The sequence below is a fragment of the Flavobacterium sp. JAS genome (genome assembly GCF_020991455.1).
In the GTDB taxonomy this organism is placed as follows: domain Bacteria; phylum Bacteroidota; class Bacteroidia; order Flavobacteriales; family Flavobacteriaceae; genus Flavobacterium.
This window is the reverse complement of sequence record NZ_JAJMOX010000007.1, coordinates 288,357-346,027: the sequence shown is the minus strand read 5'-3', so window position 1 is coordinate 346,027 and position 57,671 is coordinate 288,357. Positions and strand designations below refer to the sequence as shown.

General features: G+C 35.6%; 46 protein-coding genes (2 of these 46 cut by a window edge). 20 read left to right on the top strand and 26 right to left on the bottom strand.

The annotated features are described in order from the left end of the window. The 13 genes from LPB88_RS12575 to LPB88_RS12515 form a co-directional block, all read right to left on the bottom strand. A protein-coding gene (locus tag LPB88_RS12575; RefSeq protein ID WP_230716039.1) for a glycoside hydrolase family 2 TIM barrel-domain containing protein crosses the window boundary here: on the bottom strand, positions 1 to 34 show its start. The gene continues 2,384 nt to the left of window position 1, outside the view; 34 of the gene's 2,418 nt are visible here — the first part of the coding sequence; its start codon is at positions 32 to 34; its stop codon lies off the left edge, out of view. Positions 35 to 37: 3 nt separating this feature from the next. After that, a complete protein-coding gene (locus LPB88_RS12570; RefSeq protein ID WP_230716038.1) occupies positions 38 to 1,222 on the bottom strand; it encodes a glycoside hydrolase family 88 protein in 1,185 nt (394 codons plus the stop codon). A 22-nt stretch (positions 1,223 to 1,244) separates the two neighbouring features. After that, a complete protein-coding gene (locus LPB88_RS12565) occupies positions 1,245 to 2,762 on the bottom strand; it encodes a RagB/SusD family nutrient uptake outer membrane protein (RefSeq protein WP_230716037.1) in 1,518 nt (505 codons plus the stop codon). 16 nt (positions 2,763 to 2,778) lie between these two features. Then, on the bottom strand, positions 2,779 to 5,781 hold the full coding sequence (locus LPB88_RS12560) for a TonB-dependent receptor (protein WP_230716036.1): 3,003 nt from the start codon (positions 5,779 to 5,781) through the stop codon (positions 2,779 to 2,781). A gap of 213 nt (positions 5,782 to 5,994) precedes the next feature. Beyond that, positions 5,995 to 10,086, bottom strand: coding sequence for a two-component regulator propeller domain-containing protein (locus LPB88_RS12555; protein ID WP_230716035.1), 4,092 nt, complete (start codon positions 10,084 to 10,086; stop codon positions 5,995 to 5,997). Positions 10,087 to 10,116: 30 nt separating this feature from the next. Then, positions 10,117 to 11,760: a hypothetical protein gene (locus tag LPB88_RS12550; RefSeq protein WP_230716034.1), complete on the bottom strand. Its 1,644-nt coding sequence runs from the start codon at positions 11,758 to 11,760 to the stop codon at positions 10,117 to 10,119. A 47-nt stretch (positions 11,761 to 11,807) separates the two neighbouring features. After that, positions 11,808 to 13,181, bottom strand: coding sequence for an MFS transporter (locus LPB88_RS12545; RefSeq protein ID WP_230716033.1), 1,374 nt, complete (start codon positions 13,179 to 13,181; stop codon positions 11,808 to 11,810). 102 nt (positions 13,182 to 13,283) lie between these two features. After that, a complete protein-coding gene (gene uxaC, locus LPB88_RS12540; protein WP_230716032.1) occupies positions 13,284 to 14,702 on the bottom strand; it encodes a glucuronate isomerase in 1,419 nt (472 codons plus the stop codon). 11 nt (positions 14,703 to 14,713) lie between these two features. Further along, positions 14,714 to 15,898, bottom strand: coding sequence for a mannonate dehydratase (gene uxuA / locus LPB88_RS12535; RefSeq protein ID WP_230716031.1), 1,185 nt, complete (start codon positions 15,896 to 15,898; stop codon positions 14,714 to 14,716). An 18-nt stretch (positions 15,899 to 15,916) separates the two neighbouring features. Then, on the bottom strand, positions 15,917 to 16,729 hold the full coding sequence (locus tag LPB88_RS12530; RefSeq protein ID WP_230716030.1) for an SDR family oxidoreductase: 813 nt from the start codon (positions 16,727 to 16,729) through the stop codon (positions 15,917 to 15,919). Positions 16,730 to 16,840: 111 nt separating this feature from the next. Continuing rightward, positions 16,841 to 17,521 carry a bifunctional 4-hydroxy-2-oxoglutarate aldolase/2-dehydro-3-deoxy-phosphogluconate aldolase gene (locus tag LPB88_RS12525; RefSeq protein WP_230716028.1) on the bottom strand — a complete coding sequence of 227 codons (681 nt, stop codon included), beginning with the start codon at positions 17,519 to 17,521 and terminating at the stop codon, positions 16,841 to 16,843. Positions 17,522 to 17,525: 4 nt separating this feature from the next. After that, positions 17,526 to 17,975, bottom strand: a complete 450-nt coding sequence (locus tag LPB88_RS12520; protein ID WP_230716027.1) for a YhcH/YjgK/YiaL family protein — start codon at positions 17,973 to 17,975, stop codon at positions 17,526 to 17,528. A gap of 207 nt (positions 17,976 to 18,182) precedes the next feature. Next, positions 18,183 to 19,190, bottom strand: coding sequence for a sugar kinase (locus LPB88_RS12515; protein ID WP_230716025.1), 1,008 nt, complete (start codon positions 19,188 to 19,190; stop codon positions 18,183 to 18,185). Between the two features lie 127 nt (positions 19,191 to 19,317). Between LPB88_RS12515 and LPB88_RS12510 the strand changes: the two genes are divergently transcribed. After that, positions 19,318 to 20,355 carry a substrate-binding domain-containing protein gene (locus LPB88_RS12510; RefSeq protein WP_370635833.1) on the top strand — a complete coding sequence of 346 codons (1,038 nt, stop codon included), beginning with the start codon at positions 19,318 to 19,320 and terminating at the stop codon, positions 20,353 to 20,355. A 28-nt stretch (positions 20,356 to 20,383) separates the two neighbouring features. Here LPB88_RS12510 and LPB88_RS12505 read toward each other — a convergent pair whose 3' ends face one another. Genes LPB88_RS12505 through kduI form a run of 3 tightly spaced genes read right to left on the bottom strand, consistent with a single transcriptional unit; the run spans position 20,384 to position 23,207 of the window. Further along, positions 20,384 to 21,556, bottom strand: coding sequence for a DUF4861 family protein (locus LPB88_RS12505; RefSeq protein WP_230716023.1), 1,173 nt, complete (start codon positions 21,554 to 21,556; stop codon positions 20,384 to 20,386). A gap of 12 nt (positions 21,557 to 21,568) precedes the next feature. Next, positions 21,569 to 22,363 carry a gluconate 5-dehydrogenase gene (locus tag LPB88_RS12500; RefSeq protein ID WP_230716021.1) on the bottom strand — a complete coding sequence of 265 codons (795 nt, stop codon included), beginning with the start codon at positions 22,361 to 22,363 and terminating at the stop codon, positions 21,569 to 21,571. 4 nt (positions 22,364 to 22,367) lie between these two features. After that, complete coding sequence (gene kduI, locus LPB88_RS12495) at positions 22,368 to 23,207, bottom strand: 5-dehydro-4-deoxy-D-glucuronate isomerase (RefSeq protein ID WP_230716019.1); 840 nt, start codon at positions 23,205 to 23,207, stop codon at positions 22,368 to 22,370. Positions 23,208 to 23,451: 244 nt separating this feature from the next. Between kduI and LPB88_RS12490 the strand changes: the two genes are divergently transcribed. From LPB88_RS12490 to LPB88_RS12470, 5 genes are all read left to right on the top strand, one after another. Next, positions 23,452 to 24,078, top strand: a complete 627-nt coding sequence (locus LPB88_RS12490; protein ID WP_230716018.1) for an HAD family phosphatase — start codon at positions 23,452 to 23,454, stop codon at positions 24,076 to 24,078. Between the two features lie 421 nt (positions 24,079 to 24,499). Further along, positions 24,500 to 27,430, top strand: coding sequence for a triple tyrosine motif-containing protein (locus LPB88_RS12485; protein WP_230716016.1), 2,931 nt, complete (start codon positions 24,500 to 24,502; stop codon positions 27,428 to 27,430). 220 nt (positions 27,431 to 27,650) lie between these two features. Then, entirely contained in the window at positions 27,651 to 31,616 is a 3,966-nt protein-coding gene (locus tag LPB88_RS12480; protein WP_230716014.1) for a family 16 glycosylhydrolase, read from the top strand. 118 nt (positions 31,617 to 31,734) lie between these two features. Then, entirely contained in the window at positions 31,735 to 34,401 is a 2,667-nt protein-coding gene (locus LPB88_RS12475; RefSeq protein ID WP_230716011.1) for a beta-1,3-glucanase family protein, read from the top strand. A gap of 130 nt (positions 34,402 to 34,531) precedes the next feature. Next, positions 34,532 to 36,166, top strand: coding sequence for a glycosyl hydrolase family 18 protein (locus tag LPB88_RS12470; RefSeq protein WP_230716009.1), 1,635 nt, complete (start codon positions 34,532 to 34,534; stop codon positions 36,164 to 36,166). Between the two features lie 104 nt (positions 36,167 to 36,270). On the opposite strand, the gene LPB88_RS12465 is transcribed toward LPB88_RS12470, so the two are convergent. The 3 genes from LPB88_RS12465 to LPB88_RS12455 form a co-directional block, all read right to left on the bottom strand. Then, complete coding sequence (locus tag LPB88_RS12465) at positions 36,271 to 37,329, bottom strand: SDR family oxidoreductase (RefSeq protein WP_230716007.1); 1,059 nt, start codon at positions 37,327 to 37,329, stop codon at positions 36,271 to 36,273. A gap of 88 nt (positions 37,330 to 37,417) precedes the next feature. Then, positions 37,418 to 38,008 carry a Crp/Fnr family transcriptional regulator gene (locus tag LPB88_RS12460; RefSeq protein WP_230716005.1) on the bottom strand — a complete coding sequence of 197 codons (591 nt, stop codon included), beginning with the start codon at positions 38,006 to 38,008 and terminating at the stop codon, positions 37,418 to 37,420. 73 nt (positions 38,009 to 38,081) lie between these two features. Beyond that, the gene (locus LPB88_RS12455; protein WP_230716003.1) at positions 38,082 to 38,456 is read right to left on the bottom strand and encodes a YdeI family protein; all 375 of its coding nucleotides are present in this window, start codon (positions 38,454 to 38,456) and stop codon (positions 38,082 to 38,084) included. 324 nt (positions 38,457 to 38,780) lie between these two features. On the opposite strand from LPB88_RS12455, the gene LPB88_RS12450 reads away from it, so the two are divergent. Beyond that, a complete protein-coding gene (locus LPB88_RS12450; RefSeq protein ID WP_230716001.1) occupies positions 38,781 to 40,724 on the top strand; it encodes a metallophosphoesterase in 1,944 nt (647 codons plus the stop codon). A gap of 118 nt (positions 40,725 to 40,842) precedes the next feature. Here LPB88_RS12450 and LPB88_RS12445 read toward each other — a convergent pair whose 3' ends face one another. Further along, the gene (locus tag LPB88_RS12445; protein ID WP_230715999.1) at positions 40,843 to 41,904 is read right to left on the bottom strand and encodes a phosphatidylinositol-specific phospholipase C1-like protein; all 1,062 of its coding nucleotides are present in this window, start codon (positions 41,902 to 41,904) and stop codon (positions 40,843 to 40,845) included. Positions 41,905 to 42,169: 265 nt separating this feature from the next. On the opposite strand from LPB88_RS12445, the gene LPB88_RS12440 reads away from it, so the two are divergent. The 7 genes from LPB88_RS12440 to LPB88_RS12410 all read left to right on the top strand — a co-directional run bounded on the left by LPB88_RS12440 (position 42,170) and on the right by LPB88_RS12410 (position 51,356). Then, positions 42,170 to 42,694 (top strand): RNA polymerase sigma-70 factor, encoded by a 525-nt coding sequence (locus LPB88_RS12440; RefSeq protein ID WP_230715997.1) that lies wholly within the window; start codon positions 42,170 to 42,172, stop codon positions 42,692 to 42,694. An 83-nt stretch (positions 42,695 to 42,777) separates the two neighbouring features. Continuing rightward, positions 42,778 to 43,701, top strand: a complete 924-nt coding sequence (locus tag LPB88_RS12435) for a FecR family protein (protein ID WP_230715996.1) — start codon at positions 42,778 to 42,780, stop codon at positions 43,699 to 43,701. A gap of 74 nt (positions 43,702 to 43,775) precedes the next feature. After that, complete coding sequence (locus tag LPB88_RS12430) at positions 43,776 to 47,066, top strand: TonB-dependent receptor (protein ID WP_230715994.1); 3,291 nt, start codon at positions 43,776 to 43,778, stop codon at positions 47,064 to 47,066. Between the two features lie 3 nt (positions 47,067 to 47,069). Next, a complete protein-coding gene (locus tag LPB88_RS12425; RefSeq protein WP_230715992.1) occupies positions 47,070 to 48,839 on the top strand; it encodes a RagB/SusD family nutrient uptake outer membrane protein in 1,770 nt (589 codons plus the stop codon). A 396-nt stretch (positions 48,840 to 49,235) separates the two neighbouring features. Continuing rightward, positions 49,236 to 49,859, top strand: coding sequence for an outer membrane beta-barrel protein (locus LPB88_RS12420; RefSeq protein WP_230715990.1), 624 nt, complete (start codon positions 49,236 to 49,238; stop codon positions 49,857 to 49,859). A 144-nt stretch (positions 49,860 to 50,003) separates the two neighbouring features. After that, entirely contained in the window at positions 50,004 to 50,783 is a 780-nt protein-coding gene (locus LPB88_RS12415) for a DUF2490 domain-containing protein (RefSeq protein ID WP_230715988.1), read from the top strand. Positions 50,784 to 50,981: 198 nt separating this feature from the next. Continuing rightward, positions 50,982 to 51,356 carry an STAS/SEC14 domain-containing protein gene (locus LPB88_RS12410; protein ID WP_230715986.1) on the top strand — a complete coding sequence of 125 codons (375 nt, stop codon included), beginning with the start codon at positions 50,982 to 50,984 and terminating at the stop codon, positions 51,354 to 51,356. Between the two features lie 227 nt (positions 51,357 to 51,583). On the opposite strand, the gene LPB88_RS12405 is transcribed toward LPB88_RS12410, so the two are convergent. The 4 genes from LPB88_RS12405 to LPB88_RS12390 all read right to left on the bottom strand — a co-directional run bounded on the left by LPB88_RS12405 (position 51,584) and on the right by LPB88_RS12390 (position 53,039). Beyond that, positions 51,584 to 51,865, bottom strand: a complete 282-nt coding sequence (locus tag LPB88_RS12405; protein ID WP_230715984.1) for a PrgI family protein — start codon at positions 51,863 to 51,865, stop codon at positions 51,584 to 51,586. A gap of 19 nt (positions 51,866 to 51,884) precedes the next feature. Next, on the bottom strand, positions 51,885 to 52,295 hold the full coding sequence (locus LPB88_RS12400) for a hypothetical protein (RefSeq protein ID WP_230715982.1): 411 nt from the start codon (positions 52,293 to 52,295) through the stop codon (positions 51,885 to 51,887). A 192-nt stretch (positions 52,296 to 52,487) separates the two neighbouring features. Continuing rightward, the gene (locus LPB88_RS12395) at positions 52,488 to 52,871 is read right to left on the bottom strand and encodes a hypothetical protein (protein ID WP_230715980.1); all 384 of its coding nucleotides are present in this window, start codon (positions 52,869 to 52,871) and stop codon (positions 52,488 to 52,490) included. A gap of 18 nt (positions 52,872 to 52,889) precedes the next feature. Next, a complete protein-coding gene (locus tag LPB88_RS12390; protein ID WP_230715978.1) occupies positions 52,890 to 53,039 on the bottom strand; it encodes a hypothetical protein in 150 nt (49 codons plus the stop codon). Positions 53,040 to 53,352: 313 nt separating this feature from the next. Here LPB88_RS12390 and LPB88_RS12385 point away from each other — a divergent pair, with 313 nt between their 5' ends. Both LPB88_RS12385 and LPB88_RS12380 read left to right on the top strand, forming a co-directional pair. Then, complete coding sequence (locus tag LPB88_RS12385; RefSeq protein ID WP_230715976.1) at positions 53,353 to 53,757, top strand: hypothetical protein; 405 nt, start codon at positions 53,353 to 53,355, stop codon at positions 53,755 to 53,757. A gap of 233 nt (positions 53,758 to 53,990) precedes the next feature. Continuing rightward, positions 53,991 to 54,377: a helix-turn-helix transcriptional regulator gene (locus tag LPB88_RS12380; RefSeq protein ID WP_230715974.1), complete on the top strand. Its 387-nt coding sequence runs from the start codon at positions 53,991 to 53,993 to the stop codon at positions 54,375 to 54,377. Between the two features lie 2 nt (positions 54,378 to 54,379). On the opposite strand, the gene LPB88_RS12375 is transcribed toward LPB88_RS12380, so the two are convergent. Further along, positions 54,380 to 54,811 carry a DUF6326 family protein gene (locus LPB88_RS12375; RefSeq protein ID WP_230715972.1) on the bottom strand — a complete coding sequence of 144 codons (432 nt, stop codon included), beginning with the start codon at positions 54,809 to 54,811 and terminating at the stop codon, positions 54,380 to 54,382. A gap of 194 nt (positions 54,812 to 55,005) precedes the next feature. On the opposite strand from LPB88_RS12375, the gene LPB88_RS12370 reads away from it, so the two are divergent. The 4 genes from LPB88_RS12370 to LPB88_RS12355 all read left to right on the top strand — a co-directional run bounded on the left by LPB88_RS12370 (position 55,006) and on the right by LPB88_RS12355 (position 56,968). Continuing rightward, on the top strand, positions 55,006 to 55,398 hold the full coding sequence (locus LPB88_RS12370) for a hypothetical protein (RefSeq protein ID WP_230715970.1): 393 nt from the start codon (positions 55,006 to 55,008) through the stop codon (positions 55,396 to 55,398). Positions 55,399 to 55,430: 32 nt separating this feature from the next. Continuing rightward, positions 55,431 to 55,748 (top strand): peptidyl-tRNA hydrolase, encoded by a 318-nt coding sequence (locus LPB88_RS12365; protein ID WP_230715968.1) that lies wholly within the window; start codon positions 55,431 to 55,433, stop codon positions 55,746 to 55,748. Between the two features lie 122 nt (positions 55,749 to 55,870). Further along, positions 55,871 to 56,350 carry a TlpA family protein disulfide reductase gene (locus LPB88_RS12360; RefSeq protein WP_230715966.1) on the top strand — a complete coding sequence of 160 codons (480 nt, stop codon included), beginning with the start codon at positions 55,871 to 55,873 and terminating at the stop codon, positions 56,348 to 56,350. 3 nt (positions 56,351 to 56,353) lie between these two features. Then, positions 56,354 to 56,968 carry a thioredoxin family protein gene (locus LPB88_RS12355; RefSeq protein WP_230715964.1) on the top strand — a complete coding sequence of 205 codons (615 nt, stop codon included), beginning with the start codon at positions 56,354 to 56,356 and terminating at the stop codon, positions 56,966 to 56,968. Positions 56,969 to 57,021: 53 nt separating this feature from the next. Here LPB88_RS12355 and LPB88_RS12350 read toward each other — a convergent pair whose 3' ends face one another. Next, positions 57,022 to 57,671 carry the 3' portion of an AAA family ATPase gene (locus LPB88_RS12350; protein WP_230715962.1) on the bottom strand. The gene runs 85 nt beyond the window's last position, so only the last 650 of its 735 coding nucleotides appear in the window; its start codon lies off the right edge, out of view — the gene reads right to left on this strand; it ends in the stop codon at positions 57,022 to 57,024.

The window sequence follows — 57,671 nt, the reverse complement described above, 5'->3', positions numbered from 1 at the left end:
AAAATGTATTGTTATGGCAGGGTAGTTTTTTCATTGCTTATAAAGCTTTTTTTCTTAATAATGCTTCGAGAAAATAATAATCGGCATAGATAATAGGTTCGTCAATTTCGTCGTGTTTTGGCCAGTTCCCAGTGCTGTGATCCAGGATAAAAGGCGCTTTTATATTTGCATTCAAAACATATTGATCCGAACTTAAGGAGGTGATTATTTTATCGGCGAAAGCCAAATAACTTTTGTTTTTAGTATAGCTGTAAAGTTCATATAAACCAGAGGCCATAACCGCCGCGGCCGAGGCATCACGCGCAGAATTCGGAATACTTGGATCTTTAAAATCCCAATACGGAATCCCATCCTGGGGTAAGTTTTTATGGCTCATGAAAAATTGCGCTGTGGCCTGGGCTTGTTTTAAATAAGCAGGATCTTTGGTATATCTGTATGACATGGTAAATCCATAAACTGCCCAGGCTTGTCCGCGCGCCCAAACCGAATCATCATTATACCCCTGAAGCGTAGTTTTCTTTCTTACTTCTCCTGTATTTGGGTCATAATCAATCACGTGATAACAGCTATTGTCTTCTCTGAATTGGTTTTTCAGCGTAGTATTGGCGTGTTTTACAGCAATATCATGATATTTTGGGTTTCCTGATAGTTTTGAAGCTTCAAAAAGCAATTCCAGATTCATCATATTGTCAATGATAACCGGGAAATCCCAAATGTCTTTATTAAAATCCCAAGATCGTATGGAACCTACTTTTGCATTAAAACGTGTAGATAATGTTTGGGCACCTTTGATGATAACGTCTTTGTATTCTTGCTTGTTTTCCACTCTCAGCGCCTGGCCAAAACTGCAAAACACTTTGAAACCAACGTCATGCGAATTACTATTTACACTTTCTTTTTTGCTAAAAGGAGTCCATTTTTCAGCTTGTTTTTTATATTTTTTGTCACCTGTAAGACGGTATAATTGCCATAAGTTTCCGGCAAAAAAGCCACTTGTCCAGTCTCTTGAAGGAACTTTTTTAATCAAATTACTCTTCAGGGTCATGCTTCTTGGCATTGACATAGAATCAAGGGGATAATCCAGTACCATTTTGTATCTGGCCTCAAGAAGATTATTTGTAATGCTTGGGGTAACTTTTGTCTGAGAATTAATTCCGGATTTGCACGCTGTTACCAGCAGTGCAAACCCAAGAATTAAAGAAATGAAACTAACTTTATTCATACTTACTAATTAATCTAATGTTTTAATAACCAGGATTGTTTGGAGCCAAATTAGGATTGATCGCCAATTCAGTTCCCGGCAATGGGAATAAATAATCTTTGGTTGGATTAAAATTGGCATGCGGCTCTAAACCACTTGGACCAAAAACTTCAGGTCCGTTTTGCAACCTCTTGATATCATACCATCTGATATATTCAAAAGCAAATTCTAATCTTCTTTCGTCGATAACCATTTTTCTAAAATCAGCTTGCGAGGATCCCGGGGTTACATTTGCAGGAAACGAAACTATTTTTCCGGCTTTATTTCTAGCCCTGGCACGTACTCGGTTTACATAAGAATCCGCTTCTGTAGTTCCTGGAGTGATTTCGTTTAAAGCCTCGGCGGCCGTTAGCAAAACTTCTGCATATCGCATGGTAATATAATTGTGCTGAGAAGTTCTTCCGTTAGCTCCTGCTTTACCCGGAAAACGGTAATATTTTGCAATATGCGGACGTGGTGCTTTTTCGTTATCACTTGAAGGATAAATCTGCAATGCTCCACCCGGACCGGTTTTCTTTCTAATAATAGTATCAAAACTTACCGCGCGTCTATAATCTCTTTGATCCCAGGTATTAAATACTTTCAAAGACGGTACAGCAACAGAGAATCCCTGACCATAACTGTAACTATCATCTTTTAATGAACCTGTGAAAAATGCCGTATAATCCTGACCGTAATTTCCTGAAACCAGATTGTTAAAGTCAATGGTAAACAAAGGCTCTTTTAACGCTGCCGCTTTTGTAGCATTAAACAAATCCTGAAAATCTGCGTCTAACCCTAAACCAAATTTTGCTTCGTTTGTAATTACATATTTTGCTTCTTCGTATGCTTTAGGATAATTTTTTAAAGTCAAATAAACAGAAGCCAAATAACCTGCGGCAGTACCTTTTCCCGGAACCGCTTTTACTTTTGGTTTATCGTCCAACCATTGTTTTGCAAATTCTAAATCGGCAATAATTTTGGGGTATATTTCAGCTTCTTTAGTTCTTTTTAAAGTGTTTACCTGAGCAACTTCGTTTACGGCAAAATCAATATACGGAACATCTCCAAAGATTCTAACCAAATGATAATAGGTAAATGCTCTTGCAAAATAAGCTTGGGCTACAATTGCATTTACCTTTGCAGGATCTCCAGGTGTTTTTTTAGCACCTTCAATTGCTTGATTTGCAGCGGCAATAATGATATACGATTGTGGCCAAAAGTTCGCAACAAGCGCATTAGTATCATTCATATTCATATCATTGACATCGATACGTGCAGCCTGAGTGGTTCTATCACCAATATCAGCCATATCATCACGAAGCATCAGGGCAATTGTAAATTCACGCCCCCAATAATTATTGTGAGCAATGTTGGCAAAAGCGCCGTTTACAGCAGCTTGTAAGTCATCTGTATTTTTGAAAAAGTTGTCGGGGCGAATAATTCCAACTGGGTGTTCTTCAAGATCAGAACAGCCAAAGGCGAATATTGCCAAGAAAAGAAAAGCTATATATTTTTTCATGATGTTATTTTTTAGACTAAAATTTTAAATTAAATCCGAAAGTAAAAGTTCTCACATTTGGATAACTTCCGTACTCTAAACCTAAGTTGGTGTTACTTCTGGCATTGGTATCATTGAGGTAATTTCCTTCAGGATCAGAACCCGGATAATCAGTAATTGTCCAAAGATTTTGTGCACTGATGTAAAAACGAACTTTACTCAAGCCCATTTTCGAAACCACTTTTTCATCTAAACTATATCCTATAGAAACGTTTTTTAGACGAATGTAACTTCCATCATACACAAATCTTGAGGTAACTCTTTTGGTTCTTGCTGCATTTGCAGGAACATTAGTATCGGTGTGTGTTGGTGTCCATGCATCAAGAACTTCAGTGGTTGCATTGTTGTTTCCAGAGGCCAATTCCATTAAAGTATAGTTCAGGATTTGATTTCCTTCAGAACCTTGAAAGAAGATATTCAGATCAAGATTTTTATAGGTAAAATCATTGTTCAAACCAAAGATGAAATCAGGATTTGGATTTCCAATAATCGTTTTATCACTGGAATCTAATTTTCCGTCACCGTTTACATCTCTGAATTTTTCTCCACCCGGAGCCGTTTCAAAGTTACCAGGTAGAACCGTTTCCCCCGGCTGGATTACACCATCATAAATAAACCCGTAGAAAGCGCCAACGGGCTGACCCACTCTTAAAATTTGAGAATCTGTTGCAAGGAAATGTCCAGGGGTAGAGTTGATTAAAAGATCTTTGTTATCAGCTAATTTTAATACTTTGTTTTTGTTGGAAGAGATATTAAAACTAGTGGACCAAGTGAAATCTGCCCCAATAAAGTTTTTAGAATTTATGCCCAATTCCCAACCTTTATTTTCTAATTGTCCAACATTTTGAAGCTGAGAAGCAATACCTGAAACTCCTGGTAAGGGTCTGTTGAACAATAAATCTTTAGTAATAGTTTTATAATAATCTGCGGTCAGACTCACTCTGTTATCAAACAAACCCAAATCAATACCATAATCTTGCTGATAAGAGGTTTCCCATTTTAAATTCGGGTTATTTAGTGAAGTCAACTGAACCGCATTTACAATCACATCACCACTTACATCATAAATCTCAGAGAATCTAGATAGTGTAGAGTAGGCGCCAATCGATGGATTTCCCGTTGCCCCGTAACTTGCCCTTAGTTTAAGATTCGAAATTGTTTTATTGTCTTTTAAGAAATTCTCTTTGGCAATATTCCAACCCACAGCTCCAGAGGGGAAAGTTCCATATTTGTAGTTTTCACTAAAGCTAGAAGAACCGTCACGACGCGCTGTAAAGGTAAATAAGTATTTATCGTCATAATCAAAATTCAATCTTCCAAAGGCGGAGATGAGTTCAGTTTCAGATAAGTTAGAATCCGGTTTTAAAAATACAGTTCCCGCACCTAAATTATGGTATGAATTTGTGTTCGTCAAGAAACCTCTTGAAGCAGCATAAGAACTTTCGTTTTTGTTCTTTTGATACGAATAACCTCCAAGAACCGTCAGGATTCCTTTTGCAATAATCTCTTTTTTATAGGTAAGGTAATTTTCGGTTAAGAAAGAAGAAAATCTGGTATTGTTTACAGAAGCTTCTCCTTTGATATTTTTTCCTGCAATTAAAGTCGAGGGAATATATCTTCCGCTTTGAGAGTTATTATCGGTTAAACCTAAAGTGGTTTTAAAATCTAAATCTTTAGTAAATTTATACTGAGCAAAGAAATTAGATCTGTTTACAATAGAAACCGTTTCGAGAATATTTTCCATTGCCGTTGCATACGGATTATCAATATCGTCCCCAATTGGAGCCGTAGTGGTATAAGTTCCGTCTGCATTATAAATTCCTTTGTCAGGCATGAATCTGTAAGCAGCAGCAATTACACCCGCGGCGCCAGTTCCCCCAGCGCCTGTCTGGCTAATGATTCCGTCTTTGTTTTGTTTGCTTTGAAATAAATTCAGACCAACTTTAAATCGGTCAGATAAATCAGCTTCAAGATTACTTACGATGGTATATTTATCGATTCCTGAATTAATTACAACCCCATTTTGATTAAAGTAGTTTCCAGAAACATAATACCTCACATTCTCAGATCCTCCAGAGAACGAAAGAGAAGTATTGGAAACCATTCCTTCACGATAAATTACATCCTGCCAATCTGTATTAGCGCCGCCCGGAGTATGGGTTGTAAAACTTTTTCTATAGGCCACAAACTGATCCCCATTTAATAAATCCAGTTTATTGTTTACAGATTGTACAGAAGTTGAGTTACTGAATTCGATAACCGGTTTTCCTGGTTTTCCTTTTTTAGTGGTAACCATAATAACCCCGTTTGAACCTCGGGATCCGTAAATAGCCGTTGCAGAGGCATCTTTTAAAACCTCGATAGAGGCAATATCCTGAGGCGCCGGCATAGAAACACCCGCAAAACCGTCCACAACAACAAGCGCATCACCGCTTGCATTGATCGACGTTCCTCCACGAACCCTTATTTTTACAGGAGCGCCCGGTTCACCACCATTATTAGATTGTACCGAAACACCCGCTGCGCGACCTTGCAAAGCCTGTTCAGCATTTAATAAAGGATAAGCAGTCAGTTCTTTTGCCGTTACAGACGATACAGATCCAGTGATATCGCTCTTTTTACGCGTTCCGTAACCTACAACAATTACCTCATCAAGATTTTTTGTATCTGGTTTTAGACTTACATTTATAACAGTTTTATTGCCTACTGGAACTTCTACAGTTTGATATCCCACAAAGTTAAAAACTAAAACAGCATTTTTTTCAGATATAAAAACATTGTAATTTCCATCCATATCCGCGCTTGCTCCAACGGATGATCCCTTTACATATACATTGGCACCAGGAAGCCCGAGTAAATCTTCGCTCGAAGTAACTTTTCCGGTCACTTTTCTTTCCTGTGCATTTACAATGATATTTCCCAGTAAAAAAACTACCAGAAGACACCATTTAAGCGACTTAATTTTTTGGTTTGTAAACATTCATTTTTTGGTTTAAGGTTAATGTTAGATAAAATAGAAAAGCAACAAACTCATTCCTATTATTAGTGCAACAAAGAGAATTTGCAGCAATACGAATTTTGTTTTCTCGAATTTCATAAGGCAAATGTAAATGTCGAAAACGATATAGAAATACAAAAAAGGGTATCCAAAAATACAGATACCCTTTTTTAGGCCTTGAAAACACTGGATTTTTTAAAACACCGACATGGGTTTGGAAAATTTGTCAGCAAATTGTGACGGAGTTTCTCCGTATCTTTTTTGGAAACATTTGCTAAAGTATTTCGGATTGTTAAAACCAACTTTATAACTCACTTCTGAGACGTTTAATTTGTTTTGTTCCAAAAGTTGAGCTGCACGTTTTAATCGTATTTCATGGATAAATTCGTTTGGCGTATAATTGGTCCAAGCTTTAATTTTCAAAAATAACATCGTGCGACTAACACCCAATTCTGAACAGAAAAACGGAATATCAAAAAGCTCGTTTGAGATGTTATCTTCGACAATCTTAAATGCTTTTTTTAATAATTCTTCATCAAGTGAAGAAACCGTGATTTCTGAAGGAATAAAACTCTCTTGGCTTGAAAATTTAAGTCTTAGTCTCTCAGTAGAATTCAACAGATTTTTAACCCGAAGTGTAAATTCCATTAAATTAAAAGGCTTACTAATATAATCATCGGCGCCGCTTTCCAAGCCTTCAAATTTATAGACTAAGGATGATCTGGAAGTGAGTAAAATAATGGGAATATGACTTGTTTTTAGATTCTCTTTTATCTTAGAACAAAGTTCAGTTCCTACCATCTCGGGCATAATAACATCGCTGATAATTAAATTCGGAACAAATTGCAAAGCCTTTTCCAGAGCCACTTTTCCGTTATCAGCCTCGATAATATTATAGTCTTTTTTGAGTAAGTTTTTCATGAAAGTTCGCAGAACCTTATGATCTTCAACAATCAGGATTGTTTGTTTTTCGGCGCTCACTACAAGATCGTCAATATCTTCATAAGTTGATATTTCCTGCGTTTGAAGCTGCGCCGTATATTGCGCAATATCATCGCTAATTTTAAAATCTTCGATAATTTCGCTCTCTAAAAGATGCGCACGACCCAGGGGAAGCGTCACTTTAAAAACAACGCCATTTGGTTTTTTATTAACCACATCGATGCTTCCTTTATGAAGTTTTACAATGTTTTTGACAATAGAAAGTCCAATTCCTGTTCCTTTATTGTAATTCTTCTGAAGGTTATTGTGCAGGGGAACTTCGAAAAACAAATCAAAAATCTTATCGATATGCACCTCAGCAATTCCAACTCCTGAATCTTCTACTGCAATAAAAAGGTTCTGGTGATCGTGATTGATTTTTATGTTGATGTTTCCACCTTTTGGAGTATATCTAAAAGCGTTTGAAATCAAATTATAAAAAACACGCTCTAATTTGTAGCGATCAAAATAAACCAATATTTCTTCTTCAGAGGATTCAAATGTATAAGTATAACCGCCGTCTTTGGCATATTCTATAAAAGACAAAAAGATTTCTTTAGTGAATTTTACAATATTTCCACTGGCCGATTCCAGGGTAACCTGATCATTCTCGAGTTTTCTAAAATCCATTAAACGATTAATCAGACTCAAAAGGTGATTCGCACTTCCTTCGATAACCAGCAGTTTTTTGTACATTTCATTTGTTCCGTTATAATCGGCCAAAATCTGTTGCAACGGCCCTAAAATCAAAGTCAAAGGCGTTCTGAATTCATGCGAAATATTGGTGAAAAAATCCAGTTTTGCCCTGTTGTTTTCTTCGATACGTTTGGTTTCCAGATACTCTAATTCCAGTTTTTGTTTCAGGCTCGCTTTGGATTTCATAATCCAGATAAGACCGTATAATCCTAGACCTATAACAAGACCGTAGCATAAAAACGCCCAGATACTACGCCATGGAGCAGGTTTTACAACAACGGTCAAAGTAGTAGCAGTGCGATTCCAAACACCGTCATTATTAGCGCCACGAACCTCAAATCGATATGTTCCCGGATTCTGAATTGCAAATATGGCTTCGGTATTTTTGGTTATCGTCCAGTTGTTTTCTAACCCAATTAAACGATAACTGTATTGATTGTTTTTGGACCGGATGTAATTTGGAATCGCAAAACTAATTGAGAAATTTGCCTTGTCGTAATTCAGTGTTATGTTTTTGGTATAACCAATGCTTCTCTGGAGAATTTTATCTTTCCCATTTGGATTAATGGTCTCATTTTTAATTTTCAAACTTGTAATTAAAACCTGAGGCGCATAATTGTTCAAAGAGATTTTCTTGGCATCAAAATACGTAGCTCCGGAGGGGCTTCCGAAATAAAACTTATTGGAATCTAATTTTAAAGCTGCATTGTCATTAAATTCATTACTGGCCAAGCCATCTTTTTGGTCATAAAGAACCATCTTCTTTAGCGTCGTACTGTATTTTATAATTCCCTGATTGGTACTAATCCAAAGGTTTTTCTGGGCATCTTCTAAAATAGAATGAATCGAAGTGATAATGGTGTTTCCTACTTTAAGATTGATTTTGTTGAATTTCTTTCCATCAAAATAATGTAATCCTTTGGCTTTAGTTCCCACCCAAACTTTGTTTTGACTGTCCTTAAATAGCGTCAGTATATCATCGCCAGAGAGAGCTGAAGCATCAAAAAAGTAATGTTTTATTATATATTTATTTTCCTTAAAATCCTTTAGCGAAATAGAATTCAAACCGTTTTGAGTTCCAATCCAAAGTTTGTTTTTGTCTACCAGAATCGTTCGAACGATATTATTGGTCAGAAAATTGGCAAAAGCCGTATCGTTGCCAATTACCTGAAAAGTTTTAGCAATGGTGTTGTATCGAATCAAACCTTTGCCAAAAGTCCCAATCCATAAAATTGAGTTTCCTTCTGTCTTAAGCGAATAAACACCGCTTTCTTTGAGTAGATCACTTAAGCTTGGTGCAATTCTATTGTCTTCAATTCTTTTGGAAATCGTGTTATAAGCCGATAATCCTTTAGAGAAAGTTCCAATCCAGAGAATATTATCCTCAGAGAGACACATTGATTTAATATCATTTTTATTGGTCCTATACGTTTTGCTGTTGATGTAACTTACCCCCTGGGTATTTTGATTGAAAATCGTAATTCCCCCGCCTTCAGTTCCAAAATAAATATTGTGATTCTTATCTGAGATAATCGAACTAACTACATCAAAACTCATGGGAATCTTTTTCGAATTCTGATTGTAGTTGGAGAAATTCACATTGGAGACATCCCAAATATTCACGCCTTTGTAATAACAGCCAATCCAAACCGAGCCTTTTTTATCAATAAACACCGATTTGACCTTATCGATTGTGTTGTTATTGGTACTGTTATTTATTTTTTGAATGTTTTTGTCTTTTGCTAAAATATAGATTCCGTCATAAGCTCCAACCCATAGAGAACCCTCTTTATCAAAGGCCAGAGAACGAATATCAGTATTGATTTCTTTGTATTTATCATCAGATAAAAAAGAAACAAATTTATGAGCGGATTGATCAAATTTTAAAAGCCCTTTATTTTTGGTTCCAATCCATAAATTACCTAAATCATCTTCTTTGATAGCTTGAATATTTAAAAGATCAGCACTATTTAACGGGTAATTTTTAAAAATAAATCTACCGTTTTTTCGGCTTGTAAGCTCGCAGAGGCCTTTGGTAGTTCCAATCCAGATTTCTCCTTTTTTTGTTTTTAAAATAGAGGTAATATTATTACTGGCCAAAGTAGAATTATCAGTATCCGAATGAAAAACAGAAGTAAAAAATCCTGTTTTCTTATTGTAAATCGATAATCCTTTTGAAGTTCCAAACCACATTTCACCGCCAATTTCCTTGATCGACCAAATGGCATTTGCGCTTATGGTGTGATTGGTTTTGTTGTGCAGATATCTTTTAAAAGTATTGGTAAGGGGATTATAACAATTAAGTCCGTTATAAGTTCCAACCCATAATTGCCCCAGATTATCTTCTTCAATCGATAAAATATCATTGTTGCTGATTGATGATTTATCCGTAACATCATTTCTAAAAACAGTAAATCGGCTGCCGTCATATTTATTGAGCCCGTCACGGGTTCCAAACCACATTTGCCCAAATTTATCCTGATGTATAGCAATAACAGAACTCTGCGAAAGCCCGTCAGTAGTAGAGATGTTTTTGAGACGATATTTATTTTGAGAGAATATATTCCCTGAAATAAATAGGAAAATTAGAAAGGCTATTTTGTATTTCATAGCTTTTTTTTTAGGTGCAACTCTTTTAAATTATTTCTTCAACCGCTTTTTTAATTGATACTCATACAACGAAGGAACTTTGTCCATGGGTGTATTTAGAAACTCAATATAAGGGTCAGGATCATATTTTACTTCGAATTTAGCATTTCCATTCACGCCAATAATTCTGGCAAATGGTCCATCTTTCATTCCGTAAAGTAAAACGGGTTTTGTGATTTTTTCAGGATTGTTAACCTGAACAGTCAGATTCCAAAAAGTACTGAAAGGTCCGTGTGACGGTTTCCAATAATCGGCGCCGCCACCGCCAAATAAGGCGTAACTATTATTGTTATCCGGGGTTAAATGAACTGTTATATTGTCGAATAAATTTTGATGATTTGCCCCAGAATGTTGATCTAAAACCGGATCAGCAAAGATTTCACTATTCAGGTATACATTCTTAGTTGCAAAAGTGTTGAAACTTAGCGGATGAACAGACTTATTATAAATCTTCAGATTCTTAACCAGAACATTATGAACGCCGCCCAAAGTCACCGTATAATGCGCCATATGAGATCCCTCAGTGACGATATCCTGAATCGTTACGTTCGAAATTTCTTCACCCAAGATTCCGCTGTCAGCATTGGTAATTATCACATCTTTGACCCAACTATTAAAAACGCGGGTTAAAAATATCGCATTGTTTCCCGGTTCAACGTGATGCGCCACTCTTGGAATATCAGGAAAAGTAAAACGAATATGTTCAATTCCCACTTCGTTTAAATGTTTCCACTGGACTAGTTGCGCCTGATAACTTGGTTTGATGGAAATTGTCAAAGGCGTTTTTATCGTTATTTTAGAACCCGAAATTTTTACGATTTCAACTTGTTGTCTTACAATTGGAAGTTTTGGAAATTTCCAATGATGAGAACCTGGTTTTACATTGGCGCCTTTGTATAAATCCTTGATGATTTCGCCATTTTCTCCGTCTTTATTGAATAGTTGAAGCTCTACAATATCACCAACTTTTATGTCTTTAACCTCTGAAACAATGATAGTATTCTCGCCCATATTTCCCGAACTTACTCTGGCTAAAAAACTCGGCGTAGGTTCGTATTTATCCAAATATGATTTTACACGTTCACCCGGAATCTGAGTCCAGATAAATCCACCTGACCAGGCATATTGCGAGAAAGGCAAATCTATATTGTTTTCAGCTTCGCGTTGTCTTTTGTCAAACGTGGTTAGATATTCTCTGAGTTCAGCCAGTGATTCCGGATCTTTAAGATACATCATAGGCCTTGGAAAGTAAATTTCGGTTCCGTTTTCGCCAGAACCCGTGCCACGAAGTACAAAATTGCTTCTTTCGATATAGACAATATCACTGAGAATAATTTTCCCGGCTGGCAACTGCAAAATTACATCTCCTTCAACAGCATTTGCGGCTTTTACAGCCTTTAATAAAGCTTTAGAATCATCTAAACCATCATTAGCTTTTACACCAAAATCTACGGCATTTATAATTGTTCCCTTAGCCTCAGCAAGTTGGCTTTCGCCGAAATGATAGCCCGCATAACTAAAGTCCGGAAGATAATTAGTCAGAGGTTTTTGCGTAAGAATCTTAGGCAATTCTTGACTAATTGCATTAATACTGATGAAAAGACTATAACAGATAAAAAGGGCTTGAGGTTTCATGTTTTATTTTTTTATAGTTTAAGAATTGCCCAGAGATTATAGCTCAATTACAGATCAGTAATGAGTTTATATTTTGGAACGAGTGTTTTCATAATACTCCATGCCAATAAATAGGCTAAAGCACAAAGCACAAACATGATGGTATAACCAGTTTCAATATGTCCTAAACCCTGGTAATAATCAAATAAAGCCCCACCAAGTTTAGACACTAATACACCGCCAAGTCCGCCGGCCATTCCGCCAATTCCTATAATTGAACCGATAGCTTTTTTAGGAAACATATCAGAAACTGTGGTAAAAATATTGGCCGACCAAGCCTGATGCGCTGACGCTCCAACACCAATTAATAGTACCGGAATCCAGAAACTTATGTAACCCAAAGGCTGAGCAAGAAGTACAAACAAAGGGAAAATTGCAATAATAAGCATCGCTTTCATTCGGGCTTCATAAGGATTGTGTCCTTTATTGATAAAATACATAGGGAAATAGCCACCATAAATACTGCCAACCATTGTCATACTGTATAAAACAGCCAGTGGAATGGTAATTTGGGTTTTTTCCATCCCGAATTGAGCTTCTAGATATTTAGGCAACCAGAATAAAAAGAACCACCAAATTCCGTCGGTCAAAAACTTTCCAATAGCAAAAGCCCAGGTTTGTTTATAGCTAAGAAGTTTAAGCCATGAGATTTTCTCAGGTTTTGTATTTTCTTCAGAAGGTTCTTGAAATGCGTCTCCTTCAGAGATATAAGCAAGTTCCGCGGGAGACATTCTCTTTTGGTTTGTAGGTTTTTCATACAAAACATACCAGAAAAACATCCAGATAAAACCAATAGCTCCAATGATAATAAAAGACATTTGCCAACCCCAATGCACTGCAATCCATGGTACCGTTAACGGCGCTAAGATCGCCCCAACATTTGAACCAGAATTAAAGATTCCCGTTGCCAGAGAGCGCTCTTTTTTTGGGAAATATTCGGCAGTAGCTTTGATTGCCGCAGGAAAGTTTCCTGATTCTCCAAAGCCCAAAAAAGCTCTCGAGATCATAAATCCTGCAATAGAAACCGGAACGGCTCCAATGCCAACCCAAAGCAATAAGTTATTGAAAGTACTACCAATCGGGATGGCATAAGCATGCATAATTGCTCCAATTGACCAGATAAAAATCGCAAGAATATAGCCTAATTTTGTCCCTAGTTTATCTATTAATCTTCCTGCAAATAACATCGAAAGGGCATATACAAACTGAAAAATGGCTGTTATATTGGCATAATCAGTATTACTCCAGTTAAATTCCTCAGATAGACTCGGAGCCAGCAGGCTCAGTACTTGTCTGTCGAGATAATTCACTGTAGTGGCAAAGAAAAGTAACCCGCAGATGGTCCAGCGGTACTTTCCGATAGGTTCGGTTTTGATAGTCATGATAGTTAGTTAAGAGCATTTTGTTTTTAAATTGTAAAAGTTTGGGGTGGTTATAAAAAAGTTGTTTTCCGAACTTTTTTCCTCAAACTGAAATCTTATTTTTTATTGTTTTTCTGAAAAATTAAAATAACGCTGGGCATTACCACTGCAAATATTTCTGACCAGTTCACCAATAAGATTTATATCATTTGGCAACTGACCATTTTCAACTTCATTTGCTAAAATATTAGATAAAATACGTCGGAAATATTCATGACGCGGAAAAGACAAAAAGCTTCTCGAATCTGTTACCATACCAACAAATCGGCTTAATAACCCAAAATTCGATAAGACATTTAATTGTTTTTCCATTCCGTCTTTTTGATCCAGAAACCACCATGCAGCGCCGTATTGCATTTTACCCGGAATTAAATCATCATTAAAATTCGCAGCCATAGAGGCAAAAACTTCACTGTCACCCGGATTCAAATTATAGACAATTGTTTTTGCCAAACCGTTTGCAGAATTAAGTTTATCAAAGAAACCGCTCATATTATCAGCCATATTCAAATCTCCAATAGAATCAAATCCCTGATCAGGACCAAGTAGTTGCATCATTTTGCTGTTATTATTTCTGATGGCCCCTACGTGAAATTGTTGCGCCCAAGATCTTTTATGATTCATCAGTGCAATTTCAAAAAGTACTGCCGATTTGAACTTTTCGATCTCAATGGTACTCAATTCAGAAACATTTAATCCTTTTTTGAAAATGGTTTCTATTTCTGATTCGGTATAAGTTGACGCGTAAAATTTGATATGACCGTGATCCGAAATTCTACAACCCATTTCATGAAAAAAGTCATGTCTTAAAGCAATGGCCTTTATAAAATCTGTATATTCTTTTATAGCAAAACCAACAGCAGATTCGAGTTTCTGAACCCAGTTTACAAAGAGTTGTCCTTTTTCAATTTCAGTGGCTTTATCAGGTCTGAAAGAAGGTAAAACCAAAATTTCGAATTGATCGTCACGAATTTTTTGATGAAATTGCAAATCATCTGTGGGATCATCTGTGGTTCCCACAACCTTCACGTTCATTCTTCTAAGCAGGTTTTTAACGCTGAATTCAGGCTTTTTTAGCAATTCATTGCAAGTATCAAAAACTTCTTGAGCCGTGTCTTTATTTAATAATAAATCAATTCCAAAATAGCGTTTGAGTTCCAGATGCGACCAGTGATACAAAGGATTTCTTAAAGTATGTGGCAATGTTTGAGCCCATTTTTCAAACTTCTCAAAATCGGAGGCATCTCCGGTAATATATTTTTCAGAAATACCATTGGCGCGCATCGCCCTGTATTTATAATGATCACCTTCAATCCAGATTTGAGTAATAGTTGTAAACTGACGATCTTGGGCAATATCCTTTGGAGACAAATGACAATGGTAATCTATAATTGGTTGTGCTTTGGCAAAATTGTGATATAAGGAAATAGCTGTTTTATTATACAGCAAAAAATCCTCGGTTATAAATGGAGTAACAGACATAAAATATTTTTTTACAAGCTTTTTTTAATTCCCATTTCAAGGCCTCTTAATTCCGCCAAACCTCGCAAACGCCCAATTGCAGAATAACCAGGATTTGTTTTTTTATTCAAATCATCGAGCATTTGGTGACCGTGATCCGGGCGCATTGGTAGCGAGCTATTATTTCTTTTTTCAACCTCAATAATGGCTTTTACAACTTCATACATATCGACATCGCCTTGAAGATGATTGGCTTCAAAAAAGCTGCCTTCCTGATCTCTTTGGGTACTTCTTAAATGAATAAAATTCATTTTATCACCGTGACGTCTTATAATGCCCGGTAAATCATTGTCGGCTCTTACCCCGTAAGAACCTGTACACATTGTAAATCCGTTTGATTTTGAATCGGCCGCGGCCATGAGTTCTACTAAATCTTCTTCGGTACTTACCACTCTTGGCAAACCTAAAATCGGGTAGGGCGGATCGTCAGGATGAATCGCCATTAGAACGCCTTTACTCTCTGCAACGGGAATAATTTCTTTCAAAAAGAAGAAAAGATTTCTCTTCAAAGCGGCCCGGTCAATATGATTATAACCGCTGAGAGTCACCAAGAAATCCTCTACTGAATACGCTTCTTCAGCTCCAGGGAGTCCGGCAAGAATGTTTTGCTGTAATTTTACCTTATCTCCCTGGGTCATCGCTTGAAAGTATTTTGTAGCTTTTTCAATCTGAACTTTCGAATACTGTTTTTCAGCCTTTGGTCTTTTGAGAATAAACAATTCAAAAGCTGCAAAAGCATTAATATCAAAACGCAATGCCTTTGATCCGTCTGCAACTTCATAAGCCAAATCAGTTCTCGACCAATCTAAAACCGGCATGAAATTATAGCAAACACATTTGATTCCGCACAAAGCCAGATTGCGAATACTTTCTTTATAATTCTCAATATATTGAAGGTAATTTCCCGTTTGTTTTTTAATGTCTTCATGAACAGGAATACTCTCTACAACTGACCATGTTAAACCAGAAGCACCTTTTTTAGGATCTCCGTTTTGATGTTCAATTTCAACTTTTCGTTTTATGATTTCGTCAATACTCCAAACTTCTCCGTTGGCAATATGATGTAATGCCGTGACGATTCCCGTGGCTCCGGTTTGTAAAATATCTTGCAGAGAAACAGGATCATTTGGTCCGAACCATCTTAATGTTTGTTCCATTTTTTAACTTATTTTGTTCTAAATACTCGATGCTGAAAATCCACCATCAACTTTTATAATAGTTCCCGTTACAAATTTTGACATATCGCTGCATAAAAATAAAAGCGCTCCGTCAATATCTTGGGGCTTTCCAAATCTTCCCATGGGAGTATGATCGATAATCTTTTCGCCTCGAGGTGTTAATTTTCCCTCTGGAGTCAATAATAAAGCCTTGTTTTGTTCTCCTATAAAAAAGCCCGGAGAAATGGCGTTTACACGTATTCCTTCGCCATACTTTGAAGCCAGTTCAACCGACATCCATTGCGTGAAATTATCAATAGCCGCTTTTGAAGCCGAGTATCCCACAACTCTCGTTAAAGGTCTTTGTGCCGATGCCGATGAAATATTGATGATGATTCCTTGTTTTTGTTTGGCAAAAAGCTCCGAGAATACTTGCGATGGCAACATGGTGCCAATTATATTTAGATCAACTACTTTTTGTAGATCGTCAACCCTCATGTCATAAATCGCCTGATCCGGACTTATCGTCGCGCCGGGCATATTTCCGCCCGCAGCATTGATTAAGATATCCAAACGTCCGTATTTCTGCAGGATCAAATCTTTGGCTTTTTCCAGTTCTTCCTGGTTTAAAACATTGGCCTGAATCGCAAAAGCTTGTCCGCCATTTTGTTCAATTGCTTCTACAGTTTTATTGGCTTTTTCAATAGATTGAGAAACGATTCCCGTGATAACGCCTTGTTTGGCCAAAACATTAGCAAAATTGCTTCCCAGTACGCCGGCGCCGCCAGTTATAAGAGCTATTTTACCTTTAAGATTAAATATTGAATCCATATTTATTTTTTATGATTTTTCCAATTTTGTTTTATGGAATGATTTTCTTTTTTAAGAAGAAACATAGTTTTTCAATGCGTAAAAACTATGTTTCTATGTGTTTGAAATAAATTACACAGCGCTTTTTTTCGCACTTTTTATAATTTGAACAATTTCAATGGCTTTTTTAACTTCATTTTCAATTAGAGTGAAATCGCCTTCCTGCATGCGTTTTTTACCAATTAGCTGGCTTCCCATTCCAACGGCCGAAGCTCCGGCAGAAAACCAATTATTGATGTTGGTGTAATTTGATTCAACACCACCGGTTGTCATAAAATAAAGCGATGGAAAAATGTCTTTTATGCTGTTTAAAAAATCAGGGCCTAATATATTTCCTGGAAAAAGTTTAATGAATTTTATTCCCGCATTTTCTGCGGTAATAATTTCCGTTGGAGTCATACAACCAGGACAGTATAATATTTCTTTACTTTTTAGGAATTGCCAAACCTCAGCAACAAAACCCGGACTGATAAAAAAGTCCGCTCCAACGGCATGAAATTCTTTTGCCTGATCCAGATTTTTTATAGTGCCAATTCCCAACAACATTTCAGGCATTTCGGCATTTCTAACAGCAACCATTTTCTGAAAATTCGCCAAAGCTTCAGAGCCTCTGTTGGTGTATTCTACAGCTCTGATTCCAGTTCTGTAAAGGGAACGTAACACTTCAATACTAATATTCTCATCAGTATTAAAATACAAAGGCAAAATCCCTTGCCCCGAAATAATCTCAATCGTGTTTTGAATTGTTTTCATGACTTTATATTTTAACTTTAATAACTATTTTTTTAAGCATCCCTTCGCCAATCATAGCTGCGTGAACATCTTCGGGAAATAAAATGGCAAATTGTTCTTGCTGTAATTGAAAAAACATATCGGGTTTATCATCAAAAAAGCGAACGTCTCTTTGCTCACTATAATCGCCATTGGGGTTAATGCATTTTTCTCTTGGTTTCCAGGCAAAAGTTTCCGGCCCTTTTATCGAAATCTGAATGTCAATATTCTGATCGTGACATTCAAAACCTTTGATACTTTCTTCGCGGGTTGTCCCCTTATCAACAATTACAATCACTTTTAAACCTTCTGCAATTTCAAAGGCGCCTTCTTCAAGAGCTGAAATATCATTCTCTTGGACATACTCAAATGCCTTTTTAAAATTGGGGTGTAAATCGTAATATTTTTTTGCGTTGTGCAATGAATCTACTATCATTTTTTTGTTTTTATATTTTAAGTTAATACACAGAAAGGTAGAAGTTTAAACTTAAATAAGTGTTTCATTTTTTCTAAAATATTGTGGACGAATGTTAAAAAAATATTATTTTATTTTGTATCATCTTTTAGAAAAAAACTAGGTTTCTATTGTATTAAAATAATCAGTGTTAATCTGTAAAATCGCTCTAATGGGTGGACAAATAAATTACCGAATAACTCGTCCGCCACCGGCACCGTTCATAAGCGCCGTAACATCATTTACACTTGATAAATTAATATCTCCCGGTATCGAATGTTTTAGGCAAGAAGCTGCAAGAGCATATTCAAGTGTTTCTTGATATGACTCTGGCCAAGTTACTAGTCCATAGATTAATCCTGCCATAAATGCATCTCCTGCACCAATTCTGTCAATAATGTGTGAGATCTTATATTCTTTAGATTTCAGCAGTTTTCCATCATTCCATAAAACCGCTCCAATTGTATTGGATGAAGCATTGGCATCATAACGCATTGTAGAGACAATTGTCTTTAGTTTTGGAAATTGTCTTTTCCACTTATTAAAAACAGCATCAATACTTTCCGAGGCTTCAATTTTGATGTTCAGACATTTTTCAGAATCATCAGAACCACCCAATAATACATCACAATACTGAACCAAATCAGGCATAATTTCAGAAGCCTTTTTACCATAATTCCACAGGGTAGGGCGATAGTTTAAATCGGCTGAAATGGTTAACCCTAATTTTGAAGCCGCTTCAAGTGCTTCTTTAGATAATATAGCTAGATCTTCAGTTAATGATGCTGTTATTCCTGACCAGTGAAACCAATGGGCATCTTTGAAAATAACTTCCCAATTGATCATTCCTTTTTTAAGATCGGCAAACGAAGAAGCATCTCTGTCATATAAAACTTTTCCGGGTCTCTCAGAAGCTCCTTGTTCAAAATAATAAACTCCTAAACGTTTTCCTTGTTTTACCGCAATTGGTTCTACACCATACGAACGTAATTCGCTTAAAGCGGAATCTCCTAGTTCATTATCAGGAACCGAGGTTACGAATTTCACATCACATCCAAATAAAGCCAATGACGCGCCAACATTTGCTTCGGCGCCACCATAATGCGCTTCGAACGTTCTTGATTTATAGATTTTTGAATGGTTAGCAGGTGAGAGCCTTAGCAGGATTTCACCAAAAGTTATGATTGTTTTTGACATAGGTGTAATTTTACGTGTACGCACACGGGTTGTTGCAAATGTATATAAAAAGTTAACTAAAACAACTTATCTTTGATAAAAAAAATTAATTTTACATTCTTAGTAGAATCTTTTTAACTTAAAATCAATCAATATCATAACGATTAAAAAAATTGCAGAACTAGCCAATGTTTCTCCGGGAACCGTTGACAGAATTATCCATAATCGTGGGCAGGTGACTCAGGAAAATGTCGATAAAGTAAATGCTATAATCGAGCAGTATGGTTATAAGCGAAATATTCTGGCGAGTAATCTGGCGCTGAATAAAAAGTTTCATTTTGCCGTTTTTCTGCCTAAATACGAAGATCTGGAATATTGGAAAAGTCAAATTTTAGGAATAGAAAAAGCGGCAGTTGAATTCAGTAAATTTGGAATTGTATTGGATTATTTCTTTTATGATTTTACTATTTCTTCCTTTAAGGAATCGGTAAAAAAAGTACTGGAATTTAATTGTGACGGATTGTTATTTGCGCCTATTTTTTACCAGGAATCAGTTCGTTTTTTAAATGAATACGAAAAGAAAAATATTCCGGTGGTAATGATTGATTCGAATATTAAAATCAATGAAAATCATGCTTATGTTGGGCAAGATGCTTTTCAGAGCGGATATCTGGCAGGAAGATTAATTAGTTTTGCCGTAAAAAACGAAAGACAAGTATTGATCTTTAAGATCACCAGAGAGATCGAAAGCACATCTGTTTATCTGCAGCGTATTGATGGTTTTTATTCCTTTTTCAAAGATCATCAGGAGCTTCAAAACTTCAAATTTTCAGAAGTTACCATCAAAGATTCCGGAATCGATCAATTGAATTTAGAAATGTTCTCAGGTATAAATAGTGTTTTTGTACCCAATTCCAGAGCTTATATTGTAGCTCGATTTTTAGAACAAAACAACATAAAAGGCGTCCGAATTATTGGCTATGATTTACTAAAAGACAATATCGAATATCTCAATAAAGGCATAATTGATTTTCTAATCAATCAAAGACCCGAAGAGCAGGGATATATGGGAATAAACCATTTGTACAAGAAATTAGTGCTTCAGGAACCTGTTGAAGACACACATTATATTCCACTGGAAATCATTTTAAAAGAGAATTATTCTCCAGCTAAGAAAACGGTTTAATGGGTCAAAGTGGTGGGTAAAAAACATTTTACATCTTTTTCACCCTAACCACAAGGGGATTATTTATTTTAGAAGCAAACAAGCTCAAATAGGCTTCCCATTCTTGTTTGGTTTGAAACGGACTTCCTTTTTTCCATCCAAAACCAGCATAATAAATTACTTTACTGCTTTTGACAGTTAGGTTTGCGTACAAATTACTTAGGTCTTTATCGGTTGTAATATAATTGTCAAAGCCGATTAAAGTACCTTTTGGAGCAACCAAACCAGTTCCTAATTCTGAGTCGTCAAGAGGTTCCCAATGACTGATCCAGCCTTCTTTGATATTAGTTTCAATGATTCCTTTTTTCTCATGAAGGGTTAATCCGGCGGCGATTTCTTTAGTGCCTTTAATGCTGATTTCAAAGCGAGAAAGATAACTTCCGTAGTCAAGGCTAATGAGTTTAGATTCGGTTATTTTGTTGCCTTTTGCATCCCAGGCAGCATAAGTAAGGATAAAACTGGTTCTGATAGGTCCTGTGGTAATGGTTTTCCAAGTGGTGAAATTCTTGGAAAAATAGTATTTGTCATCTACTTTAACGGCAATTCCACCAACGCCACGGCTGTCTCCAACATGAAAATTATCCAAACCTTCGCCATTATCTTTATGATAACTTCCAGTGTTTAAAGTTGCCATTTCGTACCATTTATTGATAATTGGATAATCGACTCTTTTTAGCCAGGCATCAATTCCGCTGGTTAAAGTTCCACCTTCAAGATGATCTTCGACCATTTTTTGAGCAGTAGGACCGTAGGTTCTAAAGGCAACTTTATTGTTTTCCCAAGCATAATCGTCTATTCTCTCAGGAACAAATCTCGAATAACAGCTGACCGTTTTTGTTGTCTCTGGATTTTTAGCGATCAAAACCTGAAAATCTTTTTGCGATAAAGCGGCAATTTTGGGCTGAAATAATAATACATCCATGGTACCATCTGCGTTAGTATCTACAACCTGACTATCTAAAAAATTGCTCGAACCGGATTCTTTTATCACATAATTGTCCAATCTTGCCGAAGAAGGTAATCCAAGAGATTTTTTAGTTAATTCGATCGTTTCAAATTCCCTGTCAACAGGGAGAGAATTAGTTACGGTTATCATTTTATTTTGCGAATAAGCAGCAAAACAACTTGCCAAAATTGCGGTTAGTAAAAGATGTTTTTTCAAAATTTCAAGGTTTTAGTTTTCGTTAGAAGGTTTACCAATTGTGGCCAGAATTCCGCCATCAACATACAAAATATGACCATTTACAAAGTCACTTGCTTTTGAAGATAAAAATATTGCTGCTCCGGCTAAATCACCTGGATCGCCCCATTTTGCGGCAGGAGTTCTACTGATAATAAAATCGTTAAACGGATGTCCGTCAACCCTTATAGGTTTTGTTTGTTCGGTAGCAAAATATCCCGGACCAATTGCGTTGATCTGTAGGTTGTATTTTGCCCATTCTGTGGCCATGTTTTTGGTCAGCATTTTAAGTCCGCCTTTTGCTGCAGCATAAGCACCAACCGTATTTCGACCAAGTTCGCTCATCATAGAGCAAATGTTGATGATTTTTCCTTGTCGTCTTTCGATCATTGCTTTGGCAACATGTTTTGAAACGATAAAGGGAGAAACCAAATCAATATCAATTACTTCTTTAAAATCGGCAACTTCCATTTCGATAAGTGGAATTCTTTTGATAATTCCTGCGTTGTTAATCAAGATAGCAATTGGTCCAACTTCACTTTCAATTTTCTTTACAGCTTCTATAACTTCTTTTTCATCGGTTACATTAAATTTATAACCAACAGCTTTTATTCCTTCACTTTGAAGTGCTGCCACAGCATCATCAATTTTTTCTTGAGACGAGTTTCCGTTCACAATAATTATGGCTCCAGCTTCACCTAAACCTTTTGCCATTGCCATTCCCAGTCCGTGTGTACTTCCTGTAATCAGGGCAATTTTCCCCTGTATATCAAATAATGAGTTTATCATGTTTTTATCTTAAATCAGTTATTTTACAAACGTCCATATCTGAGTAATCTAAATTCTCACCGGCCATTCCCCAGATAAAAGTATAATTACTGGTTCCCGAACCGGAGTGAATCGACCAAGGCGGAGAAATTACTGCCTGATGATTGTTCATCCAAATGTGTCGTGTTTCCTGAGGTTGTCCCATAAAGTGGCAAACCGCCTGATTTTCCGGAATATCCAAATAAAAATAAACCTCCATACGGCGATCGTGAACATGTGCCGGCATTGTATTCCAGACACTTCCGGGTTTTAGTTCTGTCATTCCCATTTGTAATTGGCATGTTGTTACGATTCCACCGATAATCATTTGGTTAACGGTTCTGTCATTGGCCGTTTCCATAGTTCCGAGTTGTAGTTTATTAGCCTGAGCCAAACTTACCTTTACTGTTGGATACGTTGTATGAGCAGGAGCTGAGTTCAAATAAAACAAGGCAGGATTTTGGGGATCGTCACTTTTGAAGATTACTTCTTTATTGCCGCTTCCAACGTATAAGGCATCTTTATGACCCAATTCATACGAAGTTCCGTCAACGGCAACAGAACCTTTTGCGCCGACATTGATGATGCCTAATTCTCTTCTTTCGAGAAAATAACTCGATTTTAGCGGATCAATAGTTTCCAATTTCAAAGGAGAAACCGGAACCGCAGAACCAGCAATGTAACGATCATAATGTGAATAGGTAAGAGCAATTTCTCCCTTTTTCATTAGATTATCAATTAAAAATTCATTTCTTAATTCCTGAGTGTCGTATTGTTTGACCCCTTGCGGACTTGATGCATATCTGCATTGGTAGGATATTGACATTTGATTGTTTTTTTGAGTTCTGTTAGGAATTTTATAACCCCATAAAATTACAAATCAAATATTGAATAGGAATACACAATAGGGATAAATATGTCCAAAAGCTTGATAATGATTTGATTATTGTTACTAAAATATAGCGATTACAACTTTTAAAAAACAGATAAGCAATACTATATTTTTTGTAATTTACATTGCTGTAACAGGATTAAAATTATCAGATTATTTAAAATTGTAAGTAAAGAGTATGGAAGTTAAGTGTATTATTTTTGATTGTGATGGCGTTTTAGTTGATACGGAGAGAATTGGTAATACAATATTACTTTCGATGGCTGCCGAGCATGGTTTTGAGATGAAAATAGAAGAGGCATACAGCAGTTTTAACGGCCGTAATTTAAAAGAATGTTTTTTACATATTGAAAATGCGATTTGTAATAAACTTCCGGATGATTTTGAAAATGAATATCGCCAAAGAAGTTTTGAAGCTTTCAAAACGCAGGTTACACCAATGGAAGGTATAGTTGAATTCTTAAACAAATTGGAAATGCCATATTGTGTAGCTTCCAGCGGTCCTGTTGATAAAATCAGACTCAATCTTGAAGTGGCTGGTTTGCTCGATAAATTCGAAAACAAAATCTTTAGTTCGTATCAGATTAGCAGTTGGAAACCAGATCCGGGAATTTTTCTACACGCAGCAAAAGAAATGGGTTTTGAGGTAAAAGATTGCATCGTCATAGAAGACAGTAAAGCCGGGGTAATTGCCGCAATTAAAGGTGGATTTAAAGTATATGGCCTGGCAAACGGTTATAATAATGAAGACTTGAGAAAAGAAGGAGCTATACTTTTTGATAGTTATCAAGAGTTGGAATTTTAAAAAGTTTCAAGTTTTCGGTTTTCTTTATCTGGGGTTACTTTTTTGTCATTTTTGATAATATCTCCCTAAACCAAGAGGTTTCTACAACTCGCTGGGTTTAAACCAGGGATAAGTTTCAGATCTAGAGCAGCCTTGTCAGAGTTTTAAACTTTGACAAAGTGAAATATTTCACATGCCCAAATGATTTGTTTTTTTTAATTTCTATATTCGTAGTAATTAATGTAATTTGTTGCATTAAAATATATTTTTATATATTTGGCTATAAAGATTCGCTTTTTTTATGACTTTCGTTTGTCAAATTAGGATTCGAAATGCTTTAAAAACCGACTTTATTTTGCCTTAAAACCGGCCTCTCCCCAAGTAGTTGTTTTTAAGATTGTGGCACTCAAAGACCACAAAATAACCTACACACCGCAGCAAAATGACGAAATTTATAATTAGAATTTTAATTCTATACTTTTCTTTTATACCCATAATTGGAAACGCTCAAATTAAAAAAATTGGAGTTCCTTTTATTACCAATTACAATCCAAAAACTTATAAAGCGGCCTCAGAAAATTGGGATCTTTTACAAGATTCTAAGGGAATGTTATTTTTTGCCAATCATTTTGGAATTATGCAATTCGATGGCGTGCGCTGGAGTATTGTCACCCAGCCCGAGAACCGAAGTATGGTTCGCTCTCTTGCCATTGATAAAAACGACAAAATGTATGTTGGGGCTCAGGGCGATTTTGGTTACACGATTCAGTTATCAAACGGACAGTATAAATATACCTCTTTAGTCAAATGGGTACCTAATTGGGCTAAGAATTTCGGAGATGTTCTGCATACGGTCATTCGAGATAATGAAGTGATTTTTTTCTCCAACGAGAGAATATTTATCTATAAGAATACTAAAATCAAGGTAATAACTCCAAGTGCTAAGTTTGATGAGTTCTTTGAGGTCAACAAAGAAATTTATGTTTCAGATGATGTAAAAGGATTGTTGAAATTCAAAGATGATATATTGGTTGAGATTCCAAATAGCGCTCAGTTTATCGGGATGAAGATCAGGAAAATTTTTGATACAAAAGAGGGTTTGCTGATTCTTACGCAGAAAAAAGGACTTTTTCTTTATAAAAACAATCAGTTAAAACCCTTTGTAACTGAGGCGGATGATCTCTTGAAGCAGAATCAAATTTCCACGGCAATTCAACTCTCTGAGGGTTATTTTGGAATTGGAACGCGCCAAACCGGATTGATAGTCATTGATCGTGAAGGAAATTTAATTCAACATATTAACAAACAAATGGGGTTGCAGAATGATTATGTAACCAATCTAAAAACAGATTCAGAAGGCAATTTGTGGGTAACTTTAAAAGAAGGGATTTCGATGATTCAGATTTCTTCGCCATTATCGAGAATATTGGATAGTTCTAATGCGGAAACCAAAATATATTGCAGTTTAATTTATCAAAACAAACTATATATTGCCACAGATAATGGTGTGTTTTGGCTTGATTGGGAAGCTTATAAAAGTAGTAAAAACGCGAATATACGTTTCCAGCATATTTCAGGAATGTCTGAAAATGTGTGGAATGTGGGGGTTTTTGGAAATTCGCTTTTGGCTTTTGAAAAAAACGGAATTTTCGAAATAAAAGGAAATTCAGCTCAATTACTGGCAAAAACTGATGGAGCTTGGCAAGGCGTTATAATTCCAAATCATCCTGAATTATTGCTTGTTGGCGGTTATAATGGTTTGTATTTACTGAAGAATATAAATAATTCCTGGATCTATCAGCATAAAATAAAAGGTTTTGAAGAAAGCAGCCGAATAATTGTAACGCAAAAAAACGGAAATATCTGGATCGCTCACGGTTATAAAGGAATCTACAAAATCAAGTTTAATGCAACATTTGATGCCGTTTCAAATGTGGATTTTTACAATCAGGAAGCCGGTTTTCCATCGAGTTTGTTTTTGAACACTTTCAAAATAAACGATCAAATATTGTTTGGAACCAGAAAAGGTGTTTACAAACAAGATTCTCATTCTAAGAAAATGATTCCCGAGGCTCTTTTTAAGAAATACCTCGGATTAAAAAGCCATATTCGTTTACTTAAAGCAGATAATCAAAATAATTTCTGGTACATCTCTGGAGAGAATACCGGAAAAATGAGTCAAAAGTCGCAAGGGAAGTTTGACACAGAAGAATTGCCTTTTAGAAAACTCAGATATTCGTATGTTCCAGGTTTTGAGAATATTCAAACTACAACAAGCGGAGATGTATTTTTTGGAACACAAGAAGGTTTAATTCATTATAATTCGACTAAAAGCAAAAAATATCAATCAAAATATAAAGCAATTATATCTGAGGTTAAATGTATTTTCCCGAAGGATAGTTTGTTATTTTCAAGTCGATACGATGTGCTTCCTACCAATACAGAAGCAGCAAATGACACACTCTCTCCGGTTTTATCGTACTGGAATAACGCGCTTCATTTTTCATTTGCTTCACTTTGTTATGATGAAGCCGATGCGACCAAATACGAATATTGGCTGGAAGGTTTTGAGCCAAAATGGTCAGATTGGACTCTTCAAACCGAGAAAGAATACACGAATTTGTCTGAGAATGAATATGTTTTTCATGTAAGGGCAAGAAACATTTATGATGTAGTAAGTGAGGAAGCGGTTTTTAGATTTGAGATTTTGCCGCCATGGTACCGCACAAGTTGGGCTTATATTTTGTATTTGATTCTTTTTGGAGTTTTGATTTATGCTATTATCAAGTATCAAAAAAATCTTGCCGAACGTGATCGCGAGCAATTAATCTTAAATCAAGAAAAGGAATTGTTGCGAAATCGTGCCGAATTAAACGAGCAAAAACTAGCATTGGAACAAGAAAATATGACCATTATGAGAGAAAATCTTCAAACGACGATTAATCTCAAAAACGCAAAAGTAGCTTCAAGTACGGTGAATCTTATCCATTTGAATGAAATTTTACTTTCGATAAAAGAACTCATCGGGCAAATTGATCAGAAGAATGATCCAAATGTAAATTTTAGTTTACTGGCTAAAATCAACCGAATCATTGATCACGAATTAAAAGGAGATCAGCATTGGAATGAGTTTGAAGAGATTTTCAATCAGCTTCATGATAATTTTATGCAACGCCTAAAAACAAGTTTTCCGGAACTGACTCCGCGTGATATGCGTTTGTGTGCTTATTTGCGAATGAATTTCAATACCAAAGAAATTGCCCCGCTCTTAGGAATCTCTGTCAGAGGTGTTGAAGATACCAGATACCGTATCCGTAAAAAACTACAACTCTCATCTGAGGCAAATATCACAGAATTCATCCTAAATTTTTGATTTTTTATTATGAAGTAAAATCTGAAGTGGTTTTACGGTTTTTGAGGGCTATTTATTACATTTTTTTACAAACACCGTAGTCAAACCGTATCGGTAAATTGACCTTTTAGGTGGTTTATTTGTTAATATTGTCATCTTATTAATACAATAATGCGCATTTCTTTAAAGAAATTAAGATTTGTTGTGTTAATGGACTTTACTAACAAAAAACTAAAAAAGAATGAAACAAAATGACCCATTTTTCGGCCGACCACCGAAAAGCAATTACTATTTACTAAAGAGGTGCCTCTCACTGGCAATTTTATTATTGTGTCCTTTTCTAAAACTTCAGGCGCAATGCAACACTCTGGTTTGGTCAGATGAATTTAATGGCACTACGGTAGATGCAAGCAAATGGCAAAGTATTACTGGAAACGGTTGTCCTTCGCTTTGTGGCTTTGGAAACGGCGAAGCGCAACGTTACGATCCCAATCAGGCAACAATTGTCAAAGAAGGAGCCGATAGTTATTTGAATATTCAGGCCAAATACGAGCCCAATGCACAATTTCCGGCGCAACCGTATTCTTCGGCTAAACTCACCACTGAGGGAAAATATTCCATTAAGTACGGAAGAGTGGAAGCCCGTATGAAATTATCTTCGGGTATGGGCGCATGGCCAGCATTCTGGATGTTACCGGCGGGGACTTCAAATTGGCCTTTTACAGGTGAAATTGATATCATGGAAGCCAAACACAGAAACCCAAAATCCATTGATGGAACGATTCATTATGATGGCGGCGGATACCATTATACAGGTAGAAGTTATAGTTCTCCAACGGATTTGTCTACAGAATTTCATGTTTATGCCGTAGAATGGGGACCAAATATCATTAAATGGTTTATCGACGGCAATTTATTTCATACCGCTACGCCAAATACTACTGTAAATGGCGGATGGCCTTTTAATGATCAACAGTTTTATATTATTTTAAATCTGGCTGTTGGTAGCGCAGGAACGCCTTATACAAGTGTAAACGGGGTGGGAGTTGAACCAATTCCAGCTGATTTTCCGTCAAAACTACAAGTAGATTATGTACGTGTTTATACCGGAAGTTTTAATTACGGAGTAGTTGGAGATGCAAAAGTATATCAAAACGAAACCAGTAAAACATATTCTTTAAACGCGATTGCAGGTGCAACTTACAACTGGACAGTTCCTGGCGGAGCTACCATTACCTCAGGGCAGGGTACAAACGCAATTACTGTAAACTGGGGAACATCTGGGGGAGATGTTGCCGTAGCAACTACAGTTTCGGGCTGTGCTGCCAGTACGTATAAACTAGCTGTAACCACAGAAGTTCCGCTGCCGGTGGAAAGAATTTATGAAGATTTTCAAACGAATCGAAATATAGTTTACGGCCTTAAAACGGGAGTTTTGACAGAAGCCGTTGCAAATCCGTCGGCTACGGGAATCAATACTTCGGCCTTAGTTGGGAAATATGTTCGTAACGCATCTGAATTATATGATGTTCTAAATATCAAAAACGTAGTTATCAGCAATGCCAATGATTATGTATATGGCAGAAAGAAATTGTCTTTTGATATTTATACTTCGGCGCCTGTTGGAACTAAAATCTCGATGCAACTCGAGAATAGTCTGGTAACAACGGCTACCAATTTTCCCTCTGGAAGACATAGCGGTTACAAAGCCACGACAACGGTTCAGAATAAATGGGAAACCATAGAATTTGAATTCGAAAAAGTAATCGATCCCAATACAAGTGCTTTAACGATCAATAATGTGGTGTTCCTTTTTGAATCGAATTCGAATTCGGGAGCGACGTATTATTTTGATAATCTGCTCACAAAAGCGGCACCCGAAAAACCAATTATTGCCACGGATGTTTTGCAAAACTATGACGGAATCAATAAAATCATCAAAGGAACGACAACCGGAACATATTCTGTTGTGGCAAATCCGGGTTCAAATTCAGTAAACTCATCTGCAAATGTGGCAAAATATGTTCGAAATGTAACCGAGCAATATGATGTGCTTTTCTTTAATACACAAGGTAATATCGAAGACGCAGGTTTACTAAAAAATCAGACCAATAAAATCATGATTGATGTTTATACTTCCGCGCCAATTGGTACGGTTGTGAGTCTGAATTTAGAGAATAGCGCAACATCGCTTCCGGCTAATTTTCCAACAGGAAGAAATAGTAATTATGTAGCGATCACGACCAAACAGAATCAGTGGGAAACCTTGACTTTCTATTATAATTCAAGTCCTGACGAAGGAACTTCAAATCTGGCGGTAAACCAAATGGTAATTTTGGCAAATTCAGGTTCGTATACAAACGACACCTATTATTTTGATAATATCAGAATTGGTTCGACTAAACTTCCAGATACTTTTACCCCTGGAGTGGTGTACGAAGACTATCAAACGGTACATAATATTACCTTTAGAGACGCGATTGGAACTTATACAGCAAACACGCCAAATCCTAATGCAAGCGGAATCAATACGTCTACGAATGTTGGAAAATATGTTAGAAAATCGACTGAATTATATGATAACTTTTCATTCAATACGACATTAACCAATATTGGAGATTTCAAATCCGGAACTAAAAAGTTTGCTATGGATGTTTACACGTCGGCTCCGGTTGGATCTGTAATTTCCTGGCAGGGGGAAAGCAGCGCTTCGATTCCGTCTAATTATCCAACAGGAAGGCATAGTATTTATCAAGCCGTTGTAAAACAAACCAATACTTGGCATACGCTAGTATTTACGTACGCAAGTTCACCAGATGCTTCAACACTAGAGAGCGAAGTAAATCGTTTTGTTTTCTTATTAGAACCGGGAACAAGTTCAGGTAACACCTATTATTTTGATAATATCAGAGCTGTAAATTTAGTTTCTACAGAAAACCCTCCGGCAACTTTACCCGCGCCGTGGGTGAGTACCGATTTAGGCGCTGTTACGCCTGTTGGTGAAGCTACTCACGCAAGTGGAACGTTCACTATAAAAGGATCAGGAAATGATATTTGGGATACAGGAGATCAATTTCAATATGTAAATCAACCCATTACAGGTGATGCTGAAATTATTGCTAAAGTAAATTCGCTAACCAATACCAATACGTATGCAAAAGCGGGAGTAATGTTCCGTGAGACCCTTACGCCAACTTCTAAACATGCCATGACTGATGTAAGTGCAGGGGCGGGTGTGGAATTTTTAACAAGAGAAGCTGTTTCAGGAATTACAACCGCTACAGTCGCGGCAGGAACGGCTCCAAAATGGATTCGTGTTACAAGAGCCGCAAATGTCTTTACATCCTATACTTCGGATAATGGATCAACCTGGACACAACTTGGCGCGCCAAAAACAATTGCAATGGCGAGTACGGTTTATGTGGGAATGGCAGTAACTTCTCATGCAAATGGAACTTTGGCAACGGGAGTTTTCAGTGATGTTATTGTTCGAAATATTACGCCTCCAACTAACAATGTTAATTTGGCTCTAGCCAAAACAGCTACAGCTTCTACAGAAGAAAACGCGATATTATCAGCCAGTAAAGCAACTGACGGAGACGGCACAGGAACAAGATGGGCAAGTTCTTTTGCCAATGCTACAGAATGGATTTATGTTGATTTGGGCAGTAATTACAACATTAATCGTGTGGTTTTAAAATGGGAAGCAGCTTTTGCAACGCAATACAAAATACAGATTTCTACTGATAATGTTTTCACCGAAAATGAAACTGTAAATACTCAAACGGCAAGCGATGGTGGAACTGATGATTTAACAGTAAGCGCAAGCGGGAGATACATTCGAGTTTTATGTAATGCGAAAGCTTTGGCTCCATACGGATATTCATTATACGAAATTGAAGCTTACGGATCTGCATCGACAGCCAAAAAATCTTCGGCAATAATTCAAGAAACCCAAGGGGAAGCGACAACTTTTGCCATGTATCCAAATCCGGCAAGTACTTATGTTCAGGTTTCATTGCCTGCAAAATTAGACAACAAAGTCGTAACAATTTATGACGACGGGGGAACATTGGTTGCAGAGGGCAAATTTGATGCAAATGCTACTGAAGGTTTAATTGATATCAGCAGACTTAGAAGAGGAATTTATATTCTGAACTTTAAATCTGACCAGAAAAGCTGGTCTAAAAAATTGATTAAGCAATAACCAAAATACAGTTGGGTGTAATGATCCTTAATAGTTACACCCAACTTTTTTATAGATTTTATTTTCTCATTCTTACTAATTAATTAAAAACGAGTTTATTAACCAAAACAATTAAACAATGAGAAATTTTAAATTACAAAAAAAACTTTTTGCGGCATTGCTGTTGGCTTTGCTATTTAACTTTAGTTATGGCCAAGGCCCAATTCCCTTTACTATTAGTAATGCTTCAACATTTAACGACAGCGACTTATATGTTGCCATCGTTGGTATTGATTATACTACCGGAAATCACGTTTGGGTAAATGCCAAAACAAGTCAGGTCCTGCCAATGAGTTCGTCTTATAATACGGTTACAGGACCTACAATTGGCGGAAATACCGGACCGGGACAAAACTCAAAATACGCGGCATGTTTTACCAAACTCAGTGAAATTCCCAATAAGACCTTTACGCTGCCTCAAATTGCAGGATGCAGGGTTTTTATAGCCAAAGGACAGCAATTGTATTTCTACTTTTTTGGTGCAAGTGGCGCTCCCTCAGGATATACTTCACCAAATCCACTAAATGCAACAGATCCGAATCAGGGAATTTTGTATGAAATCATCGAACTTACCAATAATCAATATGGTTTTTTTGGAAATCCATCCAGAGTGGATTCGTATAAATATCCAATGGGATTGGAATTATTTGGTGCCAATGGATATCAGAAACGTGTGGGTGAATTAAAGAAACACGCTGATATTGTGGCGGCTTTCAAAGCCAATGTTCCGTCTGAATTTCAAGGTTGTGTAAATGATGCAACGGGCGAGATTACAGCGCCGTCAAAAACGCCAGCTTTCGCCGATGGAACAGGAGGCACAAGCGTTGGAGCTCAAGCCAATTATTTGAAATCATATATCGATGCGATTTGGAATAAATATAAAAATGAAGATTTAATATTTTATGCCGGAGATGCCGGAGTTTTCAAAGGAAGAGTAAATGGTGAACAACTGGAAATGGTTGGACAATCAGGAGGTTTTGTCGGTAGAACCGGAAGAGTTCAAAACAGACCATCGACTCAGGAAGCACTTGAAGGAAAAGGTGTTCTGGACAGAAGATTGGTCGACGGAGATTTGGATCTTGTGATTCAGGCGCAATTAACGGCAGCAATTAACCGTCATGTTGTGAATACTACAACGCCAAATCCGGGACAGCAAAATTGGTACGATGCATCGAAATTTTATCAGGTAAATCCAACCAATCATTATTCTAAATTTTGGCATTTGCCAGGAATTAGTGTTGATAATCTGGCCTATGGATTTGCTTATGATGATGTGGCTGATCAATCGCCATCGCTTCATTCGCCACAGCCAACTAAAGTTATTGCCACTTTTGGCGGATATGCCACAGCGGTGCCTTCAGTACCTGCAACAACGGATGTAATTACGGTTTATAAAGATTGTAACTACACAGGATTTTCAGGCGGATTAACCATTGGAGATTATAATTTGGCACGCTTGAATACTTTAGGCGTTTTAAACGATGATATTTCGTCACTTAAAATCACACAGGGATTTCAGGCGATTTTGTATCAGGACGATAATTTTACCGGAGCTTCAACTGTAATTAATTCTGATAATGCTTGTTTAAATACAACCTGGAATGATAAAGTAACGTCTATTAGAATTTTGGCAAACGGAACAACTACTTTAGGAAACCAAACTTTCTTTTTGCAAAACAGAAACAGCAATTTATACATGGATGTCTGGGGTGCAAGTTTGTCAAATGGTGCAGCGATAAATCAAGGTGCATTGAATTCTGGCAACAATCAGAAATTTACCTTTACCCATATAGGGGATGGTTTGTACAAAATTATTGCCAATCATAGCGGACAATCTTTGGATGTAAACAATTTCAATAAAGCAAATGGCGCGCACGTAGAGCAATATCCCTACAATGCAACTACAAATCAGCAATTTGTACTAGTTGCTACAGGTGACGGATTTTATAAAATCGTAGCCAGACACAGCGGTAGAATTGTTGAAGTGGCTGGAGCAAGTACAGCTTCTGGGGCTGTTGTACAACAATGGGACAACAACAATCAAACTTGCGGACAATGGAAACTGGTTCCGGCAACAAGTTCTCAAACATCCGTTTTAATTCAGGCGGAAGATTACTCAGCAATGAGCGGCATTCAGGTTGAAGCAACAACAGATACTGGCGGAGGTTCGAATGTTGGTTATACCGAAACCGGAGACTGGTTGGCTTACAATAGCATTAATTTTCCAACTACAGGTTCTTATTTAATCGAATACAGAGTTGCAAGTGCTGTAACCGGAGGTAGATTATCATCAGATTTAAACGGCGGGACTATTGTTTTAGGAAATGTTGATATTCCCAATACCGGAGGCTGGCAAAACTGGCAAACGGTATCTCAAAGTGTAAATGTGAATGCAGGAACCTACAATTTTGGAATCTTCATTCAGAACACGGGAATGAATATCAATTGGATTAAAATAACAAAAGTTGGTTCCGGAAGCGCAAAAATGGCTTCAACAACAATTGAAGAAGAATCGGTTGAGACGGCTTTAAATATATATCCAAGTCCGGTTGAAAATACACTTTTCATCACTACAGATCTAAGCGGTGGAAATGTAAGTATTGTAGATTCTCAAACCGGAAATATAGTTTCGGCGCAAAAAGTAAACAACAACTCTATAGATGTTTCGCATTTAAGAAGAGGTGTTTATTTGGTAGTTTTTGAAAAAGACGGTACAAAAACAATTAAGCGTTTTATTAAAAAATAGTTTTAAATCAAGTAAAAGACTCGAATTCTGATTTTAGATTCTTGGAATTTGGAATTTAAAAATTTGGAATTTGAGTCCTTTATTTATCCCCATTATTTACAAATTTTTACTAATCTATTAAACAATTACCATGAAAAACAATTACAAAAAAATGCCACTAAAATGGATGATCATTTTAGTTTTGGGAGTTTTCAATTTGTCAATGGCCCAGAAGAAAGTAATAGCATACATCCCCAATTGGGTAGATCTGAATTCGTTTTCCAGCAGCGTTCAGTACAGTAAATTAACCCATATTAATATTGCTTTTGAAAATCCCGATGCCAACGGATATCTTTCCTGGAATTCAGGAAGTACTACCATTATTAACGCGGCGCACGCACAAAACGTAAAAGTATTTGTTTCACTAGGTGGAGGTTCAGTTTCTGAAGGAGGTGCTATTCGTGATAATTATTTCAATCTTATTACAAGTGGCAACAGAACGGCTTTTATCCAAAAGATATACGATTATGTCGTTGCGCACAACTTCGATGGTGTGGATGTAGATCTTGAAGGTCCGGCCATTAATGGCGATTATGGAGGATTTGTAATTGCTCTTGCAGCGAAATTACATGCCAATGGCAAATTAATCTCAGCTGCACTCTCAGAAGGATACGGAGGAGCAAATGTGCCAGCATCTACTTTTGCGGCTTATGACTGGATTAATATCATGGCGTATGATGCAACAGGCCCTTGGGCGCCGGGAAGTCCGGGACAACATTCTCCATATAGTATGGCTGTAAATCAGTTTAATTACTGGACAGGAAGAGGATTGCCTGCAAGCAAAGCCATTATTGGTCTTCCGTTTTACGGATATGGTTTTGGAGCTTCGGCAAATCAGGGAATTTCGTATGCTAATATCGTAGCCCAATATCCAGGAGCTGAGAATTTAGACCAAGTTGGAAACACTATTTATTATAACGGAATTCCAACTATCAAAGCAAAAACAACTTTTGCCATTCAAAATGCAGGCGGAGTTATGATTTGGGAATTGTCACAGGATGCAACAGGAGCAAAATCATTATTAACTGCCGTAAACCAAGTTATTACAGGTAGTAATCCTCCGGGAACAGGTACTTTAATACAAGCAGAAAACTACTCCAGTATGAGTGGTGTTCAAACTGAAGCGACTACAGATACTGGCGGAGGATTAAATGTTGGTTATGCAGATACAAACGATTGGATGGCATATTACAACATCAATTTTCCAACTTCAGGTTCGTATGTAATTGAATACAGAGTGGCAAGCGCGGTAAACGGGGCTAGAATATCATCTGATTTGAATGCAGGAAGTATTCAGTTAGGAGCCGTTAATATTCCAAATACAGGAGGATGGCAAAATTGGCAAACGGTTTCACAAACTGTAAATGTAACTGCCGGAACGTATAACTTCGGAATCTTTATACAAGCTTCGGGTGTGAATATAAACTGGTTTAAGATTACAAAATCTGGAACTGCTTTAGCCGCAAAAACAGCTTCGCCAGAAGTTGTTGCTGAAGATTTTGTAGCTTTAAATATCTATCCAACTTCTGTTGACAGTACGCTTTTTATCACTTCAGATGTAAGTGGAGCAAATGCAAGTATTGTAAATTCTCAAACAGGAGCCGTAGTTTCAAAACAAAAGATTAATTCTAATTCTATAGACGTTTCACATTTAGAAAAAGGAGTTTATTTGGCTGTTTTTGAGAAAAATGGCACACAAACCGTTAGACGTTTTATAAAGAAATAATGAACTTTAAAGATAAACCTTTGTCGAAGTTTTAAACTTTGACAAAGGTTTGCACTGAGAATCGTTTGTTAGTTAGAGGCTGTCAGAAATGGCAGCTTTTTTTATTATGGGATAATCTTTTCCTGGCGCAATTGATCAAATAGCTTAAAGAACATTTCTTCGGTATTGATAAATTCATGGAAACCAAAACGTCTGGCTTTACTTCCGTCAGCGAAGAAATCGTAATCCCATGAAAAAACAAAATCACCAAATCCCCAGCTGGATAACTTTTCATAACTGTGTTTCTCTAAATGGTATTTCTCCTGAATATTTCCCCATAAAACCTTTTTATCAGCCATAACCGTTTGCAGCTGCATTTGAAGCGGCGCAGCAACAGGAATATTAAAATAAGCGGCAATTTTTGGCCATAATTCAGTCCATCTGAACAAATCTCCGTTTGAAATATTAAAAGCCTGATTGGCACACTGCACATTTGTAGCGGCCCAAACAGTCGCCTTGGCTAATAATCCCGCATCGGTCATTTCCATTAGTTTGTCGTATGCTCCTGGTTTTCCCGGAAAACGAAGCGGAAGATTTAATTCTTTCGAAATGGAAGCATAAAGGGCAATAACAAGGGCTAAATTCATTGGGTTTCCTACCGCAGTACCACCCACAACCGATGGACGAATAGCAGTCCAATTCCAGTTTTTTCCTTGTTGTTTTTTCTCTAAAAATTCTTGTTGGTCAATGTTAAACTCCGGCGGCATATGACCGGCATCACTTTCTTTTGCGGGAGTTTTAAACGCGCCAAGATGCGCTCCGTAAACTTTATAACCCTGCATTAAACTAATATGCTGTAAATCCTTAGATATGGGCTCAATTGTGTTAACGACATTTTGAAGCATAGTCAGATTAGGCTTCACAAGCTCAGCCCAGGAGGGACGATCCTGAAAAGCAGCATAAAAAATATGAGTAATGTTATCCAGATGTGATAATTGCTTTTGAGAATCTTCAGCGTCTAATAAATCGACCGAAATATATTGAAGATTTGGGGCATTTTCGCCGCCTTTTCTTGATAAACCAATAACATTCCAGTTTCTTAAAGATAAAAGATGATGGATAAGATTTGTTCCGATCACTCCATTTGCACCAACTACAAGCGCAGTATTTTTATTCGTTGCCATTTTCTCTGTATTTAAAATTACAATACAAAGTTGGGAGAGTTTTTACCCATTAAAAATGAAGTAGATTAACAAAAAAGGTTGAAGTAGTTCAACTTTTCTTTTTCAATTTCTTGTTTCGTATTTTCGAAAGAAACTCAGTAGTCATTCCTAAATATGACGCCAGCGCATATTGAGGCACCCGCTGCACAATTGAAGGATATTTTTCTATAAAACTATCATAGCGTTCTTCTGCTGTAGAAGTAAGATTCAGAATAATTCTGCGCTGAAAAAAAGCCGCAGTACGCTCAGCGGTAATGCGAAAGAAACTCTCGAATTTTGGATTGGCATTTTTTAGTTTTGTCTCGCTTTGAAAATCTAATTGCAAAAGAACGGTATCTTCCAATGCCATAACAAACATAGTTGCGGGTTGCTGATAAATATAACTATTGTAATCCGAAATCCACCAGTCTTCGATCGCAAATGAAATCGTGTGTTCTTGCCCCTGACTGTTTACAACATAAGCCCTTAAAGCACCTTTTACGACATAACTTCTATATTTAGCGACAAAATCAGGCTGAATGATAAATTGTCTTTTTTTGATTTTTGTAATTTTAAACCCAGCAACAAACTGATGGAGTTCTTCCTGAGAAAGTTGTATTCGATTTTGTATATGATGTATCAACAACTGGTATTCTTCCATTAGTTTTGAGTTTGATTATATTGATCTTTGTCAAAGTTAAAAACTTTGTCAAAGATTTATAGGATAACATTTTTTAAATCGATTCCCATTTTCCGTTTTGTTTGGCAATATCAATCAAAAGCTGACCATGTTCAGTCATTAAACCTTGCTCGATCATTCTCTGGGCGCGATCTCTGTTGGGCTGGCTCCATTTACTTTTCTTTGGATTTCTGGGAGTGAAAGTCAGATAATAACTTTCCCCATCGCGTTTTTTGCATAAACTATCAATCCATCCAAAACACAAAGCTTCTTCTGTAGCATCGATAAGATTAACACTTTCGACTTTACTTTTTTTATGGTATAAAATTAGCCAAACCGATTTCTCAATTTGACTGTTTTCCTCAAGCCAATTGCGCCATTCACTTCTGGTTTGAGCATAAAGGGCTATTTTTCCATCTTTTGTTTCCATAAGTTTCGAATTGAAAATGGATATAAATTTAATGAAATTTTACTGGAAAGTATAAAAACTTATTTCTCACAGAGTAGCAAAGACACAAAGTTTATTTTCTTCGCGACTTTGAGATTAAACAGAAATAACTTTACAAACTTTGCCTTTACTAAGCACAATCAAAAAACAAAAAAACGTTGCGCACTTTGCGGTTAAATTTTATATTACAATAAACATTATAATTCAGTAACAATAGGGTAAAGGCCTTTGAGTATTTAATTGCTAAAATTGCAAATTCTCTTTATGATTGCGCCATTTCATAAATCCCTTTAAAATTTTAACCTAATGAATTTAAAAATCATACCTACTTATAAAACCTATTTTATATTTCTATTTTTTCTTTGTTTATATTCTACTATTTCGGCACAAAACCCAAAGAATCTTAACGGGACTCAGATTGCTTTTTTATCCGATGTTCATTTGCAGGATTTATTTGGAACATTTTCAGACAATGCTTATAAAGGCATTCAGAATCCGAAAAACGGAAAATATGTTTTGATGCGAACAATGGCTTCTCAGTTGCATTCGACCCGAATCTTCAATGAAAATTATTTTGCCTTTATCGCCGCTTTGGAAGATATCGCAAAGCGAAAAATAAAATATGTAGCACTTCCCGGAGATTACACAGATGATGGTCAGCCGATACATGTAAAAGGGCTGGAGAAAATCTTAGATCAATACCGAAAAAAATACAACATCGAATTTTTTATCACAACAGGAAATCACGATCCTGTTGGGCCTTTTGCACAAGATTCAGGTAAAGAAGATTTTCTGGGCAAAGACGGAAAAAGTCAGCCTATTTATAGCAAAGAAGGCCTGTATAAGCCAAATTTAACCATTGAACAGCCTGTAGTTGTAACTGCCGATATTGCCAAAATGGGGTATCTGGGAATCACTGATAATCTAAAGGATTTTGGTTTTTATCCCAATAAAAAATACAAATTTTGGGCGACACCTTTCTCTACTTATACTTCTGAGAATTATAGTTTTGAGAAAGCCACACAAGCTGCTTTATTGTCCAATAGAGTATATAATGTTACGCCGGGTTATGAAGTTCCCGATGTGAGTTATGTTGTAGAACCCGTTGAGGGACTTTGGTTAATGGCGATTGATGGAAATGTTTATATTCCCAAGAAAAATGATGGTGATCCTAAAGATCCTAAAAATTATTCAGATGCTAGTACGGGTTATAACAATGTACTCTCGAACAAAAAACATCTTATAAAATGGGTCGAAGAAATTTCGGCGCAAGCCAAAGAGCAAGGCAAAACATTAATTGCTTTTAGTCATTTTCCGATGATTGATTTCAATGACGATGCTTCGGGGGAAATAAAAGAATTGCTTGGACCAAATAAATGGCAATTAAACAGAGTTCCCGTTGAAGAAGTGGCAGAGGTTTTTGCCGATGCAGGACTTAAGATTCATTTTGGCGGACACATGCATATTAACGATACCGGAATCCGCACGAGTAAAAAAGGGAATACTTTAGTCAATGTTCAGACGCCTTCATTGGCGGCATATATTCCGGCATATAAACTATTGACCATTCAAAAAGATAATCTGGTTGATATTCAAACCATAACAATTGATGCCGTTCCAAGATATAATGAGCTTTTTGATTTGTATAAAATGGAGTATAAATTCCTCGAGAGTCAAAAGGCAAAAGACATTTGGAATATTGATATTTTAAAGACTAAAAACTATCATGATTTCACTGATTTTCATTTGAAAGAACTCGTTCGTTTGCGTTTTTTAAAAGACGATTGGCCAGAATCTTTCAAGAATTTTATTCTGAATGTTTCAGCAGAAGATTTGTTGACACTAGCCAATACCCAGTCCGATAAAGATTTTGATACGATTGTGAAAAATAAAGAAAATTTCCAAAGAGAATGGAGAGAGGCTCAGACTAAATCGACCAAATTGTTATCTGATAATAATCTCAAAAAAGAAGATTTCAATTGGATAGGTTATGATTTATTAGTTGATTTCTACCGCTTTAGAAGCGCCGATGAATTGGCTCTAGTTGATGTTGGAATCGCAAGAGCCAAACAATATAAAGTACTGTCTCAAATGTTTTTTGAAAACCATAAAGAAGAGTCCTCAAAAGAAAAACCATTGCAAAACCAAATGCGATTGTTTTTGATCATCTTCAATAAATTCATGCACGAGGTTGCGGCAGATCATTTTAGTGTTGATTTGAAAACGGGAGAACTTAAGAGTTTAAAATAAGTTTTTTTGTTTCAGGTTTCAAGTTTTGTTGGAGCGCAAACTTGGAGTGAATTTAACCGCAAAGCGAGCAAAGGTTTTACCTGCTTTGTGGTTAAATTTTTATTGTTGCAACCTGAAACTATAGAGCCCCATTAACCGGATTCACTCTCACATAAGTTCCATCATCATATTTTATCTGATAAGGTGAATTGAAGAAAGTACTTGGCAAATAATAATCGGTGGTGATGATTTGTGCGCCAGATTTTTTGGCGGCTTCAAAGTGTGAATAATCATTTTTGCGGGCTTCTTTAGTGTCAGAATCAGCTCTGGTGCGGATTATATAGCCTTTTTTGACTAAATCTGTAATTCTAGGATCTTCAGAATTGCCTATTAATAATGCTGCAGCTTCTGGTTTTCCAGGCTCTGCACAAACAAAAGCGGCACGTCCTTTTAGCGAAGGGTGATTCAAAGCATATAGATCTCTTTTGGCTCCATTATTATCTAGGATAAACAAGAATTTGCCTTTTGCTTTTTTCAGCGTTGGCCAATTGTTGTTTAAAACAGCCTGTTCAAGGGTTTTGTATTTTCCACGAACCATGTCGGGCGTGATTAATTTATTTCCTAATCCTTTTCGAAGTTCTTTGTCTAATGCATCAAATAATTCGGGAGTAAATTTTTCTGCTTTTGTACCTAAGAAACTGTCATCGTCTTTTGGTTCCAGCGTAATAAAAACCGGAATGTGATCTGGGTTTGCATCAGACCATTTTTTTAATTCGGCAAGAGCAATTTCAAGCGTGTAACAAGAAGTTCTGAAATCAATATCGATCATATGAAAAACTTTAAAACCCGGTTTTTTCATCTCTCCTTTTGGATCATAAGGGGCCTCTGATTTTGCAAGATCCAATCCTTTTGGGTGCGCGTATTTTCCGCCTTTAGAATCGGGCTGAACATCAATTTCCAGATTTCGCAAACCTTTATTTAATTGTTCTGTAAGCGAAATATGCGTGTATTGAAGCCCTTTTAGAGAACGAGAAGTATCTTTTGCCTGAATGAAATCGTATAAATCTTTTTCGATATTCTGACGGTAACTGTTGTGCGACCCGATTACCTGAATTTGGTTGATTTTTAGGTTGTTGTTTTGCGCTTGTATGCCAGCGTGTATGGCCCCGGAAAGAAATAGAGTGAACAGAATTTGTTTCATGATTGAAAAGTGTAATTTTTATTAGTACTGTGGACGCAGCATAAGAAAATCACCTTTTTTAAGTGTGCACTAAATTAAATATGCGATTTGGTTTTTATGTTAGTTAAAGAAAAAGAAATCGCAAACCCATTGTGATTTTTGCCTGAAAAAAGTAGTATTAATAAAACAAGTGAATTGATTCCTTAATTTAAAGATAACCTTCAGGCAAAAAACTTTGGTATAACATTTTATTATTTTACATCACCAAATAGTCCCCAAATTAGTTATGAAAAACCCTGAAATTTTTGAAAAAACGTATACAGAATACTGGAAAAAGCTCAATGCCTTTTCGTATACGATGACTCAGGATAAAGACTTGGCACAGAATATAGTTCAGGATGTTTTTATTGATTTATGGGAAAGAAAAGATGATGTGAATATAAATGCAATCGAACCTTATTTGTTTCGAGCAGTAAAAAATCAGGTTTTCAAACACTACCAGAATAACCGCTTTGACAAGACGATTCTCGAGGATCAATTTGAAGATTATATTATAGATAATTTTGCGACGATCGATCCTGAATTAATGGATTTACTTTATTCCTTATTAGATAAACTTCCCCAGAAACGAAAAGAAGTTTTGTTGATGTATAAATTTCAGGATATGTCGATTGATCAAATTGCAGATGAACTCGGAATTTCGAAACAAACGGTTAAAAATCAAATTTCTTCGGCCTTAAAACAATTGCGCGAAGGCTTAAAAGACCTTGCCTGGCTTGCTCCATTTATTATTTTGAATCAAAAGTTTTAAGATAACTTTCTGTTAATGGTTTGATAATATTTCCGGATAGTACGATTTGAGATTTCTGGTACTTACTAGTAATAATAAGTATTATGATAAAAAGAATCAAACATAGTTTAGAATATCTTATAGATAAAAGTTCACGAGAAAAAACTTCAATTGCAGAAGAAAATCTACTTAATGATTTTGCTTTTACACAATATCAGCTTTCAAAATGGAATGCCGTTTCGATGGGAAATTCAGATGAAGTTTCTCAGGAAATCTACGAAAATATTCAACTTAGAATAGGGAAGAAAAAAACTTTCAATCCTTATTTAAAATACATGGCAGCTGCCAGTATTCTTTTTCTTGTTGGTTTAGGATTTTTCTTTAGACCAAATATTGCTGTCGAAAAGCAACTATCATTTAAAACCTCAGATACCCCCAAATCTATCGAATTAAGTGATGGCTCGAAAATTTATCTGGCAGCAAATTCATTATTTGAGTATCCTGAAAAATTTGAAGGAGACCAAAGAAAAGTTTCGCTATTAAAAGGAAATGCATTTTTTGAAATTGCCAAAGACAAAAAGCATCCTTTTATAATTTCTTCGGGCGAAATTAAAACCAGAGTAGTAGGAACTTCATTCCACATTCAGTTATCAAAATCAAAATGTGAAGTAATTGTCGTTACCGGAAAAGTAAATGTTAGCTCAAAAGGGCAAAGTGTTGATTTGGTACCAAACGAAGAGGCTTTGTTTGAATCTCAAAAATTATCCAAACAAATGGCCGATAAATCCTTTTTGGTTAATTGGTATAATACAGATGTAACGCTGGATCAAACTACTCTTAAACAAGTTATTACGATTTTACAATATAAATACGGAGTTTCATTTCAATACAATAATGAGCACGTATTAGCAACGCCATTAACGGTGTTCATAAAGAAGGACGCATCATTAGAGAATGTTTTAGAACAAATTAATTATATCACAAACCTAAAATTCAAAGTTTATGGCGAAATAGTAAAAGTGGATTAAAAACAAAAAAAGCAGTTGCTGAGAACAACTGCCATTAATAATTAAGTATCGATAAAAAACCAATAACTTAAATCATGTATTTTAAACTTTCCTATTTAAATCTAAAGAGAATTGTCTTTTTAGTACTGGCGTTACTGGCCATTCAAAGTGGTTACAGTAAAACTAATTTCCCAGAAGATTCAAAATTAAAAAATAAAACAGAAAAAGCGACACTAGTTTCTATTTTTTCAAAACTAAGCAAACAAACAGATTATAAATTTAGTTACGGACAAGCAATTATCGCTGATAATACAGTATATACTGTAGATCTTTCGGATGATTCAGTGACATTAATTTTAAACGATCTTTCTAAAAAAGCTAATTTCAATTATAACATTAACGGAAAATTAGTTTTAATTCAAAAAACAGAAGCTCCTAAAACAATTTCGCGTAAAGCAATTGACAGAATTAAAGTAAAAGGAAAAATTGTTGATGAGAATAAAGTGCCAATTCCTGGTGCAAGCATTACCGAAACAAGTTCTTCAAATTCAGTAGTTTCTGATTTTGATGGAGTCTTTGAAATTACTGTTGGAGAAGGCAAAACAATCGACGTTTCGTATGTTGGTTATAAAAAGAAAACAGTTGCAGTACAAAGTGGTTTTATGACCATTCAGTTAGAGCCAGACACAGCTGAGCTTAATGAGGTTTTGGTGGTTGGTTATGGTAAACAATCTAAAAAAGATGTTACCGGAGCTGTAACACAACTTGAAGCAGCAAATTTTAGACAAGGAGTTAATATTTCGCCAGACAATTTATTGCAAGGAAAAGTAGCTGGTGTTCGTGTTGTAAGTACAAGTGGAGAGCCGGGAGCTGGAGTAAATGTTACAATTCGTGGAGTTGGATCTATCAGAAGCGGAAGTACACCTTTGTTCGTAGTTGATGGTATGCCATTGTCTAATGATGATGTAAGCCCAACGGGAACCAATGTTGGTTTTGGAGGTTCGACTGCGAAGAATCCGTTAAACTTTTTGAATACAAGTGATATCGAATCGATTACCGTTTTAAAAGATGCTTCTGCTGCTGCTATTTATGGGGCTAGAGGGTCTAACGGAGTTGTTTTGATTACTACTAAAAAAGGATCTAAAGGCGAAGGAACATTATCGTTTGATTCTTATATGGGAGTTTCGAATGTTGCTCATAAATTGGATGTTTTAAATGCAAGCCAGTATAGAAATGCTATAAAAGATAAAGCATTTGATCATGGTGGAAATACAGACTGGCAGGATGTAATTTTCAGATCTGCGATTACTACAAACAACGCTTTGTCTTTTGCAAAACAAACAGAATCAGGAAATTATTATGCATCTGTTGCACAAATGAATCAGGAAGGAATTATTCGTAACAGTAATTTCAAACGTCTCTCAGGTAGAATTAATGCCGCTGAATCATTTTTAGACAACAAACGTTTAAAATTAAAAGTGAATCTTACAGCGAGCCAGACTACAGATGACGGGGTTCCTACAAGTGATGACGGGGGTTCTAACGGACAATTGATCGTACATACTTTGATGGCTAATCCAACAAGGTCAGTTTTTGATGCAAACGGAAACTATACCAACTTTAATATGAACGCGCATTATAACCCTGCTTATTTACTGAGTATTTATGAGGATCAAACCAATACGTTGAGAGTTTTAGGAAATATTGAAGCTTCTTTTAGAATTGTCAACGGATTAGAATATAAACTAAACATTGGTATAGATCGTTCAACCTCTGAAAGAAATACTACTATTTATCCAAACATAACCGATATAAGTAAAATAGGTAAATATGTTCAGAATAATCTTGACTCAAAAAACTCATTAGTGGAGCATTATTTAACCTACAATACAACATTTGGCAAACATAAAATTGAAGCTTTGGGTGGTTTCTCTTATCAAAAATTCGAAAGATCAGGTACAAGTTTTAGTGTTGAAGGTATTAGTGAAAAAGGTGTTGGTGTAAAACCGGAAATCAATCCTGGATTTAAAGGCATACTGCCTGTACTTTCTGGTTACGCTCAGGAAAACGAATTACAGTCTTACTTTGGCAGGCTGAATTATACTTTCAATGAAAAATACCTTTTAACGGCTTCGATAAGAGCCGATGGTTCTACTCGTTTTGGTGATAATAACAAATACGGTTACTTTCCTTCATTTGCTTTAGGATGGAATATTTCTAAAGAAAGTTTCTTAGAAAATCTAACGGCGCTAAACAACTTAAAGTTAAGAGCGAGCTGGGGACAAACAGGAAATCAGGAAGTTGAGAATAAAATTACCAAAGCAAGTTATTCCTTATCGGGGGCTGATGGATATTATTTATATGATGATTTAAATTTAGTAAACGGAGTTTCTGTAGTTAGAACACCAAATCCTGATTTAAAATGGGAGGTTGTAACACAATACAACGTAGGTTTGGATTTTAGTTTATGGAGAGATAAATTGTACGGAACACTTGATTATTTCAACAAAACCACCACAGATGCAATCTTAAACGTTCCTTCGCCGCTATTGAGCCCAACACCAACAGTTTGGATGAATCTTAGTAATCAAGGTAAAATTGTGAACAAAGGTTTTGAGTTTATGTTAGGTTCAAAATTAATTGACACTAAAGATTTTAGCTGGAATATTGATGTTAACGGAGCAACATTAAACAATAAAATTGAAGATTTGCCGATTTCAGAAATCTTAACAGGAACTATTTCAGGTCCTGGACAATCTGGAGTAAATGCTAATATTTATAAAAGTGGTTATGCTGCGGGTTCCTTCTATTTGTTAAAGCATATTGGCTTTGATGCAAACGGAGCTAATATTTTTCAAGATCAAAACGGTGACGGTAAAATCGATAACAGCGACAGAGTTATTATCGAAGGAGCACTGCCAACTTTTTACTACGGGTTTAATAGTGATATGAGATATAAAAACTTTAGTTTTTCATTCTCAATCATTGGTCAAACAGGAGGTTATTTATTGAATAATACAGGATTAAACGCCTTAAATATCAACAACCTGGCTTCTGATAGAAACGTTGCTACAAATTATTATGAGTCTGGAGCAAACTCAACAAACTCACCAATTTTGTCGACTCTTTTCTTAGAAAAATCTGATTTTATCCGATTAAATACAGCGCGTATTGGTTACAATTTCGACTTAAAAGGACTCAACTGGTTAAACGGATTAACACTTTATGTAACAGGAAATAACCTAATTACAATAACGCATTATTCAGGATTTGATCCATTAGTTAATACCCCAAAATCAAGTGGAGGAAATCAATCTATTGGTATTGATTATGCGGCTTATCCAACTTCGAGAACGTTGAGTTTCGGAGCAACTTTAAAATTATAAATCATGAAGACAAATACATTTTTTAGCATAAAAATTTTAACAATATTCTCTTTTATTTTTCTCTTAAACAGTTGTACTGATTTAAATGAAGTTGTTTTGGACGAAAAATCAGGAAATTCTGTTTCAGATCCTGCCGGCTCACTTTCGGCAGCTTATGACAGACTTGGAGACGGAACTTTTACGGATCACGGAGCCGTTTTTGCCATGCAGGAATATACCACTGACGAGGCTATTTTGCCAACTCGCGGAAGTGACTGGGGAGATGGTGGAAAATGGAGAGATATGCACGAATTTACATGGAGTTCAACTAATGCTATTATAGTTTCTAACTGGGATTTATTGAATAACGGAATTACACGTTCTTTGACTGCAATTAGGTCAGCACAAGCTGGCACTTTTCCAGAAAAGACATTATTTTTGGCAGAATCAAAAGCACTTTTAGCCTTTTATACCTACACTACATTAGATCTATACGGACAAGCGCCATATAGAGATCCGATGGATGTTGCAGGACCTTTGCAAATTTTAAAAGCTGATACTCAAATTGACCAGTTAATAAAAGATGTTGAAGCCCTAATACCGGATTTGGCTGATTCTGGTACTCAAAGAACACACCACGGAAGATTTACCAAACAAGCTGCTTATGCTTTTTTAGCTAATATGTATTTGAATCGTGCGGTTTTTAAAGATCGTTACAATGCTACATCTACTTTTAATTTTAATGAACCAGCAGTAACTGGCACAGGAACAGATATGGACCGTGTTATTTATTATACATCATTATTGATCGATTCTGGAAAATATAGTTTAGAGAGTGATTTTTTCAAAAACTTTGCAAGAACTAACGAGAATGGTACAGAACTTATTTTTGCAATTTCTCAAAAGATAGATTACATCCGTAATGGTTCAAACAGTTTTGCTTATGTATCTATGGAGCGTAACCAGAGAACATCTGCGGCAAACAGAGGAACAAATGCCGCCTGTATAACTCCGGAATTCTACGCATCATGGGATGGTAATCATGACGATCCAAGATTTGAACAACATTATCAATATGCTGATGGTACATGGTTTATGAATGATGGTACAGATGTAAGTGTTCCCGCAACAGACATTGTACCTAAAAGCAGCCCGGCGCTACCGTGGTTCCACTTTAACAGAGGAATTCAGGCGGGACTTCAATATGGTCCTATATTATTGCCTTCAGGATCTCTTGAAATGCTAGGTAACCGTATCAAAGTTTCTCCATTGGTTATGGAAAAAAGTACCACTACAAGAATGAATTTTACGCCATCATTAACATTTGCAGATCCTACTAAATCTGTTTTTGCTCAAAACGAAATCAATCAGGGCGCTCGTGTTTTTAAATATGAATTTGATCCCGAAGGAGGAAATGGTAACTCCAATGTTGATATTCCGTTATTTCGTTTAGGAGGAATTTATGCTATGAGAGCTGAAGCTTATTTTAGAAAAGGAAGCGAAGGTTTAGCCATGATCGATCTAAATAAGTTGCGTACAAGCAGAAAAAGAGAATCGTTATTTGGAAATGCTCCCGGAAAAGCACTTACTACTTTAGACTCAGATCAGTTGTATAAAGAATTAGGTTTTGAATTGTACTGGGAATTACAAAGAAGACCAGAGAGTATTCGTTTTGGAAAATTCGATTTGCCAGGAACTGCAAAAGCGGCTACCCAACCCTTTAGAAGAATATTTCCAATTCCGCAAACCGTTATTGACCAAAAGGTAATCAAACAAAATCAAGGATATAATTAAAAGTTTTGTGTTCGTTTTATTTTTTTTACAAAATGCCTGTTTCGAAAGAAGCAGGCTTTTGTTGTTATAGGCAATTCACACCTTAGTTTGTAGAGATGCACAGCAGTGCGTCTTACGTTCGAATTAATGGCAATAGAAAATGGAAACAGAAAACTTTAGTACCTCAGCACCTTATCGTCTCAGAACCTTTAAAATAATGGTTGCAAATTAGAATTTGAAACCATTAAGAGACAAAATTGGGAACATTTTTATTTTCATTTTGGATAATTTTGGAAAAATGTAAAATCAAGGCTATAGTGGCAATGAGAAAAATATTGTAAGGTAAAATTTATAATATCAAGTATCTAAACGCTGTAGTTTAATAAAATTGCAACCCATTAAAAAAAAAATCAAATTATGAAAAAGAATCATTTATTATTCGTTGTTTTTTTCTTTTCGCTGGCAATGTCAGCTCAAAGTTCAAAATCATTTTTATTAAATCTGTATGGAGGTTATACTTTTTCAGACAGAGTAGATTTTGACAATGCTCACGCTTCTGTAGAAGACGGTTTTGAGTACGGCGCAGGATTAGAGTATTTCTTTATGGAGAATAGCTCGATAGAGTTAAAATACAATAGATTAGATACGAAAATGCCGTTTTATGGTCCTACAGGAATACAACTTAATGCTGGAGACGATAAAGGAGCTATCAATTATGTATTGCTAGATTATACTTATTATTTTGGTTCAAGCACACAAAAACTGCAACCTTTTTTAGGGGCTGGCGCTGGTATTGCAATTCTTGAAACTCCACAAAGCGGCAGTGGAACTTATTTTGCATGGGAAATTAAAGGTGGTGTAAAAATAAAAACCAATTCACCATTATCAATTAATCTTCATGCTTACTTACAATCAATGTCGGCGGCTATTGGTACTGATTACTACTGGTCGAATTATTGGGGTGTGGTAGGTTTTACCGATTATGCATCAACTTATCAATTTGGTTTAGGAGCTTCACTTAGTTACGATTTTAGTAAATAAAGAAGATTTTAAATAGCTTTAAAAAACTTAGATAAAAAGCGAAAACGCATTAATTTGTGTTTTCGCTTTCTTAGCTACCAGTATGCTTTATAAAACTATACTAACAAAAGTAAATTCCGTCTCGTTGCAGACACAAAACAAAGAATGAGATATATAATTTATTTTCTCTTACTGGCTACAACAATTGCAAATTCACAGACAGACAATCTAGATCAGTTTTGGAATGAATATGCTTTTACAAAACCTTTAAGTCAGAATTGGGTAGTCGAACTAGATGCTGGTTTTACTTCCAGTAGTACCTCTGAGAATAAAGCTATTTTTCATTATATCACACAGACTTATCTTAGAGGCTGGGCACATTATTATCCGGGCGATCGATGGAAAATGTCCATATTTTATGCGTACTATTCCAATAAAAATGTACCGGAACTCAATCAGAGTGAAGCGCCGGAATGGCGTTCGGCATTACAGTTAAGCTATAGCTTATTCAAAGATTACAGAATAAAAGTAAATTTAAGATTGCGGCTCGAAGACCGGCATCTTCATAACGACGATGGTTATTTTGAAGCAGTAGAACGCCTTCGGTTTCAGGTCAAGTCCGTATATCCTATCAACGATGTTAAAATACACAAAGGCGTATTGTACTGTTTTGCTGCCGATGAAGTTTTTTTTAAGACCGATAGCCAGGTAAGTGGTCCTGAGAATTTTGACCGAAACAGGTTTACATTAGGACTTGGTTATGAATTTGTCAAAGATTTGCTGGTTGAAGTTTCGTATAATAACGAAATCATGCCAAGAAAGGACACCGATAAATTTGTTAATGCCGTACAGGTAAAAGTTATTTTTAATGATTTTCTCCCAGACCTGATCAAATCATTCAAGAGGACCAAAAAAGCAGTAGACGAAGGAAACGGAGGTTTATAAAAAAACATAGCCCCTAGAAGTTTAATAGTCGCAGATTATCAGTAACTTAGTAGCTGGGATAAAACATAGTTATTTTATAAAAATACTCTGAGATGATATAATACTTAAACAATATTCTATAGGTATTTTTGATAGGAACTTCAATGAAAAATTAAAATCACATCACCCGGCATTAATAACATTCAAAATAGAAATATTATGATACATCAAATTGACACAACAGATAATATTGTAGCATTTAGAGCATTAGCAGAAGTTACCACAGAAGATTTTTTAAATGTAGTAGTTCCTGCAGTGGAGCATTTAGTAAAACAAACCAATGAAATTAATTTTTTGTTAGTTTTAGATACTGATGTAGAAAAATTTACTTCAGGGGCATGGTTACAAGATGCCTTACTGGAATTAAAACATCTTGGAAAATGGAATCGCGCGGCAATAATTTCAGATTCAGAAGAAATAATCTCCTTCACCAACGGATTTAGTTATGTAGTTCCGGGAGAATTTCATGGCTTTAAAAAAGAAGCATTTAACAAAGCCTTAAATTGGGTCGAAGGAAATATAAATATCTCCTGATAAAATTGTTTCAGGTTTTAAAAATTTGTTTCAAGTTTCAGGTTTTCTTTGTTTCAAGTTCGGGATTGAACCAAACTTAATTTCTGATAAAAAAACAGCCACGAATTCACGAATGATAGTCTACTACTATGTAAAAAAATTCGTGAATTCGTGGCCATTTTTTACGTTCTCAACTTGAAACCTGAAACAAAGAAAACTTGAAACAAGATAAACCTGAATCAAAATTTCTAGTGATTATATTCAATTCCACTACTATCGTTTAGTTCGCTTTTTTCTTTGCAAATTTTAGAATATTGTTTGTAGCAGGCAGTAGCTATTAATGGCAATGCTAGACCGCCTACAACTGCAGCTGTTTTATTTTGACCTGCTTTTTTGAGAAGGGCACCGGCAATAAGAGAACCAACTCCGGCAAAAAGCAATTGTTTAGCAGATGGATTAGGTATTCTGTTATTGTTTTTTTCAGGAGTAATTCCGTGAAGTAAAGGGTCTATGTAATTTAAATTTTCCATGATTTATTAAATTTGTGTGTTATACTTTTTTATTATCTAGAGATGTTTCTATATCAGTTTGACTCTCTATTTTTTCGATTTCTACTTTTTCTTTTTTAATGGCTTGTCTTAATAACGCAAAAAGGCTCATATATACATTTGCCAAGAAAACAAGCGAAAACCCTGCCAGAATATAACCTCTGTAATCATTTAAGAAAAGTTTATAATTACAAAGAGCCAAAAAAGCAATTGTGACATAATGGCTAAAACAGTACTCGCAAGTAAAGAGATAAAATGTCTTTCTGCCCAAAAGTGTCCTGCCATTTTTGGACTGTTTTACGCACCACTCGCGTGGTTCTTTGAAAATTTCTTCATGCGTGACCGTCCAACTGATACAGGCAATTGGAATAGCGAGAACAAACAACCAGATGATTTGATTTGTGATATCCATCAGCTATTATATTTTCTAAAAACAATTTTAATTTGTAAAAAATCCATAGCTTAAAATTACTTATTTCTTAAGAAGAAAAATTATATAGTTTTGATTATTTATTATAGAATTTTACATTACTTTTTTTTGCTAAAAAATAACCGCTAAGTTTAAATCCTTAACGGTTATCTATTTTATTGTATTGTAAAATCTCTATATCTTCCCTGGATCGAGACTAGGAAACGGGTCATGAGATACTTGGTCCAGGTCTTGCTCTATATATAGCGAATTATCTTTCTTTGAATCATCATCTTCATCATCTTCATCATCAAGATCATCTTGATCGAAATCATCGTCAAAATCATCCGGTTCTTGATCATTTGTAATTTGATCTTCACCATTGATGATAGGTTCACTATTTGGACTATTTTCATTCCTGTTATAATCATTGGTTTGATGATTCAGATCATCTATAAACTCTTCGTGATTTTGATATTTATCATCTTGATTTGCATTTTCTTTACCAATAATAGTATCTAAGATCTGATTAAAATCACGATTATCCCGATCGTAATTTTGATTGTTTCCATTTTCCATAGTGATTATACTTTAGAATTAATTATTGTTTTTTGTCGAAGGTTTCTTCGTTTCTTTTACATAAGGTGTTTCTCTTTTTGGAGAGGTTTCCTTAGTATCTATTTTTTTATCCATAGATTTTGCACCCGAAGTTGCAGTGCTGCTATTTTTTTGGTCTTTAGTATTCATAACATTTAATTTTAAGGATTTATATGTTACAAATCTACTCCCTAATAGCTCCTTTGTCCTTACAGAAAAATAAAATCTAATTGTATAATTAACAGTAGTTTATAATGTAGGGCTTGTTTTTTCTGAGAAAAGACAAGTATAGGCAATAAATTGTGTTTTGGATTTAATTATAACTTTTAGTTATATTCTATAAGATGTGCTGTAAGAAAAAAAAGAAGTTATTGCGTAATATTGCCCAAGAGAGTTTTTTTGCATAAAAGTACTGCAATATTTCTTAAACAAAGTCCTAAATTGTTTTTTACCTACTATTATTATGTTCGTTAACCTTACTCCAAATCAAGTCCATTTTTGTTATGGCAAAAATCAATGGCAATATTCTTTTGATGAAATAGTTGAACTTGCAATATTGCGAAAAAAGAAAACCTATTTTCTTGTCAACACCATGTTTATCCTCATTACTGCCTTAGCTTATTACTGTATGATTTTCTCAGATATGGTCGACTTGTATTATATCATTCCAACGGTATTATGTTACACTTTTCTTATCATTTTAAGATTTAATGATCGTGCAGAATTTGAATATTCTGTTTTGGTTCGGGATATTTATCAAAAAGAAATTACAATCAAAATCAAAGCCGAAGACCGGAATTTAATAGGCAAACAAATTGATCAATACCTAAGCTTAGAGTTTGATCGAATGGTAAAGAAAACTGCCTAATCTTCTAAAATTTACTAAATGTTATTATCCTTATTTCCCAGTTGCGATTTAGTGTGCATCGTTATTGCAGTAGTATACGGATTTGTGATTACTACCAGAAAAAAATAACAAAAAATTTATTTCATTTCCCTTTATATGAAATAGTTTTAGCATGCATTTCAAGACGCTCTGGCTGTAATACTAAATTCTGGTATTGAGTTGGTTTAGCTGTTCCACATTCCAAAAGAAAACATATGCCCACTTCAATAAAAAATAAAATAAAAAGTATCAGAGAGTTAAAGAATTATACGCAAGAATATATGGCAGAACAACTTGGGCTTACCCAGGCAGGTTATAGTAAAATTGAGAAAGGGAAAACCATTTTATCCTATGTAAAACTCGTTGAAATTGCCCGTATTTTAGAAGTGAGTGTCGAAGATATTTTGAGTTTTGATGGTGAGCGTTATTTTGGGAATTTCAATAAAGTCATAGGAAACAATAACGGAAGTATCCTCATTAATACCGAAAATACCGCGACACTAAAAGCTCTATATGAAGATAAAATAAAACTTTTAGAAAAACTCCTTGATAAAACAGAAGCAGAACTGGAACGATATAAAAAGAAATTTGGGGAGATTTGAAATTATGATGCCTCTTTTGGCCATTTCAAGGCATAAAATACAATCAGAATTGTAATGGCACTTTCGAGTAAAGCCAAGAAAACATAAAAGCTTTTCCAGGGTGTTAGTGATGTAAAAGCAATTAATACCATAATTAAGGTAAAGAATACGCCAAATATGATATTTAATAATCTATTGATTTTTGGTTCTAAGAGAATGGAAAAAAACACCATAACAGCCGGAATGGCTAGTAAAAATGCTGCCATAAATAATTTGACAGGATTGTCAAGTAAATTATCTCCCTTTACAAGTCCTGCAGTTTTTTCAGGCACATACAATTCAAAATAATCCCCATATAAATAACACAAGGTTACCGATGTCCAGAGAAAAGCAAGTTTGATTTTTACATTCACTTCAAAATCTTTTAAACTGTTGGTATTGTGTTTGGTATCCATAAGGTGTAGTTTTTAAGTATGACGAAATATCTGAGTTTTTGTTACAATTTATAAGTTTGAAGTTTCATATATAACTTTAGGATCTAATCTTTGTTTAAAATATGCTATTAATCAATTAAGTATTATTTTTGTATGACGAGAAATGTTTCAAGAATAAGCTTGGTAATCAAATAGATAATTAAACAATAAAAGATATGAAAAAGCTATTTTTAATTTTAATATTGTTATTGCAAATCCCTACAACTTTTGGAAATAACCAAAATGAAGATCCTTCATCAAAGAAAATTATTGGAACTTGGTATAGCGATCAAAATCACAGCACAAAATGGGTGTTTAGCTCAGATGGAAAAGTGTCAAACTTTATCAACAATGCCTTCAAGGTAATGTATCACTATAACATTTCACATTCGTGCCAAAATAATTCAGATGACACTATTGAGTATTTAACCTTAATGGATAAAGACGGCAACGAGTTTTGTTTTAAAATAAATGGAATAAACGAAAATAAAAATGGCATTTTATCCCTTACCAATATGAGTAATATGGAGACACTTGTGTTTGTCAATAATATAAAAGCAGGCAATTAGTACTTTTGAAATTTAAAGAAAGAATTTTTAATATGAAAATGTACATTTTAGTGAAACAGGATGTTCCCGATAAATTTGTTCCTGTGATAACAGCACATGCTTCTTTGGCCTGTTTTAGAAAATTTGAGCATAATGATGATATGCAAACATGGGTAAATGGAATATTTAAAAAAGTAGTTTGTGCGGTCTCTGAAACAGAATTTATTAATGCACAAAAAGAAGAAGACCATGTTGTATTAACTGAATCTGCTTTGGATAATCAGGAAGTTTGTTTAGCATTTGTACCAAGGGAAGAATACCCAAAAATGTTCAAATTCTTTAAAATGTGGACACCAAATAATAATCTCTAAATCAGCAATGCAATGTAACTTTGTGCCTTAGTGGCCAATTTTTAAGCATTAAACTTTCATTAACAAAAAATAATTTTTCATTAGTTTATATTTGTAAGGCACTAACTAAAGCATTTACAAATATGAAAATTCACGCTTTTAAAATATATACCTTTTTGCTTTTTGCTTTCTCAATAACATCCTTTGCTCAAAACGTGAAGCTCATTAATATCAATGAGTTAAACCAAAGAATAAAAAACGGAAAAGACAGTACTTATGTGGTAAACTTTTGGGCAACTTGGTGCGCGCCCTGCATTAAGGAATTACCTCATTTTGAAAAATTGAAGGCAGATTTTAAAAATGAAAAAGTGGCTGTATTGTTAGTCAGCGTTGATTTTAAATCGAAACTCAATTCGGCTGTAATTCCGTTTGTCAAAAGAAAAAACATCAAAAGTGAGGTTTTTTTATTGAACGAAAGCAGTCCACAAGAATATATTGATCGAATAGATCCTTCATGGTCCGGAAGTATTCCCGCAACGCTATTTATTAAAGACGATAAAAGAAAATTTGTAGAATCTGAATTTACCTACCAAGAATTACTAACTGAATATAAAAAACTATAAATTATGAGAAATTTTATTACCGCAGTCACGGTCTTTTTATTTAATATGTTGCTTTCGCAGGCACAAACAACTACGCTTAAAGCCGGAGAAACCGCGCCGGAGTTTAAACTAAAAAATGTAGATGGCAAAGAAGTTTCTTTTGAAAATTTCCCTAAAGCAAAAGGTTTTATTGTTGTTTTCACTTGCAATACCTGTCCGTATGCTGTGGCGTATGAGCAAAGGATTATCGAACTTGATAAAAAGTTCAAATCGCAGGGATATCCAGTAATTGCTATTAACCCAAATGATCCGGAAGCTTCAAAAGCAGATTCTTTTGATAAAATGCAGGAATTAGCAAAAGACAAAAAATATCCTTTCCCTTATTTATTTGATCCAGGGCAAAAAGTGACAGACCAGTACGGAGCAAAACACACCCCTCATCTTTTTATCATCTCTAAAACCGCAAAAGGAAATGTGGTGGAATATGTAGGGGCAATCGATAATGATCCCGAAGGCACTAAAACTGAGAAAACAAAATATGCCGAAGATGTAATTGCATCACTAAAAAGCAATCAAAAACCAGCCATTACCCAAACCAAAGAAATTGGCTGTACGGTGAAAAGAAAAGCAAAAGCTTAATTATTTTAGAACTAAATGATATAAAAAATGCCTCAACTATTGAGGCATTTTTGTTATAGTATTGTTTGGCTTATTTTTAGCTGATTCTCAAGTTCTAATTCAGCTATGATTTGTTTTTTCATAGTGGTATTGATATAATCTTTTACCTCAGCATAAGAAACATTATATTTTCTTGGAATATCCTGAAAATGAATTGGAAAACCAGCCAATAGGGTATTGTAATAATTGTCCAGTTGTTTTTGATCTGGCATTTCAAATTTTAATTTAATTTGAAACCTTCTAAGCAAAGCCGTGTCGAGGCTCTGGTAATAATTGGTGGCACAAATCAGTAAACTATCCGCTGGGAAATAATCAATCAATTGAATTAGAGTGTTTACCAAACGCTTCATTTCGGCAACATCCTTGTCATTATTATCTCTGCTTTTACCAATCTGGTCAAATTCATCCAAAAATAAAACTGCTTTTTCTGAGATCACTCTCTCGAATATAGCTTTTAGATTTTTAGAAGTCTCACCAATTTTTGAATTGATTAAAGTGCTGAGATTTATAATAATGATTTTTTTATTTAAAGTCGTCGCAATAGCTTTAGCAGTTGTTGTTTTACCGCAGCCGGAATGACCGTGAAGCAGTATTTTATTATCAACTTTAAGATTGTACTTTTTTAATTCGTCAATATAAGTATGTTCTTTAATGCTCTGAAGCA

Coding starts and splice junctions, on each gene's coding strand:
- LPB88_RS12525 (WP_230716028.1), bottom strand. CDS start 17,521: ATGAAAACAATTCAAAACACGATTGAGATTATTTCGGGGCAAGGGATT.
- LPB88_RS12380 (WP_230715974.1), top strand. CDS start 53,991: ATGCCCACTTCAATAAAAAATAAAATAAAAAGTATCAGAGAGTTAAAG.
- LPB88_RS12390 (WP_230715978.1), bottom strand. CDS start 53,039: ATGAATACTAAAGACCAAAAAAATAGCAGCACTGCAACTTCGGGTGCA.
- LPB88_RS12365 (WP_230715968.1), top strand. CDS start 55,431: ATGAAAATGTACATTTTAGTGAAACAGGATGTTCCCGATAAATTTGTT.
- LPB88_RS12375 (WP_230715972.1), bottom strand. CDS start 54,811: ATGGATACCAAACACAATACCAACAGTTTAAAAGATTTTGAAGTGAAT.
- LPB88_RS12545 (WP_230716033.1), bottom strand. CDS start 13,181: ATGACTATCAAAACCGAACCTATCGGAAAGTACCGCTGGACCATCTGC.
- LPB88_RS12570 (WP_230716038.1), bottom strand. CDS start 1,222: ATGAATAAAGTTAGTTTCATTTCTTTAATTCTTGGGTTTGCACTGCTG.
- LPB88_RS12445 (WP_230715999.1), bottom strand. CDS start 41,904: ATGAAACAAATTCTGTTCACTCTATTTCTTTCCGGGGCCATACACGCT.
- LPB88_RS12420 (WP_230715990.1), top strand. CDS start 49,236: ATGAAAAAGAATCATTTATTATTCGTTGTTTTTTTCTTTTCGCTGGCA.
- LPB88_RS12450 (WP_230716001.1), top strand. CDS start 38,781: ATGAATTTAAAAATCATACCTACTTATAAAACCTATTTTATATTTCTA.
- LPB88_RS12515 (WP_230716025.1), bottom strand. CDS start 19,190: ATGTCAAAAACAATCATAACTTTTGGTGAAATCCTGCTAAGGCTCTCA.
- LPB88_RS12435 (WP_230715996.1), top strand. CDS start 42,778: ATGATAAAAAGAATCAAACATAGTTTAGAATATCTTATAGATAAAAGT.
- LPB88_RS12430 (WP_230715994.1), top strand. CDS start 43,776: ATGTATTTTAAACTTTCCTATTTAAATCTAAAGAGAATTGTCTTTTTA.
- LPB88_RS12470 (WP_230716009.1), top strand. CDS start 34,532: ATGAAAAACAATTACAAAAAAATGCCACTAAAATGGATGATCATTTTA.
- LPB88_RS12370 (WP_230715970.1), top strand. CDS start 55,006: ATGAAAAAGCTATTTTTAATTTTAATATTGTTATTGCAAATCCCTACA.
- LPB88_RS12425 (WP_230715992.1), top strand. CDS start 47,070: ATGAAGACAAATACATTTTTTAGCATAAAAATTTTAACAATATTCTCT.
- LPB88_RS12520 (WP_230716027.1), bottom strand. CDS start 17,975: ATGATAGTAGATTCATTGCACAACGCAAAAAAATATTACGATTTACAC.
- LPB88_RS12385 (WP_230715976.1), top strand. CDS start 53,353: ATGTTCGTTAACCTTACTCCAAATCAAGTCCATTTTTGTTATGGCAAA.
- LPB88_RS12530 (WP_230716030.1), bottom strand. CDS start 16,729: ATGGATTCAATATTTAATCTTAAAGGTAAAATAGCTCTTATAACTGGC.
- LPB88_RS12455 (WP_230716003.1), bottom strand. CDS start 38,456: ATGGAAACAAAAGATGGAAAAATAGCCCTTTATGCTCAAACCAGAAGT.
- LPB88_RS12405 (WP_230715984.1), bottom strand. CDS start 51,865: ATGGAAAATTTAAATTACATAGACCCTTTACTTCACGGAATTACTCCT.
- LPB88_RS12500 (WP_230716021.1), bottom strand. CDS start 22,363: ATGATAAACTCATTATTTGATATACAGGGGAAAATTGCCCTGATTACA.
- LPB88_RS12480 (WP_230716014.1), top strand. CDS start 27,651: ATGAAACAAAATGACCCATTTTTCGGCCGACCACCGAAAAGCAATTAC.
- LPB88_RS12565 (WP_230716037.1), bottom strand. CDS start 2,762: ATGAAAAAATATATAGCTTTTCTTTTCTTGGCAATATTCGCCTTTGGC.
- uxaC (WP_230716032.1), bottom strand. CDS start 14,702: ATGTCTGTTACTCCATTTATAACCGAGGATTTTTTGCTGTATAATAAA.
- LPB88_RS12560 (WP_230716036.1), bottom strand. CDS start 5,781: ATGTTTACAAACCAAAAAATTAAGTCGCTTAAATGGTGTCTTCTGGTA.
- LPB88_RS12440 (WP_230715997.1), top strand. CDS start 42,170: ATGAAAAACCCTGAAATTTTTGAAAAAACGTATACAGAATACTGGAAA.
- LPB88_RS12360 (WP_230715966.1), top strand. CDS start 55,871: ATGAAAATTCACGCTTTTAAAATATATACCTTTTTGCTTTTTGCTTTC.
- LPB88_RS12490 (WP_230716018.1), top strand. CDS start 23,452: ATGGAAGTTAAGTGTATTATTTTTGATTGTGATGGCGTTTTAGTTGAT.
- LPB88_RS12475 (WP_230716011.1), top strand. CDS start 31,735: ATGAGAAATTTTAAATTACAAAAAAAACTTTTTGCGGCATTGCTGTTG.
- LPB88_RS12410 (WP_230715986.1), top strand. CDS start 50,982: ATGATACATCAAATTGACACAACAGATAATATTGTAGCATTTAGAGCA.
- LPB88_RS12355 (WP_230715964.1), top strand. CDS start 56,354: ATGAGAAATTTTATTACCGCAGTCACGGTCTTTTTATTTAATATGTTG.
- LPB88_RS12400 (WP_230715982.1), bottom strand. CDS start 52,295: ATGGATATCACAAATCAAATCATCTGGTTGTTTGTTCTCGCTATTCCA.
- uxuA (WP_230716031.1), bottom strand. CDS start 15,898: ATGGAACAAACATTAAGATGGTTCGGACCAAATGATCCTGTTTCTCTG.
- LPB88_RS12395 (WP_230715980.1), bottom strand. CDS start 52,871: ATGGAAAATGGAAACAATCAAAATTACGATCGGGATAATCGTGATTTT.
- LPB88_RS12415 (WP_230715988.1), top strand. CDS start 50,004: ATGAGATATATAATTTATTTTCTCTTACTGGCTACAACAATTGCAAAT.
- kduI (WP_230716019.1), bottom strand. CDS start 23,207: ATGTCAATATCCTACCAATGCAGATATGCATCAAGTCCGCAAGGGGTC.
- LPB88_RS12465 (WP_230716007.1), bottom strand. CDS start 37,329: ATGGCAACGAATAAAAATACTGCGCTTGTAGTTGGTGCAAATGGAGTG.
- LPB88_RS12550 (WP_230716034.1), bottom strand. CDS start 11,760: ATGAAACCTCAAGCCCTTTTTATCTGTTATAGTCTTTTCATCAGTATT.
- LPB88_RS12555 (WP_230716035.1), bottom strand. CDS start 10,086: ATGAAATACAAAATAGCCTTTCTAATTTTCCTATTTATTTCAGGGAAT.
- LPB88_RS12485 (WP_230716016.1), top strand. CDS start 24,500: ATGACGAAATTTATAATTAGAATTTTAATTCTATACTTTTCTTTTATA.
- LPB88_RS12460 (WP_230716005.1), bottom strand. CDS start 38,008: ATGGAAGAATACCAGTTGTTGATACATCATATACAAAATCGAATACAA.